The organism is Vibrio sp. 1159 (genome assembly GCF_033340395.1).
Classification (GTDB): Bacteria; Pseudomonadota; Gammaproteobacteria; order Enterobacterales; family Vibrionaceae; genus Vibrio; species Vibrio alginolyticus.
The window spans coordinates 1-57671 of sequence record NZ_JAWOWL010000028.1 but is presented as its reverse complement, the minus strand read 5'-3'; the positions used below and the strand labels follow the sequence as shown (position 1 = coordinate 57671).

Genomic DNA, 57671 nt, shown 5'->3' with positions numbered 1-57671 from the left:
TGAAGAAAACGTACAGGCGCTGATACCGGGTTTTGCAAGTACTGTTCAACCGTAACAGGGATAAAGTCGGCGTCCATTTTGGGCTTTTTACTTAAGCCCAACCCGGAAGTAAGTGGGCTGGATTGTGTCGCGTAAAGATCGCGAATCAATTGATAGTCTTGTTGCTGACGTTCCACTGAGCTCAAGTAGCGGCTCAGGCTCTGGTAGCTTTCGATGGTGCTTTCCGCTTTCCACGCTTCTAAAGTTGGTGTCAAAGACTCCAGCTTTTTCATTAGGCTTTCGTCATCGTCGGCGGTAACGACCAACATTTGCTGCGAAGATTGCATGCCACTGAGCGTCGTAATCAAGGTTTCTTGCTGCTTGAGATCTTTCGGCATCGTTTGCAGCAGACGAATGTCGTCATCGTAGTTCAATTGCAGCAAGAAAAAGCCACTCGCAACCACACATAACATCGGTAATCCGACTTTAATTCGAGGTTGATTCCAAAGCGTTAACCATTTCGCCAACAGTGATTGTCCTGGTAAGTTCGAAATGGATCGCGATGGGTTACGAGCCAGTATCGGATACCAAGCCACCACGGTGATGTAAGCAGCAATCAGACCAATGGATGAAAACAGCGCAAGCTGCTGCAAACCTGGAAACGGTGCCACTAACATGCCCAAATAGCCGATCAAACTGGTGATTAAGCCAAGTGTGATAGCTATGAAAATATGCTTTAATCCTTGCTCGCTATCCCATTCATTTCCCGCCGCAAGACGTTCGGTTAGGTAGTGGAATGCGTAGTCGATAGACACGCCGATTAAACTTGCGCCAAACACTAAACTGAACAGATGGACTTTTCCAAAAATCCACGTCGTAACGGACAAAGCAACGAGCAAACCAATGGTGATGGAAAGCAGTGCTAGGGACAGCGGCATCACACTCCGAAAGACCAGCAAGAACAATGCAATGATACCGAGTAGAGAGAATACACCGATGGTGCTGATCTCCGATTTTGCACTTTGCGTACCAAAGTCAGCGTAAAATAGAACGCCAGTATGTGCGACTTCAGCGCCATATTTCTGCGCGACGCCTTGTTCTAGCGCTTGAATATCAGGGACTGCAAGTTGCCCAGTTAGGCTATAAGGCGAGTCTTTTAGCTCGGCAGTAATAAGCAAGTATTGAGCACCGTCTTTTTCGACGGACAGATAGCCGTTATCCAATCGGAAAGAGGACGATTGCTGGGTAACTTGGCTCAAATAATCACGAAATAGCAAGAAAGGATCATTTTGTAACTCTTGCCCGGTCACTCCAGAAAACGGGTTGTACAGCGACTGAATCACATGCTGCACTTGCTGTTCTGGATTTTGGCTTAAACGCTCTCGTTGTTCAGGCGTCAGCAATTGGAAGCGGTGCTTAAAGTAGTAACTCGCCCAAGCTTGCTGCTCTTGAGGTGAGATTTTTCCCACCACATCGCGAAAATGATTACTCTGACGCAAACCCTTATCAAATTCAGCGGCTGCTGCAAAAAGGGCATTTTTGTCCGGCGCTGTGATCACGAAAATGACTTTGTCGCTCATACTTGCCGAGACCGACTCAAAGGCTTGCTCAGCCACCGGGTTTTGTTGGTTCTTCGGCAACAGTTTTAAAATGTTGGTCTCAATCGGAGATTCTGCACTCCAAACCCATTGTTTGAGTAGCAACGCGCTCGCTAAAACAACGAGATTGAGCCAAACCAGAGCAAAGGTGTGAGTGCCAAGACTGAGTTTAGAAACGGAATTGAGCGTCTTCGGCATCCGTGAGTTCCTGAGGTAGAGAGGTCTGGTTTGTAAACGTGATTTCGGTCTTATCGCCGCGCAGCTCTTGCAGGGTTAGGCGATCAATATGCGTTTTACCGGAAAGGGTGATGGCTTTAAACACCGCATTTAATGGTGACTGTTTGGGCACTAAAACGAGCTGCCACTGATTGTTCTCAACTGAAAAATCGAGTGTGAATTGTTCTTGCAGTGCAGAAGTATCCCCGTGGAACACGGATAAAAACACATGACTAAAGTAGAACGCCATTGGGTTTTCTTGTGCAGAGATCGTTTTCGGTGCTTGGTCGGCAAAAGTTTGACGAAGTTTGTTTTCCGTCAATACCAAATTGACTGCGAAAGGTTCTGTTTGTTGCCACAACAAGCCATGTGTTTTGCTCAGTGTGAACTGACCTTTAGAGGTTAGAGGTTGACTGAACATTTCCAGATGACGCTGCTGCGTAAAATCTCCGCGCACGATTTCATGCTGAGACAACTGCTGTTGAAGCGACGCCAAATCTGTTACGTTTGCTGTCGGTGTGGCCAGTGCTGGAACAGAAAATATCAACAAAAAAGAGAGTAACCACTTTTGCATTAGTTCAGGCTCCCATGGTTGTGCCATTGCTCTACTTTATCTAAAAAGATTGCCGGAGAAACAAAGCACATCTCTTGCTTTTCAATGGATACAGCGACTTGCGTTGTATGCGCTTTGCACATACGTTGATTCGTTTCGGCGTCGTAAATCACGTAATCCACACGTAAGCGGTTTTCCCACTCAGTGAGTTGTGCGGTAATACGAATGGTGTGATTAAACGGAATCGCCTTCACGTATTTAACGCGCGTATCGATGATCGGCCACATGTACCCAGAGTCTTGCATATCGCGATAGCTGTATTGGAGCTTCTCCATCAGCACACGACGCGCTTCTTCAAAATATCGAAAGAAGTTGCCGTGATAAATCACGCCCATCGGGTCAGCATCTTGGAATGAGGTGACCATAGTCACCTCCGCTTCTAATGGGTAGAGAACCTGCTCTTGCATTATACCTCCGCGTAGAGTGGCCAATGACGTTGCTGAATGCGTTCAATGAAATGACGCAAATCTTGTTCCAATGGGCGATCTTCAATCACAAATTCAAACTCGCTCAGTACTGCGTCACGAATTACTCGCAAACTCTGACTCATGTGGTGTTCGTCCAATTCGTTATGACGGCGACGAATCTCAACCGCTTGAACGCTTGCTAGGAGTGAAGCCGCAGCAACTTGCTCTGTTAACTCAAGTACGCGTAAGCAATCACGAGCCGCGATAGTGCCCATGCTCACTTTGTCTTGGTTGTGACATTCGGTTGAGCGAGAAAAAACGCTTGCTGGCATGGTGTTTTTCAACGCTTCTGCCGTCCAAGCTGAGATACCAATCTGAACCGCTTTAAAGCCGTGGTTGATCGGTTTACGCTCGCCTTCTGCACCGGTTAAGTTAAACGGCAGGCCGTTATTGAACTTGTAATCCATCAATTGCGCCATCTGACGATCCAGCAAATCAGCTAAGTTGGCAATGTTCACTTTCAACGTATCCATCGCCATTGCGATATGACCACCGTAGAAGTGACCGCCGTGCAGAACGCGCTCATTGTCGCCATCGATGATTGGATTGTCGTTGGCACTATTTAGTTCATTCTCAATCAATTGACGTAGCCAAGGCAGTGAGTCTTGCACCATGCCAATGACGTGTGGCGCACAACGCAGCGAGTAACGATCTTGCAGTCGGTCGCTATTGCGTGGCGGACGCTCAGCATTGAGATCATCACGCAGCCAAGCCGCAACTTGCTGTTGACCAGGATGAGGTTTTACCGCAAACAACGCTTCATCAAAGTGGAAGTCATTACCTTGCATACCCACAGAGACCATCGCGGTAATCTTGGTGCAAAGCTGCGCTAGGTATTCTGCACGTTTGTAGGCAAGACAGGCGAGGGCCGTCATCACGGATGTACCGTTCATTAACGCCAAACCTTCTTTTGGTTTTAGGCGAATTGGCTCAATGCCCAGCTCTGCAAACACTTCTTGTGTTGGTCGCACATCACCTTTGTAAAGCACTTCACGTTCGCCAATTAAGGTCGCCGCTAGGTAAGACAGAGGCGTTAAATCGCCACTTGCGCCCACCGAGCCCTCTTGTGGAATACGCGGCGCAATGTCGTGGTTGATAAGCGTAACGATTTGGTTCAACAGATCGTGAGACACGCCAGATACGCCTTGCGACAATGAACATAAACGTGTTGCCAGCACCGCACGAGCTTGCTCATGAGAAAGGATTTGACCTAAGCCACAACCATGGAAGCGTGTAAGGTGCAACGGAAGTTCATCCACAAGAGCGGGTGGAATCGCCACAGTACATGAATCGCCGTAACCCGTGGTCACGCCGTAAATAACGCCTTCTTCCTTCAGTAATCGTTCCAGAAACGCCACGCCACGATCAATTTTCGCGGTAAATTCTGGCGAGGTGTTCATGTGTGCCTTTGCACCTTGAGCAATGGCAACGACATCTTCGATGGTTAAAGATTGGGCACCAAAAGTGATGTTGTGATTATTGTTGTTTGTCATGTGGCTGATTACTTAAAGTCCAGAAGTTAAAAAAGTTGTACCACTGTAACGGCGCTTGCAGTGTGTGGTGTTCTAATCTTTGTGCGTACTGTTGAACAACGCGTTCTAGTGCCTGCTGACGCTCCTTGCGTGGTAGCGTGACTTGGTCACTAAAGTGTTCAAAGTACACATTAAAATGCGGAGTGTTCGCTTCATCGTCGCGTAGGCCGAAGAGTAAGTAAACCGGCGCTTTTAATACCGAGGCTAGCATGAATGGGCCTTGCGGGAATGGTGCAGGTTTACCAAGAAAATCTGCCCAAACGACACGATTTTCTTTGCTGGTGGAAGTGCGATCGCCAACGATCACCACCCATTCGCCTTGCTCGATTTTTTGTTGAAGCAGAATCGCGGTGTCTGGTCCCATTGAGCTGACTTGAATCAGATTCAGTTCCGAATTTGGGTTTACCGCCTTCATTACCGCATTAAATTGTTCAGCGTGTTGGGTAAATACCAAGGCATTGATTTTGACATGAGAGTGTCGACGACCAAGCGCACGGCAGAGTTCGATATTGCCAAGGTGCGAGCCTAAAATGAGCACGCCTTGTTTTTTCTGCGCCATCTCTTCGAAATGATGCTGGCCGTGAATGGTTAGGTTATCGACGTTAAAGTCACCTTGCCATGCTGCCAGTTTGTCGAGCATGGTTCGCCCAAAAGAAAGCAGATGATGATAGCTGTCCAACTGTTTTGGTAGTGCGATGCTCTGCTGCGTTGCGTAGTACTGCAAGTTTTGCAGGTAAATCTCAGACGCTTCACGGGCAGATTTACCCGTGAAGTGGTAGTAGCGCATGACTAATTTTAAAATCAGGTCAAACGCTTTTCTGCCGAACAAGCGGTAAACCGCGAGTAAGGTTTTGATGCCTAAAATCGTGCCTTGTTCTTTTCGTTTCGACCAGTGGGCATTACTGTCATCTGTGTTTTGGCGCTTTCTGGCGAGTAGCGAAGGAATGCGCGGCAACATGCCAAAAAATAGGCGAGTGTGCATCCAGCTTATCTTGACGTTATCCCACAATGCGTCGAAGTGGGAAATGCCACCTTCAGGGTAGATCACGCGCGTTGGAACAAAATCAATGTCGACGCCTTCCCAGTACATTCGCACTAGAATTTCGATATCAAAATCCATGCGTTTGCCGATGTTGTACTTGTTCAACACGGCGACCGTTTTCGCCACTGGGTAGGCGCGAAAACCGCACATGCTGTCTTTGATAGACCGTGACAAGGTTTCTATCCACACCCAAACGTGTGTAGCGTAGCGACCATACAAACGGGATTTAGGTACGCTCTCGTCGTATATCGGTTGGCCCGAAATCAGGTTATCTGGTTTTGTTTCGCTGGCGCTGAGCAATTTCGGCAATGCTTCTAGGTCGTGCTGACCATCTGCGTCGATTTGAATGGCGTGCGTAAAACCAAGTTGGTGAGCTTGATGTAGGCCTGCCATCACAGCGCCACCTTTGCCTTGGTTTTCTCTCAAACTAATCAGTTTTATCAGCCCTTGCTTGCTCAAAGCAGAAAGCGCTTGTTTGGTGTCTTCATTGCTGCCGTCGTCAACGGCCAGCACTGGCAAAGCGAAAGAGGATAACGACGCAACCACGTCTGCAATTGTGCTGCCGTGGTTGTAGCAAGGAATTAAAAAGCAGGGACGATAATCACTCACGTGACTCACCCAGTTTCATTTTTCCTGACGAGTGAGTCACCAAGGTTTCACCGTTTTTCGATGTGTACTTAAAGGTCAATTTCTCACGCTCATTGTCCCAAGAGAGTGAGAGGCAAACGTCGGCGTTTGGCAGAATCGGCTCTTGAAATTTGATGACTTCCATTCCTTTAAATACCTTGGGAGTATTCAAATATTGAACGGCGTAGAACAACGCCCAGTCAATTTGAGTGACGCCGGGTAAAAGAGGAAAGTGACTGAAATGACCTTGGAAATCTAAGATGTCAGCATCCACTCGCAGCGACAGCTCCGCGGTATGGTCACTCACTTCAATATTCTGAATAGTTGGTTTTCTTTTTTCCATGTTACTAGCTTTATTGGAATAGTTTTTCAATTTCAGCAACTTGGCGTTTGCCTTGGCTGTTCAATGGAATTTCGTCGACCACTCGGAATTTTCTCGGGATAGCGATCGGTTCTAACCAATTGCGCAGTGCCTTGCGAAGTTCAAGCCAAAACTTGCCTTTACCAAGTTCATCAAGCACATCACCGCCTTTATCGTTAAGTACGATGATTGAGACTAACGTGAGGCGACCAGATTCTTCCATTGGGATCACCACGCTTTCTTGAACCCACGGCAATTGCTCTAAACGTTTTTCCACTTCGACAAGGGAAATACGCTTTTCTTCGACTTTGACGATTCGGTCAGTGCGTCCACGCAATTCAAAAGAAATACTATCATGGAAATAGCATTCATCCGCAGTTTGGTACCAAGTGTTTTCATCAATGTGTGGCGAGCGGAGCTTTAAACAATTTTCATGGTTAAGCTCGGCTTCAACACCAGGGAATAACGTCCAAGGAGTGCTGGCTATGTGCTGCTGACGGTAAGCGATGCCGCCGGTTTCTGTGCTGCCAAAAACTTCAATAGGAAGTGACCCAAACAACAGCTGGCTGTGTTGCGCGGCTTGGTTTGGCAGGGGGCCACCAGATGAAAATACGCACCGAATCGCAACCGGGTTATGCTCTTCATTGAGTCGTTTTAGTAACGCAGGGCTGCTTACTAGCGTGGTGTCAGCATCGGCGTGATGGACAATTTGCTCAGGGAATTCGAGGTTGCGTGCTGAAAATGGACGTGCAGAGCACAAAGGCCACAATACGCGGAACAGCAAGCCGTAAATGTGTTGATGAGAAACGGTGCTTTCAATGCGTGTGCTGGCAACCGTGTCGCCCCACAGGTTATCTAGAATAGCAACTTCGATATCGAGCTGTTTCAGCGTTTTTGCAATGGCTTTTGGTGTGCCGCTTGAACCCGAAGTGAATAGCGTTACCGGTATTTCCGCTAGGTTTAATTCACGCCAAAAATAAGGTTGTTTGGCCTCTGGCTCGTTAATCACGGTGGTTTCTAGCAATGATTGAGCTTCGATCAAAAGCGAGCTCACCAGTTCTGGAACCGAGACATCGGCATCATGCAGCAACAAATCGTAGTGCTCACTGAGCTCTTTGAGTGCTTCTGGTTGGTAATTACCAGGTAATACAATGGATTTTCCTGCATAACAACAAGCAAAAAAGCCAACGGCAAACAGGTAGCTGTTGCCAAAACACAACGCAATGTTTTGCGTTGGTTGGGTTTCTAACTGCTGAGCAAGTGTTGCGACGTGCTGCTGGAAATCACCCCACGTGATAACCGTGTCGCGCTCGTAAGAGGCTGGGGATTGCTCAGACCTCTCTGCGATGAACAAGGTCGCTAGGGAGGTAAAGCTCGAATACGTTGTATTCATACGATTAGTGTTCCTTTCGAACAAATTGACGCACGATCCATTCTCCAGCGAACAAGCCACCAGCAAGTAAGTAGCTGATGAGGCCGTTATAAAGCGTCCATATTTTTACTGGTAGGAAACAGGTATAGAGTGCAACGGCAGCGTTGAGCGTAAAAAAGGCGCACCAAACCATCGTCACTTTGCGAGTGTAAGCCACGCCACTAGCCGGAAGGTCGGGTTCTTGCAAGCGAGCAAGCCTCTCTATGATCGATTGCGGCTGTTTTAAGCTCAGTCCAAATACACACAGCATACATAAATTGACAACGACAGGGTAAAACTGAAGCCACCCGTGTTGTTTAAACACCATGCCAAGTGTAATTAGAACAATGCCAACAGCGCCCGTAGCGAGCGCCAAGAATTTAAACTCTTTTAGTGGGGTCTTATTTGCGACGAAAACACGCAAAAGTAACGCAGCAATTAACAAGCCCCCAACTAAGTTCAAGCCATATTTATCTATACCGAAATAGACGGCGAAGGGGTAGGCAAGCAGTACAATTGCAGACAGACCAGTCAGCAATTGGTGCATTAACTTTCCTTCAATAACTCAGTAACAGCGTTAACCACATCGTCAACGGTTCTTACTGCACTAAACTCTGCTGGCTTGATTTTTTTGCCAGTGACATTCTGTAGGTGTACGACCAAATCAACGGCGTCAATGCTATCAAGATCGAGATCTTGGTATAAGTGCGCATCTGATTGAATGTCGGCTGCGTCAATTTCGAACAGCTCAACAAGCGCATCTTTAACTTGTTCAAATACTTGATCTTTATTTACATCAGTCATGAATATACCTACAACTTATTCATTAGTTTGAGAAGAAACGTATTTCGCTAGATTTGCTACAGACGCAAAGTGTTCGCGCGTATTTGAGTCGTCGGCATCAATAACGATGTTGTATTGTTTTTTTATTGCGAGTCCAAGCTCAAGCGCGTCGATAGAATCTAAGCCAAGTCCATCACCAAAAAGTGGTGCATCCGTTTCAATATCATCTACGGTTAAATCTTCAAGGTTTAAAGCATCAATAATAAGTTGCTTAATGTCGTTGTGTAACTGTTCCACTGGGACCTGCTTATTAATAAAAGTTTTCTGGAAAAATGTTTTCAGCTAGGTGCTGTTGTAAGCGTCGCGCCGCTATTGTCGGCGACGTAGTTTGCTTTATAAAGGGCGTAATCTCAACTTTATCCTTAACTTCAACCCTGAAAAAGGGCTTTGTTGCCGGTACTTGATACCATTTTTTCTCTTTTGTGAGGAAACTTGGCGTTACCGTAATATGGACAACTCTTAAATCTCGTTCTGTTCTTACCGCAATTTGTGCTGCACCGCGTTGTAATTTCGGCTCTACACCTGGTGTTGTTCTTGTTCCTTCAGGAAATATAAGCAACACGTTGCCTTTGTTAAATCGTTCATCACAGAGTGCTAATAAATCATCCGGTGCTTCATTGGGAATATATCCGGCTGCTTTTACGATGTGCTTCATAAAAGGATTCGACCATATTGCCGATTTTACTAAACAGTCGCAGCGATTTAATTGTGAAGCAATGAGAACGTAATCGATTAAACTAGGGTGGTTGGCAACAATTAAACAATTACGATCTTGTTGAAGAATATCGGCACCAATAATTTGATAATCGATTGCGCCACTTAGCTTCATCAATTTACAAAATGTGTTGAATGAATATCGAATCGCACCCTGAACTTTATATTCGCGTTCCGTTTGGTCTGAAACAAAAATACGAATGGTCGGAATAACAATGAAACTCAGTACTAAACCACCTAACCCAAATACTGAAAAACAAAAGCCTGTTGCTAGCACACGCCAATACTGATTTAAGCGAGTCATTTTTTGTGCCATTCCCAAGCTTGTTGCGGAGCGAAAATAGTCCACTGGCTTTTATCTAACAAGTATTGTTTCAAAAATACTAAACCTTGAGGAAGAGGATGACCGGAACGTTCTGCGTTTATGGAGCTTTGTATCGCGAAATTGTCTCCATGAGAAAGTATTAAGCCAAGTCCAAACCCTTGGTATTGTTGGTTTTCATATTCTAAATAAGAGTCAGGCATAGGCTCATCAAAATCAACAAGCAGTACTTTTTTGTCAGGATTGTCGGACAAAAACAGCCATGCTTCTAATATTGCGCTTTGGAATGTGTTTTCTGCCGCAGCGATAGAAGTTAGGGGAATGGGTTGTTTAGTTGCGATAGTGGCAAGCCCTGCGGCGGTATTGTGCACCGATTGAGAAAAAGCCATCGGAGACGCCTCTTCTCCATTAATTATATCTTCAACTAGTGCGACGCTGCGATGCAGTTCACCATGACGGCTTGAAAATACAAGGTAATCAACTTGATGTTGATTAAGCATTTCGATTGCAGTTTGTACCGCCAGTTTACTGAGTGGGCTCATTCTTCTGCGCATCATCGCAGGAATATTTGCAACATTGATTTTGCCATCTTCTGGCCATTTTATCTCTGTTGCCCATTGTTTCCATTCATTGGATTCGGATAAACCGAATGAATTCGCTGTCCACGCATCAATATTGAACGAAATGTTGATCTTCGAGTTTGGCATATTGGGTTAAATTGTTTATTTTACAGCTCGATACAAATTGGGGTTGACCCAAATTCACAATAAAAAGGAAATTATCATGTCGCGTTTTAAGCTGTATGTCTCGTTATTATTAACTTTGCTTCTTGTTGGTTGTGGACGAGTACAACCTGTAATGAACGTGGAGGATACTCCAGTTGCTTATGATCTTCAAAATAAACAAGTAAAAATGGCCATAGTGCAATCAGCAACTAACCGAGGCTGGACGATCGAAGAAGTAAGCCCTGGTGTTCTTATTGCAAAAATCCACGTTCGTAAACACTCTGCAGAAGTAAAAATCCCATACAATAATAAATATTACTCAATTATTTATCTCAACTCAGTAAATCTCAAAGCAAGTGATGGCAAAATCCACCGCAATTACAATCGTTGGGTAAACAACTTGAATGTTGATATTCAGCGAGCTATTGCATTGTTGGGCAATCAATCTCAACAATAAAACTATTAATTGCAGTTAGGTTTTTCCGTGTTAAATCAAAATAATGACCCTTTTAATGCTTTTGAAGCGAAGACAGAAGCTCAGAAGTTATCTTTTGCACCAATCGTGTTCCAGACCGCCAAAACGCTTCGAGATTTAGGTATTTTAGCCGCTTTAGACAGCGCTGGCGCTCAAGGCATGAGTGCCACAGATATTGCCGAGAAAACGGGAGTATCAGAATATGGTGTTAAAGTACTGTTGGATATGGCGATTAGTGCGCATATTGTTTTATGGGAACGACCTAACTATTCGCTTGCAAACCTTGGTTTTTACCTTCTTCATGATGGTATGACGAATGCAAACATGGATTTTACGGCAGATGTTTGTTACGCCGCGATGATGCATTTGACGGAAGCAATTCAAGAAGGTAAACCGTCTGGTTTGAAAGAGTTGGGCAATTGGGAGACCATCTATCAAGGTCTATCGACGTTACCAGAACAAGCCAAACAGAGCTGGTTTAAGTTCGATCATTTCTATTCGGATCGCTCGTTCCCACTTCTGCTTAAAGAGGTATTTGCAAGCAAGCCAAAGCATCTTGTGGATATTGGCGGAAATACGGGAAAATGGGCGATTCAGTGTTGTAAACATGACCCTGACGTTCAAGTGACGATTGTTGATTTACCACAGCAATTAGAAGTAGCGATGAAGAATGTTTCAGAAAACCAGTTCGTCGAGCGTGTACGTCCATACCCTGCAAACATGCTGGATAAAGCACAAACATTGCCTGGACACGCTGACGTATGGTGGATGAGCCAGTTCTTGGATTGCTTTTCCCCAATTGAGATCCTCAATATCCTTAAAAAAGTTAAAGCCCAGTTAACGAAGGGAGATACTATTTACGTATTGGAGCTGTTTTGGGATGCTCAAAAATACGCGGGAGCTTCCTATAGCCTTAATGCCACTTCTCTTTATTTTACCTGTTTAGCTAACGGTAATAGTCGCTTTTATCGCAGTGATGATTTCTTAGAAATTGTCGAAGCGGCAGGTTTATCTGTCGTTGAAAGAACCGACAATATTGGCCTTGGTCATACCTTATTAAAACTACAAGCAAACTAAATTCAGAATGAAAACAGAGCTCAAGCAAGTTGTTGTCGTAGGAGCGGGGCCATCAGGTTCAACCGTTTCTGCCTTATTAAAATCGCGTGGCATAGATGTTGTTGTCTTAGAAAAAGCGACTTTTCCACGTTTTTCCATAGGAGAAAGCCTACTCCCTGCATGTATGGAAGTTGTTGAACAAGCAGGAATGACCAATGCAGTAAAGCAGTTTGGCTTCCAGTATAAAGATGGTGCTGCATTTCGTCGTAATGGTGTATACACCCAGTTCGACTTTACAAACAAATACACACCAGGACCGGGCACGACGTTTCAGGTTCAACGTGCCAACTTTGATAAAGTATTGGCAGATAGCGCTGAAGAGCAAGGCGTAGAGATTCGTTATCAGCATGAGCTGCTCAACCTAGTGTTTGAAGGGAAAAAGTCTCGATTAGAAGTGCTCGACTCAAATAAGAAGGCTTATCAAATCGAAGCAGATTTTGTGCTGGATGCAAGTGGCTTTGGGCGTGTTTTACCACGCTTGTTGGAGCTAGAAGAACCTTCTTGTCTTCCGCCTAGAAAAGCGATCTTTACCCATATCGAAGATCATATCTCTCCCCAAGAGCCGGAATACGATCGCAACAAAATTTTAATTTCAGTTCATCCTGAAAATCACGACGTATGGTACTGGCTAATCCCATTCTCTAATGGTACCTGTTCGTTTGGTGTGGTGGGTGAGCCAGAATTTTTCGAAAAATACCCAGAAGATAAGATTGCAGCGTTGCAGCAGTTAGCCAATGAAGAGCCGGGTTTGGCTGCTTTATTGCGAAACGCGAATTACCCGAATCCAGCAGGCGAGTTGGGTGGCTATTCTGCTAACGTCAAACGTTTAGCGACAGAGCACTACGCGTTGCTTGGTAATGCAGGTGAGTTTCTTGATCCTGTATTTTCATCGGGTGTCACTATCGCCATGAAATCGGCAGAGTTTGCAGCGGACTGCGTGGTTCGTCAGCTGAATGGTGAAAAGGTTGATTGGCAAGAAGAGTACTCGCAACGCTTAATGGTGGGAGTGAACACATTCCGCACTTATGTGGAAGGCTGGTACAACGGCACGTTGCAAGATGTGATTTTCTATCAAAACCCGAATCCACGTATTAAACAGATGATTAGTGCGATTTTGGCTGGATATGCTTGGGATACGAATAATCCTTACGTAAAACAAAGTGAGCAGCGTTTGTCGACGCTTGCAGAACTGGTTCGGGAAGCTGAACTGTAAGAATATACATTCGCTTATCCGAGAATCAGTAAACCTAGGTCTTACCAAAAAATTGGTAAGACCTTTTTAATGCCTCTTTACTTTTACTTCTAGCGTGTTGGAGACACATTGACCACTTACATCGGTGTGTATCGAATTTGAGAATTTTTATGGTGACATTGATCACACCTAGAATTCCTGTTGCTGATATTTATATTAAATTTGTAGGAAATGGATTACATTCTGGGAGTGTTCCCTACATCCGGCTTCGTTGTGAAAACGGTTTATAAGCAACTGTATAAGTTAGTAAAGTTCCAAAAACTACACCAAAAAAAAGACAAGTTTCTTACCAAATCAATTCGCTTGGTGAGTTCGAGCCATCGACTACGCCAAACGCTTCCTCTACTTTCTAAAATTGTCGAAGAACATGACGCATCAACGGTCTCTTCGATTGCAGATCCCGAGAACGCGGTAGCGTGGGGAGGTAAAGTTTCTCCAGAGTTCAAATCTAAAGTCATCCGTATTAGTAAAGAGCTAAAGATCAATCCTAATCATCTTATGGCGTGCATGGCATTTGAAACTGCTGAAACTTTCAGTCCAAGCATCAAAAATGGTTCCGGAAGCGGGGCTACAGGGTTAATTCAATTTATGCCCTCTACCGCAGAGTCATTAGGAGTGAACACAAAGACTCTTGCGAGAATGGGCGCGCTTGAACAACTTGACTATGTGAAAGCGTACTATTGGCCCTATCGAAATAAAATTAATAGCTTAGAAGATGCTTACATGGCCATTCTCTACCCTGCTGCGATTGGTAAACCGCCGTCTTTCGTTTTGTTCAGACAAGGCTCAATTGCCTATCGACAGAATGCAGGTATCGACCGCCACAAAACGGGGAAAATCACGCTTAATGATGTTTCCTACAAAGTGAGGAAAAAATTAGAAAAAGGTTTGCAGCCCAATTTCCTGGGCTAAGATTGTATCATGTTCCTAGTTTTTCGCGCATGAATCCTTCTGTTACTTCACGGGGATTCTGATACACTACGCGCCCATTTCCTCTGTTGAGACCTTTCTATGCCATTTTCTAAGCTTGGTTTAAGCGCATCGATTGCTGATGCAGTAAAAGCGCTAGGTTATGAAAAACCCACTTCTATCCAACAAAAAGCCATTCCAATCGTATTGCGTGGCCGCAATTTAATTGCAGCAGCGCAAACGGGCACAGGTAAAACGGCCAGTTTTGTTCTGCCAATCTTAGAAAAGCTTAGTCGAGGCGAAACGCAACGTAAAAAACGCGCTCGTGCGATTATCCTAACGCCAACACGCGAACTTGCGCTTCAGGTTCATCAAAGTATTGAAGCTTATGGTAAAAACTTACCATTACGCTCAATGGCGATGTTTGGTGGTGTGGATTATGCACCACAAAAACAAGCCTTGATCGAGGGTGTCGATATTGTGGTAAGCACGCCTGGGCGCTTGATTGATCTGTACGGTCAACGCGCGATTCACTTTGATGAAGTGGAAATGCTAGTGCTTGATGAAGCCGACAAAATGTTGGAGATGGGATTCATCGATGCGATCGACAAAATCGTCGACTGTATGCCAGAACATGTGCAAAGTTTGCTTTTCTCAGCGACGTTATCTAACCCTGTTCGTGACTTGGCGAAAAATGCGATTATTGATCCTGAAGAGATCACGATTGCAAAGCACAGTGCCTCAAAATCAAATATTAAACAGTGGATCACGACCGTCGATAAAGACATGAAGTCGTCGCTGTTAAGTCACTTGCTTAAAGAAAATGACTGGTCGCAAGTACTGGTATTTATTGAAACTAAACACGGCGCAGCCAAACTGGTAAGCCAACTTGAGAAACGTGGCATTGTGGCAGAAGCATTCCACAGTGGCCGTAATCAGCGTGTTCGCCAGGAATTAATAGAAAAGTTTAAAGCGGGTGAAATCCAGTACTTAGTCGCAACCGGCGTTGCTGCGCGCGGTATTGATATTGATAATCTGCCAGTTGTCATCAACTACGATTTACCTTACCCAGCGGATGAGTATGTACATCGTATTGGTCGTACAGGTCGTGCTGGCGCGAAAGGTGAGGCGATATCACTGGTTTCAAAAGACGACTTTAAGAACCTCTGCATGATTGAAAGTCGTTTAGGGCACTTGCTAGAGCGAGTGGAAATTGAAGGTTTTGCGCCAAGAAAGCCAGTACCAATTTCAATTTTAAATTACGTGCCTAAGAATAAACGTAAACCGCACGATAAGCGCGAATCAAAATAGCCAGTTTATCCCATGATCTAAAAGCCGCATTCTTGCGGCTTTTTGCGTTTTTAAGCATCCAATTATGTAGCCATCGCGACGGTTTCTATTCGGTAATGAGGAAAAAAGTTAATCAGTGTCATACGCTTAACACGTAAAGTGAATCAAGGTGCGTTAAGCTTTTGTCAATTATCTGTCCGCAGGTTTGCACAAGGTAAGGAATGGGCGCAAACTTTTTTGCTTGCTAATGAATGCATAAGATGGGGCACAAATGAAAACAGGTGATAAGCAATTCGCCGTTATTGGTCTTGGCCGATTTGGTTTGGCAGTGTGTAAAGAGTTACAAGATTCAGGCGCTCAAGTTTTAGCCGTTGACATCAACGAAGACAGAGTTAAAGAAGCCGCCAGTTTTGTTAGTCAGGCGGTTGTGGCTAACTGTACTCACGAAGAGACGGTTGCTGAGCTCAAACTTGATGATTACGACATGGTGATGATTGCCATCGGAGCGGATGTCAATGCCAGTATTCTTGCGACATTGATTGCTAAAGAGGCGGGAGTAAAGTCAGTATGGGTTAAAGCCAACGACCGCTTCCAAGCTCGTGTTCTGCAAAAAATTGGCGCAGACCACATTATCATGCCTGAGCGTGACATGGGGATACGTGTCGCGCGTAAAATGCTCGATAAACGGGTTCTTGAGTTCCACCCATTAGGCAGTGGCTTAGCTATGACGGAGTTTGTGATTGGCTCTCGTTGGATGGGTAAGACACTAAGTGATTTGGCTCTGTGCAAAGTCGATGGCGTGCAAGTGCTAGGGTTTAAACGGGGCCCAGAAATTACCAAGGCACCTGACCTTAATACCACACTAGAAATTGGTGACCTAATTATTGTGGTCGGCCCTCAAGATGCGCTCGCAAATAAATTAAAATCGCTATGACGTATTTTCATCAGAAAGGTGTTTTTTACGCACCAGATGGTAAACAAGAGAAAGCGAAAGGCAACGAACCGCGAATTATATTGCTCAGTTTTCTCGGTGTTTTACTGCCTTCTGCGGTATTGCTAACCTTGCCAGTTTTTTCTGTTACGGGCCTGTCGATAACGGATGCTTTGTTTACCGCAACGTCCGCTATTAGTGTGACAGGGCTTGGTGTTGTCGATACTGGGCAACACTTTACGCTTGCGGGTAAAATCTTGCTGATGTTTTTAATGCAAATCGGTGGGTTGGGGCAGATGACGTTGTCGGCGGTCTTACTCTATATGTTCGGCGTGCGTTTGAGTTTGCGTCAACAAGCGCTGGCGAAAGAAGCATTAGGGCAAGATCGGCAAGTCAATCTAAACCGACTAGTAAAGCGGATTGTTGTTTTCGCGCTTGTTGCAGAAACGATCGGGTTTATTTTTCTCTCTATCCGCTGGGTCCCTGAAATGGGCTGGCAGACTGGTATGTTTTACGCCTTGTTTCATGCAATTTCTGCATTTAACAACGCTGGGTTCGCGCTGTTTTCTGACAGTATGATGAGCTTTGTGAATGATCCGTTGGTTATCTTTACACTGGCGGGGCTATTCATTTTTGGCGGGCTTGGTTTTACTGTTGTGGGTGACATCTGGCTAAACTGGCGCAAAGGTTTCCACTTTTTGCATCTTCACACCAAAATCATGCTGATTGCGACACCGATATTGCTCTTAGTCGGAACGATGATGTTTTGGTTACTTGAGCGAAGCAACCCAAACACAATGGCGTCTTTACCTGCAACAGGGCAATGGTTGGCGGCATTCTTTCAATCTGCGAGTGCTCGAACGGCAGGGTTTAATAGTGTTGACTTGGCGTTGTTTACCCAGCCAGCCTTACTGGTCATGATTGTTCTGATGTTAATTGGAGCGGGTTCCACCTCAACGGGGGGCGGTATTAAAGTTTCCACATTTGCTGTTGCGTTTATGGCTACGTGGACCTTTTTACGCCAAAAGAAACATGTGGTTATGTTTAAGCGAACCATAAATTGGCAAACTGTGACTAAGTCATTGGCAATTATCGTTGTGAGCGGAGCCATCCTGACAAGCGCAATGTTTTTATTGATGCTTACCGAGAAGGCCAGCTTTGATAAGGTTATGTTTGAAACCATTTCCGCATTTGCCACAGTGGGGCTCACCGCCGGTTTGACTGCGGAACTTTCTGAACCTGGTAAATACATTATGATCGTGGTGATGATCATTGGTCGTATTGGGCCGCTCACGCTTGCCTACATGTTGGCACGTCCTGAACCTACCTTGGTCAAATACCCAGAAGACGCCGTTCTTACAGGTTAATATAGCGTTAAACAATGGCCGCGCGACCATTACGAGCATTGATTAATAGCAGTGCTCGTACATTTATAGAATATGTGGAATGTTGCCCAGTTTTACCTACAAATTCGTAGAAGTTCATTTCTTCTTCCTTTCGTTTCGATACTATTCATTCACTCAATTTATATTCTCAGAAGCTACGCTCATAACAGCGTTTTGGAATCCGACGCTTTTGTAGTGTGACACCAAACTACGTCGTGTTATCTGAGCGAATTGATACCAGCCTTCGTCAATAGTCACTCAGTCTTACTCTATGCCCATAGGGTTACTTTGTGTTTGTTGTGCTTGGTATGAATGAACGAATCGAAAAGATGGAGTCGTACTTTGAAATTCAACACACTCGCCATGGCTATGCTAACTGCGCTTCTTGCAGGGAAGAGCATGGCAACTACTCCGCCATCGCCGGTTTGGCATACTATTGCGTTGAGCGATGGTAGCTCCAGTGAGGCAATTCTACGTGGAACGGCAGATTTCCACTGGTTTGAAGATAAGCAGGGCAATGCCTTACTTCAGGAAGACGGCGTTTGGTTTTTCGCGCAGATTCAGCGCGAGTCAGACACGCCAATATTGATCTCGACAGGTGTGGTGAAAACGCAGTCGAGTGAGCCACCTGAGTCGGCGAGGTTTCGCCCGGATTTACAAGTTAAACCGCAATTATCTTCTCTAAAAACCATTGAGCCGATGGCACGAAAAAACCTACTGCGTTCGGCGCAAGGTTACCAGGCGATGAGCAGTTCAACGGTGAAGCAGCAGCCCCTATTGGTTGTGCAAGTTTCGTTTGATGACCAAGCAATGGTGCATGATTTTGAGCAACGCGTATTTAATACCAATGGTCAAAGCGTTGTGGATTACTTTGATAAAAACTCTCAAGGTAAATTCAAAGTTGTTCCTGCACTTGAGAGTTACGGCACCGCCAATGACGGTGTGATAGATGTGACTGTGGCACAAAGCCACCCTAACTGTCACTCTAGTTCGACTGATAAGACATGCACCGCCAAGTTGAATGCGGTTTTCACCGAGGCTTATCAAAAACTGGATCCATACTTTAATCTTTCGGCCTACGACAGCAATCAAAATGGTACCGTAGAACCGTCAGAACTCTCTGTCATGTTTATTTTTGCGGGGGGTGATCGTTCAACAGGGGTTCTCAACCGTCCTGCGATTTGGCCGCACAAATTCTCTCACAATGATGTCACATTAGATGGTAAAAAGATCACAGACTATTGTGTGTTCGCTGACTATCAAGTTGATCATCAAGCGACGTTGGGCGTGATCGTACACGAGCTTGGTCACTTAATGCTTGGCTTACCGGATTTGTACGCAAGGAACAGTGATGCCTCGATTGGCTCTTGGGGCGTGATGGGTGGCGGTTCATGGGCGCAGAAACCGGGAGATTCATACGCTGGTGACACTCCGGTGAACATGAGTGCATGGAGCAAACACGCTGCTGGTTTTGTTGTACCAACGGTAACTCATGAAAGTCCAGCGCCTATTTCTGTGAACAACGACGATGTCAAGCTGGTGTATCTCGACCCGTACTTGAAAGAGTTTGGTCCACGTATTTACTTGGAAAATCGCACCTTTAGCGGTTACGACCGAGCATTGGCGGCTGAAGGTATCCTAGCGACGTCGGTCAATGTCCAGAACCGCTTTAATGATGTTGGCGCGATGCAGGTTCAAATCATGCAGGCTGATGGTCTGAATGAGTTAGAAAATGATGGTAGGAGTGACGCTGACGATTTATACCCTAATGGTGGCGATGTCATTTCAGATACATCGACCCCGGGTCTGAGAGCGATCACAGGGTTTGATACTGGGGTTCGTATTTCCAACATTGCCAGCAACACCAACGGCGGTAGCTTTTCTCTTGAGCATACAAACGAACCAAATAAATCAGCATGGCTGAACTCTCTTCACCAAGGTTATGTGTACGCGAGTGGGAGTAACTCTCTGGCGGTGTCACTGGACTTGAATAGTGATACAGAGCTTGATGGCCTTCAACTTTATGCGCAAAGAGATAGCGCTCAAAGTGACATGACTTATCGAGTTTGGCGATTCCCATTTTCTGGAAACATTGGCTATCGATTAATATTGAATCAAAACAACGCTGAGCTTTTACAGCAAGGTAACTTCCAAAAGTCATCTCGAATTTTATTCCCCCAATCAAGCCAATTGAGTGCGGGTCAGCACTTATTGGTCGTTGAATTGGAAGGCGGTCAATTTGATGCAAACTTTGACTTCGGCCGCTTGCTAAAAACTGAAAAAGCCTCCCTACCTGTAATGTGGACTGGTGATTACAGTGAGATTGGCACGTTTGGTCTAGAAAAAGCCGGGTTCTCTTATATTCCGTTTGCAGCATTATTAAATGTGGATGCGAGCAACTTGGTTGAAGCGAAATCTGATTCGTTACAAACCAATAAAAATACGCCAATCAAACTGAACCTGATGGACAATGATTTCATGGCGGTAGGGTATCAGTTCAATGTGGACATTGTGCAGAAGCCTGAGCACGGCACCATCTCTGGTAACCAGTACCAACCTGAAGCTAACTTCGTTGGTCTGGACACTTTCCAATATCGTTTGTTGTCGGTTGATGGTGCGTACTCATCTTCAATCGTGAATGTGCAGGTGGAAGTGCTTGGCAGCAACGAAGCGCCAGTGGCCGTGATTGATGTTGATAATAAAGACATGACGGTTGGGCAGCGAGTCACGTTGTCTGCGTTAAATAGTACGGATGCTGATGGTGACGTGTTGAGTTATAAATGGGAGCAGTTGGCTGGCACTTCAGTTTCTCTTGGCAATGCAACCAGTGTTAGCACAAGCTTTACGGTGCCTCAAGGTGCAAAAGCGGGTGAGGTTCTGACATTCCGTTTAACCGTGACTGATCCTAGTAATGAAACGTCCAGTGCTACCGTCGATTTAACCATGAAAAACGCAGCGCCACTTACGCTTGCAGATACGGCGACCGTTGCCGTTGGTGAAAGTATTCTGATTGATGCAGCGAGCAATGATTCGGATGTGAACGGCGATAAACTGGTTGTAGAAAGCGTACAGAACGTAACGGGTGTGGGAAGTGCGAGTGTAGAGAATGGCAAAATCCGTTTTCAAGCACCGGATAGCCCTACTGACGGCATCAAGCTGCAATATACGGTTTCAGACGGTCATGGTGCCACTGCTACGGGGGAAGTTATCGTGACGGTTGTTGCTTCTTTGAAGACAACGATATTCAAGAACTCTGAAGGTAGCGGCAGTGTTTCTTATTGGGCTTTGATGTTACTTGCAACATTAGGCTGGCGACGTCGCGTCTAAAACGGTATTGAATTGCGGTATAAGCCACTCACATTGAGTGGCTTATTTTTTATCTGATCTATTTTGGTTTCGTTCTCATTGTCTTATGAGATGTGTTTCTCATTATTTTTAAAGCGATTTTTCTACTCTGCGGTTACCCTAGGGGCCGATTTTTATGAACTAAGGATGTTATATGTCTACCGAGGGCTTTTCTGTTTCGGAAATATGCCGAGAAGCGGCAGTGATGGTCAGAAGGAATCTACTCGCAATTGTTATTGCTTGTATTCCGTTGATTATCGTGCACTCAATTTTTGCTTTTATGTATCCTGAAATGACGGGGCAAGATCAAGCGAACGTTCAAGAAGGCAATGTCGCAGGATTTTATTTCGTCACAATTATTTTGTACCCACTTGTTGCCGCTATGGCGGCTGTGCGTGTGCATCGAATTTATTTAGCCGGCGATTACATGCACTCTGCGTTGGATGTATTTCGTTTGTCAGCTCGAGAATTCCGTTTCATAGGCTGGTGGATACTGTTTGGACTGATGATGATGCTCGTTATTGGTATCCCGATCTTTGTGTTGTCGTTTATCTACATTGCAGAAAGTGGTGAAGCCGACTTTGTTGCTATGGCTATTATCACAACGATTGCAAGCATTCCTGGCTATTGGGTAATGGCGCGATGGTCATTTGTGTTGCCAGCGACAGCAATGGATCATCAGCCGCGCAGTTTGCGTCGTTCGTGGAACCAGAGCAGACCATACAACAAACAAGTATTCATTTTGATGGGACTAATTCCATTGGGTGCGGGCTTGCTCAGTCAGCTGATCTTTAGCCACTTTACGAATCTCTTTATGTTGAGCCTCGTCGGTGTGGCTTATGGTATTTTTGGCGCGTACCAGCTGGCATTGTTATCGTTGAGCTATAAAACGGTAGTGGATATCGAACGCGCTCGTTTTGATACGCCATCACAGCCACCAAAAACGGGTGAAGAATTTTCCGCTTAACCCTTTGATCGTTTTTACATGCTACCTCCGTTTAGGAGACGGTCTGCGGCAGGTTGATACCTTCCTGCCGCCTTCGCGTTATTCACGCAAAATACCCATGCCCATTTCATGGCTGAATGACAGGGACATTCACACGTATACTCACAACAGTACTTCTTTTTATTAAGGAACCCTACATGTCCATTTGGCAACGGGTCAATTTCACCCATCGCTTTAGTCAATTACCGTCAGCGTTCTATACGTTGGTCGAGCCACAACCCTTGGATAACACTCGCTGGGTCGCTTGGAATGGTGAGTTTGCACAGCAGTTTGGTTTACCAGCAGAGCAAAACGATGAGTTATTGGCGGTTTTTTCTGGGCTAAGTGAATTCGAACAATTTCGTCCTCTTGCGATGAAATATGCAGGCCATCAGTTTGGCGTTTACAACCCAGATTTGGGCGATGGACGTGGATTACTGTTGGCAGAAATTGAGCATCAGGATGGTACTTGGTTTGATCTTCACCTCAAAGGTGCAGGGCTAACGCCTTACTCGCGAATGGGAGATGGGCGAGCGGTATTACGCTCAACTATCCGTGAGTACCTGTGCAGTGAAGCCATGGCGGGCCTTGGGGTTCCCACGACACGTGCTCTCGGTATGATGGTCAGTGATACACCTGTTTATCGAGAAAAAACGGAATCGGGCGCTTTGTTACTTCGAATGGCTGAAACCCATGTTCGATTCGGTCACTTTGAGCATTTCTTTTACACCAACCAGTTAGCAGAGCAGAAGCTGTTGGCGGATAAGGTGATTGAGTGGCACTTTGCTGATTGTGCATCGGCGGAGAAACCATATGCCGCGATGTTTGACGCCATCGTGACTCAAACAGCCGAGATGATCGCATATTGGCAAGCTTTTGGTTTTGCGCATGGTGTGATGAATACCGATAACATGTCAATTCTTGGGCAAACTTTTGATTATGGTCCGTTTGGCTTTCTTGATGATTATGAGCCGGGATACATTTGTAATCATTCAGACTACCAGGGTCGTTACGCATTTGATCAACAGCCTAGAATTGCGCTTTGGAACCTGTCAGCACTGGCGCATGCGCTATCGCCACTCGTTGAACGAGAAGATTTAGAATCGTCGTTGAGTCAATTTGAAGTTCATTTAAGCCAGCAGTTCAGCCGCCTCATGCGTGAGAAGTTGGGCTTAAAAACCAAGATAGCGGAAGACGGGCGTTTGTTTGAAGCTATGTTTGAGCTTCTTCACCAGAACAAAACGGACTACACTCGCTTCTTCAGAACGCTTTCAAACCTTGATAATGCGCCTTCCCAAGCCGTAATCGATTTATTTCTCGACCGAGAAGCTGCGCGAGCTTGGCTTGAACTGTACTTAGCTCGGTGTGAGCTAGAGGTTGATGAACTAGGGGGCCTGATTTCAACCGAACAGCGTTGCAAACAGATGCGTCAAGCCAATCCCAAATACATCTTGCGTAACTACTTGGCTCAGTTGGCGATTGATAAAGCGGAAGAAGGGGACTTTAGCGAATTACACCGATTGGCCGAACTGTTAAAACGCCCATTTGATGAGCAACCTGAGTTTGATGATTACGCGAAATTGCCGCCGGAATGGGGGAAGAAAATGGAGATAAGCTGTTCTTCATAAATGGGTCATTTCCCACCCATTTGTATCTTTTTCTTGGGTGGAATTCACTCGTTACACTTCGGATTCATGTTAATGGGCTATGTTAATTTATTGAAATACATATAAATTTTAACATGGTCCATTAATTGCTCTTTGTTGAATATCCGTACCCATCGCCTAACACCTAGTTACTCATGGACGGGATGGGATGTGATTCAACAAGGAGAATAATAATGTTTAAGCCTCTAACTCTACTATCTGTCTCTGCACTTGCTGTTACCAGTTTTAATGCTGCCGCAAATTGTGACCCGGGTGAAACGGTCATCAAGTTTAGCCATGTAACGAACGCGGACAAACACCCTAAAGGCATCGCGGCTTCGTTACTTGAAAAGCGCGTCAACGAAGAGATGAACGGTAAAGTCTGTATGCAGGTGTTTCCTAACTCAACACTGTATGATGATGACAAAGTGTTGGAAGCGCTACTGAATGGTGATGTTCAACTCGCTGCTCCTTCTCTTTCTAAGTTTGAGAAATTCACCAAGAAGTACCGCCTTTTCGATCTTCCTTTCTTGTTCGATGATGTCGACGCGGTTGACCGTTTCCAAAACTCGGAAGCGGGTGAAAAGCTGAAAAATTCAATGAAACGTCGTGGCCTACAAGGCATTGCGTTTTGGCATAACGGCATGAAGCAAATGTCAGCCAACAAGCCGCTCATTTCTCCAACTGATGCTGAAGGACTTAAGTTCCGTGTTCAAGCCTCTGATGTACTCGTTGCTCAGTTTGAGCAGCTAGGTGCTAACCCACAAAAAATGTCGTTCAAAGAAGTTTACGGCGGCTTGCAAACTAAGGTTATTGATGGTCAAGAAAATACTTGGTCAAACATTTACGGCAAAAAATTCTTCGAAGTTCAAGATGGCATTACGGAAACGAACCACGGAATTCTGGATTACTTAGTTGTGACGTCAAACGACTTCTGGAAAAACCTACCAGATGATCAGCGCGAGCAGTTAAATACCATTATTCAAGAGGTAACTGCGCAGCGTAATGCTGAGTCAACCAAAGTAAACCTTGCGAATAAGAACAATATCATCGAAGCCGGTGGTGTGGTTCGTACTCTAACGCCAGAACAGCGCCAAGAGTGGGTCACTGCACTTCAACCAGTATGGAAGAAGTTCGAAAAAGACATTGGTTCTGACCTAATCGAAGCCGCTTTGGCGTCTAACCAAAAATAATAACACCTAGCACATTTAGCCCTCTCAAACTGAGGGGGCTCTTTCCCCCTACAGACGACGTGATGTAATTATGGAACAGACTTTTTTTGCCAAGGCTGGACGAATCACTGATGCCATTGAAGAGACTTTGATTGCTTTCTTCTTGGGTGCCATGACCTTGCTGACCTTTGCCAATGTCATCTTTCGTTATGTCTTTAACGACAATATTCTTTGGGCGCTTGAGCTCACCGTTTTCATGTTCGCATGGATGGTGTTGGTTGGCGCATCTTATGGTGTGAAAAAACACTTTCATATTGGTGTCGATGTCATTATTAACATCGTTCCGGAAGGTAAACGAAAAGCCCTGGCGCTTTTTGCAGCAATGTGTTGCTTAGCCTTCTCTATTTTGCTGTTAATTGGCGCTTGGAACTACTGGTATCCGTTCGCTACCGACCGAGCGTGGTATGAAACGGACGATATTCCGATGCCTGAAATACTCCAGTTCATGGCCGACTGGTTAAATGAGGGAGAGCGTTATGAAAAGCTGCCACGTTTTATTCCTTACTTCGCTTTGCCACTTGGAATGGCGCTACTAACGTTTAGATTTGTTCAAGTCACGTGGCAAATCGCTACTGGTAAGCTCGATCGCTTGATTGCAGGACATGAAGCGGAGGAAGAGCTCGAATCTCTTAAAGCTGAGATGAGTGACGCTGAAGACGTAATGGCTCCAAAGGCCTCGCAAGACGCTAAAAACAAGGAGCAATAAGCCATGGATATCTTATTTCTATTTTTGATGGTAATTGGCTTTATGCTGGTTGGCGTGCCAATTGCTATTTCGCTGGGCCTTTCCAGTGTTCTTTTCCTTTTAATGCATTCGGATGCCTCTTTAGCGTCAGTTGCTCAAACGCTGTTTAATGCATTCGCGGGCCACTACACGCTATTGGCTATTCCATTCTTTATATTGGCTTCAAGCTTTATGTCGACGGGTGGCGTAGCAAAGCGGATCATTCGTTTCGCCATTGCCATTGTAGGCTGGTTCCGCGGCGGTTTGGCGATGGCTTCGGTTGTAGCGTGTATGATGTTTGCCGCGTTGTCAGGTTCCTCACCTGCAACGGTTGTTGCCATAGGTAGTATTGTTATCGCAGGTATGATCAAAAACGGTTACTCAAAAGAGTTTGCCTCTGGGGTAATTTGTAACGCAGGTACGCTAGGGATTTTGATCCCACCTTCGATTGTGATGGTGGTGTATGCAGCCGCAACGGATGTGTCAGTTGGACGTATGTTCCTTGGTGGTGTGATTCCCGGTTTGCTGGCGGGTGTCATGTTGATGATCGCGATTTACATTGCCGCGAGAATCAAGAACCTTCCAAAGCAACCTTTTGTCGGTTGGAAAGAAACTTTTGATGCCGCCAAGGATGCAAGCTGGGGCTTGTTGTTGGTCGTCATCATTCTTGGTGGTATCTATGGCGGTATCTTTACGCCGACAGAAGCCGCTGCGGTTGCTGCTGTGTACTCATTCTTTATTGCTAACTTTGTATACAAAGACATGGGGCCATTTGCAGACAAGAAAAACACTAAACCTGCGCTCGTTAAAATCTTCCAAACCTTTGTTCATAAAGACACCAAACACACCCTGTATGAAGCGGGCAAACTCACCATCATGCTGCTGTTCATCATTGCTAATGCCTTAATTTTGAAGCATGTTTTAACGGAAGAACGCATCCCGCAAATGATCACCGAGTCGATGCTCTCCGCTGGTCTCGGACCCATCACTTTCTTGATTGTGGTGAACGTCTTGTTGTTGATTGGTGGTCAGTTTATGGAGCCATCAGGCTTGTTGATCATTGTTGCGCCGCTCGTGTTCCCAATTGCGATTGCATTAGGCATAGACCCAATTCACTTGGGCATAATGATGGTGGTGAATATGGAGATAGGAATGATAACGCCGCCCGTGGGTCTTAACTTATTTGTGACCGCTGGTGTTGCCAAAATGTCGATGATGAACGTAGTGAAGGCAGCATTACCCTGGGTTGGAGTGATGTTCTTATTCCTAATTATCGTCACATATGTACCATGGGTTTCGACTTGGTTGCCTACTACCTTGATGGGGCCGGAGATCATTACCAAGTAATGGAAGCCAGAAAGTAGAAAGAGGTGTGAGAATTCACACCTCTTCGTCTATTGACTTGTAACAAGTTTTGCGCGGGTCTGAATTAATTCGACGTTCATAGTGTCGCCACCTCTTTTTATTTTTGCGACGCTCTTCACCGAATCTTCTCTCTTCTTGATAGCAACCGTCTACGAGCACGGTATCTGTAACAATCGGTATTCTCACTTTTTCGTTCATATCTATAACAACCATGATAAACCCGTTGTTAAAAATTATGATTCAAGTTGAATATAATGCCAGCTATTTGAACGTGTTTTATTTGTAAAGGTCTTTATTTATTTGGTAGCGCTGCATCTTGTCGTAAAGAGTTTTTCTTGGCACATTCAATTGGCACATTGTCTGTTTAATACTACCGTTGTTTTCTAATAAAGCGCCTTCAATGGCTGCTCTCTCAAACTCCGCCACTTGCTCTGCAAGGCTTGAGAAAGACTTAGTAACTGGGTTCGATTCTCCCAACTGAATTAACTTACCCAATAGCACAAAACGCTCTGCAGCATTTCTGAGTTCTCGAACATTGCCAGGCCAGTCATGGCTCATCAGTTGCGCTAGATCTTGGGGTGACAAGCTAGGTGAGCTTTTGCCATAACGTGAAGCTGCTACCAACAGAAAGTGGTGAAAGAGGGCGGGAATGTCTTCTTTTCGTTCGCGTAGTGGCGGGAGATCCAGGGTCACGACATTGAGCCGATAGTAGAGGTCCTGACGGAAAGTACCTTCTTCAGCTGCGTGTTTTAAATCGACCTTTGTTGCGGCAATCACTCGAATATCTAAAGGCAATAATTCATTTGAACCGACACGCTCAATCACGCGCTCTTGTAATACCCTCAATAAACGAATTTGGGCTTGAATAGGCATCGACTCGATCTCATCCAAGAAAAGTGTGCCGCCTTGTGCAAACTCAAATTTACCGATACGACGGCTTTCGGCGCCAGTGAATGCGCCTTTTTCATGGCCGTAGAGTTCACTCTCAATTAAGTTCTCTGGAACCGCTCCACAATTTACGGCGACAAAGTTTTGGTTCCGGCGAGAGCTTTGCTCATGTAAAGAACGAGCGATTAACTCTTTCCCTGTACCGGTTTCACCAAACAATAAAATATCGGCGTCGGTATCGGCGATTTGGGTGATGGTCTCTCGTAATATTTGGATGCTAGAGGTTTCACCAATAACTCGTGGACCAAGGGTTTTACTGGCTTTAAGTGACAGGCGCAGTTTTTCATTTTCATTGGTTAGTTTGCGCTTCTCAATCGCCCGCTTAACCGTTTCAACCAAATGTTCTGGCGCAAAAGGTTTCTCAATAAAGTCGTAAGCGCCTTGATGAAGGGCTTGCACAGCCATGGAAATATCACCGTGTCCAGTGATCATGATGACGGGTAAGTTTGCATCGCGTTGAGTCAAAGTTGTCAGCATATCCATACCAGAAATGCCCGGCAAACAGATATCAGTGACCACGACGCCAGCTTCTTCTCCTTGCTGCATCGCTATTAAAGCCGATTCTGCATCCACAAAAAACTTGGCGTCGATATCCGCCAGTTCAAAGGTCTGTTCTATAGCGATTCTGAGATCGGCCTCATCATCAATAAAAAACACCTGACACATGATCTTATCCTTTTGATGGTTCAGTGTTGTAAGAAGTGATAGGTAAACACAATGAGAATCGAGCGCCGCCTTGTTCTCGATTATGGGCACATAATTTTCCATTCATACTGGCTAAGATTTGTTGCGAGATAGAGAGACCCAAACCTAAACCGTTCAGTTTAGTGGTTAGAAACGGTTCACATAAATCAGAAAGTGAGAAAGAGCCAAGCCCTGGGCCATTATCATCAACATGAATCCAAACCAAATCAGTGTGCTCATCGTGTTCTACAGATAATTCTACCTGTTTGTCTTGTTGCTCTTTGAGTGCTTCTATCGCATTAGTCAGTAAATTGACCAACACTTGCTCCAGTTGAATAATATTGATCTGCACTTCAACATCATGCTCTGGCAAATTTGTTTCTAACGTGACGCGCCCTGATTTAAATGCGGGCTTCATCAGTTCTTTTACAGAGGCAATAACAGGGAACAGTCGAGATTGAGCCAACTCGTCACCACTGGTTTTTTTGGCGAAAGAGCGAAGTTGCTGACTGATATTTGCCATACGGTCAGTGAGAGCAGAAATGCGAGTGAGATTATCTTCCACTCGCTCATATTTTTCTTTTTTTAGAAACAGCTTGCCGTTCTCCGCAAAGCTACGAATTGCCGCAAGTGGATTATTCAGTTCATGGCTGATACTGGCCGACATTTGTCCTAACACCGCGAGTTTCGCTGCTTGCACCAATTCGTCTTGAGTAACGCGTAAAGTTTGTTCGGTATCGATACGCTGTGCGATCTCCGCTTGCAACTCGGCAGTCCGTGCCATGACTTGATATTCCAACTTTTGATTTGCTTCTTGTTGAATTCGTTCAAGTTGCAAGTGACGCTGTTGACGGTGATAGATAAGCTGACCAATTAAAAACAAAACCATGAATGCTAGAGTGAGTACAAAGATGTAACCCATGGTGAACCAAACGATCGACTGTTTAGGAGACAGCACACGAATAGTCAGTTTGAGTTCGGGTAGGGGCAGCGAAGAGACTACCAAGGTTCCTTTATTGTATGGGTAACCCTGTTTAAGCTCAGAATGCACCTCGTCCAAACTACCCACTAATCCAAGCGTTTCAATTGGCGCATCAAGATATTGTTGGCTTGCCCAAACTTGCTTTTTCTCTTTTTTTGTCAGTGGTTGTAAGCTTTTGAGCAGCCATTCACTTCGGCTACTCATGAAAACAATTTCGTATGGGTCGCTGGCGACAAAAACACTGTTTGGTTGCTGCCAGTTGTCCTCTATCTTACTTAGGTCCATCTTCACCACGACGACACCAAGTACACCGCCAGCGTATACGATGGGATAAGAATAGTAGTAGCCACGTTTACCAGATGTTGAGCCCAGTGCGTAGTATTGGCTTCTTTTGCCTACAATGGCTTGTTTGAAATAAGGGCGAAATGCAAAATTTCGCCCGATAAAGGAGCGCTCTTTACGCCAGTTGCTGGCCGCGATCGTTGTACCCCATTGATCGATTAAGTACGTATCCGCTGCTTCAATCACGCCATTAACGGATTCTAAATACCGATTAGTGATTTCCAGTTGCGCACTGTTGTTGGGGTGCAGAAGCGCTTGATAAAGAGGATCATCTTTAGCGAGAAGATTTGGAATATGGGCGTACTTATCGAGTTTATTTTTTATATGGCCAGAAAACTGCTCCAACTGTGATTGGTGTTTATCAAGTAGAGATTGATAACTGGTCTGCCAAACCCAATGGCCACCGATAATTGCGGACAGGAAATAGAAAGCAAAAAATGTCAGCAGAATCCGTTTTTTTTGCGACATCCTTACACTCCTTACAACTTCCTTTGGTCACGTAAGAAAATGTTAATAGTTTGTAGGAAGGATTAGGGATTTAGTTTTCAACTCTGTGGAGTAAAACAAGAGCAAGATCTCTTTTTAGGCTTTTCGATAAAAAAACCGGTCGATTCTCTTGAAAAAGTCGCTATTGTCCCCATTCTAGATATGCTGGCAATGCTTAGACGGTGTCTGAATCGCATTTTTGAAGAAAAAATGGGTCAGCATTCGAGAATTTAGCGCAGACAATGTCCACATAGTGGCTATTGGCTCGACAGGGTTGCGACAGATCGCTAGAATGTCGCGTCTAAAAATTCTGTCCTGAGGCTAATAGGAGATACCTTTGGTTATTTTATCGAAGATATCACTGATTAGTCCGGTACTGACAACCAGTATCGATACTCGATTTTAAATTAGGTGTTCGGACAGAACACTACACAAGGATGAAGCGTAAGCTCCTCTGAGTTTCGCTCATACGCTCGGAAAACCGAGCCACTTTAGAGGTTTATATATAATGCAAGTTACTGTTGAAACGCTAGAGGGCCTAGAGCGCCGTCTAAACATTACTGTTCCAGCTGCAAACATCGAAGACGCTGTAACAGCTGAACTACGCAACATCGCTAAAAACCGTCGTTTCGATGGTTTCCGTAAGGGTAAAGTGCCTCTAAAAATGGTTGCTAAGATGTACGGCAAAGCAGTACGTCAAGACGTTCTTGGTGAAGTAATGCAACGCCACTTCATCGAAGCTATCGTTAAAGAGAAAATCAACCCAGCTGGCGCTCCAACTTTTGCTCCTGTAGAGAACAAAGAAGGTTCAGACCTAGTTTTCACTGCAACTTTTGAAGTTTACCCAGAAGTTGAGCTTAAAGGCCTAGAGAGCATCACTGTTGAAAAACCACTAACAGAAGTTAAAGATGCAGACGTAGAAGAGATGATCGATACTCTACGTAAGCAACAAGCAACTTGGGTTGAAGTTGAAGAAGCAGCAGAAGATGGCAAACGCGTAAGCATCGACTTCGTTGGTTCTATCGACGGTGAAGAGTTCGAAGGTGGTAAAGCTGAGAACTTCCCTCTAGAAATGGGTGCTGGTCGCATGATCCCTGGTTTCGAAGACGGTATCGCAGGTAAAACTGCTGGTATGGAATTCGACATCGACGTGACTTTCCCAGAAGATTACCACGCTGAAAACCTAAAAGGTAAAGCAGCTAAGTTCGCAATCAAAGTGAACAAAGTTGAAGCTCGTGAACTTCCAGAACTAAACGACGAGTTCGTTGCTAAGTTCGGTGTTGTTGAAGGTGGTGTTGAAGCACTTAAAGCTGAAGTTCGTAAGAACATGGAACGCGAACTTAAGCAAGCTGTTAAGAACCGCATCAAAGAGCAAGCGATTGACGGTCTAGTTGAGCAAAACGACATCAACGTACCATCAGCGCTTATCGAGCAAGAAATCCAAGTTCTACGTCAACAAGCTGCACAACGCTTCGGTGGTAACCCAGAAGCTGCTGCTCAGCTTCCACGTGAACTGTTCGAAGAACAAGCTAAACGTCGCGTAGTTGTTGGTCTTCTACTAGGTGAGGTAATCAAATCTGAAGAGCTAAAAGCGGACGACGAGAAAGTTAAAGCTCTAATCGAAGAAATGGCTACTGCATACGAAGATCCATCAGAAGTTATTGCTTACTACGAGCAAAACGAAGAAATGATGAACAACATGCGCAACGTAGCTCTAGAAGAGCAAGCAATCGACGCGATCATCGCTAAAGCACAGGTTTCTGAGAAAGAAGTAGGCTTCAACGAGCTACTTAACCAACAACAACCTGCTGCTTAATAAGCAATATCTTGCGTAGAAGGTTGACTTAACGTTAACTATTCTGCTAACAATGGTCCGTATGATAGTCATCATCCGGGCCATTTATTTTAGGGACATAAGAATATGAGCTACCAAGAAAAAAATGCAATGTCGCCAATTATGGACGCGCTAGTACCAATGGTGGTTGAACAAACTTCCCGAGGCGAACGCTCTTACGACATCTACTCACGTCTGCTGAAAGAGCGCGTGATTTTTTTAACGGGTCAAGTGGAAGACCACATGGCAAACCTTGTCGTGGCTCAGCTACTTTTCCTAGAATCTGAAAATCCAGATAAAGATATTTTCCTATACATCAACTCGCCAGGCGGCAGCGTAACAGCTGGTATGTCTATTTACGATACCATGCAGTTCATTAAGCCAAATGTCAGCACTGTGTGTATGGGTCAAGCATGTTCAATGGGTGCCTTCCTGCTTGCAGGTGGTGCGCCAGGTAAGCGTTACGTACTGCCTAACTCTCGTGTAATGATCCACCAACCATTGGGTGGTTTCCAGGGTCAAGCTTCTGATATCCAAATCCATGCTCAGGAAATCCTGACGATTAAACAGAAGCTAAACAAGTTGTTAGCAGAACATACAGGCCAACCTCTTGAAGTCATTGAGCGCGATACTGATCGTGATAACTTCATGTCATCAGAGCAGGCTGTGGAATACGGTATCGTGGATGCAGTGTTAAGCCACCGTGGCGAGTAATTTGCCAGCGCATTTTGGCAAAAATTGATATACACTCATTCATGAAGAGTAAAGGCTAAGAGGTTAGCGAATGACAGATAAAAGCAAAGAAAGTGGCAGCGGTAAATTGCTGTACTGTTCTTTCTGCGGCAAAAGTCAGCACGAAGTTCGCAAGCTAATCGCAGGTCCGTCAGTGTACATTTGCGACGAGTGTGTCGACTTATGTAACGATATTATTCGCGAAGAAATCAAGGATGTTCTCCCTAAGAAAGAATCTGAAGCGTTACCAACGCCAAAACAGATCCGTGAACACCTTGATGACTATGTGATCGGGCAAGATTACGCGAAAAAAGTGCTCGCAGTTGCGGTATATAACCACTACAAGCGTTTACGCAATGGTGATACAACGAGCGAAGGTGTGGAGCTTGGTAAGAGTAACATCCTTCTAATTGGTCCTACAGGTAGCGGTAAAACACTACTTGCGGAGACATTAGCTCGATTCTTGGATGTGCCATTTACAATGGCAGACGCGACGACACTAACCGAAGCCGGTTACGTAGGTGAAGACGTTGAAAACATCATCCAAAAGCTTCTGCAAAAATGTGATTACGATGTAGCTAAAGCGGAACGCGGCATCGTTTACATTGATGAAATTGATAAGATTTCACGCAAAGCTGAAAACCCATCTATTACGCGTGACGTATCTGGTGAAGGTGTTCAGCAGGCGCTACTAAAACTTATCGAAGGTACGGTTGCATCGGTTCCACCTCAAGGTGGTCGTAAGCATCCTCAGCAAGAATTCCTACAAGTGGACACATCTAAGATCCTGTTCATTTGTGGTGGTGCTTTTGCTGGCTTAGACAAGGTGATTGAGCAGCGTGTTGCAACAGGTACAGGTATTGGCTTTGGTGCTGAAGTTCGTTCGAAGAATGAATCGAAGACGGTAGGTGAGCTATTTACTCAAGTTGAACCTGAAGACTTAGTGAAGTACGGCCTCATTCCAGAATTCATTGGTCGTCTACCTGTAACAACAACACTGACTGAGCTTGATGAAGAAGCGTTGATTCAGATCCTATGTGAACCGAAGAACGCACTGACCAAGCAATATGCAGCATTGTTTGAGCTGGAAAACGCCGAACTTGAATTCCGTGAAGATGCGCTGCGCGCTATCGCGAAAAAAGCAATGGAGCGTAAAACAGGTGCTCGTGGCTTACGCTCGATTCTTGAAGGCGTGCTACTTGAAACCATGTACGAATTACCATCTGCAACAGACGTTAGTAAAGTCGTGATTGATGAGTCCGTCATTAATGGCGAGTCAGAGCCACTGCTTATTTACAGTAACGCAGACAATCAGGCAGCTGGAGCAGAGTAAATTCAGCCATAATGAAAAAGGAGGTAAGTAATTACCTCCTTTTTTTATTTCTCTTATTGAATCCAAACAATTAGCCCCCATATACTGCCTTAAGTAATACGTTAAACGTGAAAGCGGAAGAGAGAATTATATGAACTTGGAACGTTCCGAGCGTATCGAGATCCCGGTACTACCTCTACGTGACGTAGTGGTCTACCCACACATGGTTATTCCATTGTTTGTTGGTCGTGAGAAATCGATTAGCTGTCTAGAAACGGCGATGGAAACCAACAAACAAGTTCTTCTTGTGGCACAAAAGCAAGCGGATACTGACGAGCCTACGGTTGACGACCTATTTGACGTAGGTACGGTAGCCACCATTCTCCAGCTCTTGAAGCTTCCGGATGGCACAGTAAAAGTATTGGTCGAAGGCCAGCAGCGAGCAAAAATCAATCACTTTAAAGAGAGTGACTTTTTCCTAGCGGAAGCTGAATTTGTTGTTACGCCAGAATTGGATGAGCGTGAGCAAGAAGTGATTGTTCGCAGCGCGATTAATCAGTTTGAAGGGTTCATTAAGCTAAACAAGAAGATTCCACCAGAAGTGCTAACGTCACTTAATGGTATCGACGAAGCCGCACGCTTAGCGGATACCATTGCGGCTCATATGCCGTTAAAGTTGGTGGATAAGCAGCAAGTGCTTGAAATTGTTGACGTCACTGAGCGTCTGGAATTCCTGATGGGCCAGATGGAATCAGAGATCGACTTGCTGCAAGTTGAAAAACGAATTCGTGGTCGCGTTAAAAAGCAAATGGAAAAATCTCAGCGTGAGTATTATCTGAATGAGCAAATGAAAGCGATTCAGAAAGAACTTGGTGAGATGGAAGACGCACCAGACGAGTTCGAAACGCTACAGAAGAAGATTGACGAATCAAAAATGCCTCAAGAGGCACGTGAAAAGACAGAGCAAGAGCTGCAAAAGCTCAAGATGATGTCTCCAATGTCTGCTGAAGCAACAGTGGTTCGTAGCTACATCGATTGGATGGTCAGCGTTCCTTGGGCTAAGCGCTCAAAAGTTAAGAAAAACTTAGCGAAAGCAGAAGAGGTTCTTAATGAAGATCACTACGGTCTAGAACGCGTCAAAGAACGTATCCTTGAATACCTGGCTGTTCAAAACCGTATCAACAAGCTAAAAGGTCCTATCCTTTGTCTTGTTGGTCCTCCTGGTGTAGGTAAAACGTCTCTTGGTCGTTCAATTGCTTCAGCTACAGGCCGTAAGTATGTTCGTATGGCGTTGGGTGGTGTGCGTGATGAAGCGGAAATTCGTGGTCACCGTCGTACTTATATCGGCTCATTACCAGGCAAATTGATCCAGAAGATGTCGAAGGTTGGTGTGAAGAACCCGCTGTTCTTATTGGACGAAATCGACAAAATGTCTTCCGATATGCGTGGTGATCCGGCATCGGCTCTACTAGAAGTACTTGATCCTGAACAGAATAACTCGTTCAACGATCACTACCTAGAAGTGGATTACGATCTCTCTGACGTTATGTTTGTTGCGACATCGAACTCGATGAACATCCCGGGTCCATTGTTAGACCGTATGGAAGTTATTCGTTTATCTGGTTACACCGAAGACGAGAAGCTGAACATTGCAAAACGTCACCTTGTTGATAAACAAGTGAAGCGTAATGGCTTGAAAGCGGATGAGATCGTCATTGAAGATTCTGCGATTATTGGCATCATTCGTTACTACACGCGTGAAGCGGGTGTCCGTAACTTAGAGCGTGAGATTTCTAAGATCTGCCGTAAAGCGGTGAAGAACATCTTGCTGGATAAGGACATCAAGTCAGTAACGGTAACGATGGACAACCTAAAAGAGTACTTAGGTGTTCAACGTTTCGATTACGGTAAAGCGGATGAAAGTAACCGAATTGGTCAAGTAACTGGCCTAGCTTGGACCGAAGTGGGTGGCGATCTATTAACGATTGAAACTCAATCAATGCCAGGTAAAGGTAAGCTGACACAAACGGGTTCTCTTGGTGATGTGATGCAAGAGTCTATCCAAGCAGCAATGACAGTGGTTCGCTCTCGTGCAGAAAAGCTAGGTATCAATACTGACTTCTACGAGAAGAAAGATATTCACGTACACGTCCCGGAAGGCGCGACACCAAAAGATGGCCCAAGTGCGGGTACAGCAATGTGTACAGCATTGGTTTCTTCTCTAACAGGCAACCCTGTGAAAGCAGAAGTAGCGATGACGGGTGAAATCACACTGCGTGGTGAGGTTCTACCTATCGGCGGCCTAAAAGAGAAGTTACTTGCGGCACACCGTGGTGGCATTAAGACAGTGCTAATTCCAAAAGATAACGAGCGTGATTTGGAAGAGATTCCTGATAATGTTATCGCGGATCTGGAAGTTATCCCTGTACAGTGGATTGATGAAGTACTGAAAGTCGCACTAGAGCGAGACCCGACGGGCGTTGAGTTTGAGTCTCAAAAATAGTGATGTGTAGCAAAAATAAGTAAAAGTTTACGCTGATAAGCCCAAAAAGGCTTGTCAGCGTTTTTTTTGGGCGCTAAGTTAGTTTCGATAGCTGCCAGCCCTTGATGAATAAGGGGTGGAGCATATTTTCTTAACAATGGAACGAAAGTCATCACAAAAATAATCACAGATGACACAAAGGGGAAATTACAGTGAATAAAACTCAGTTAGTAGAACAAATCGCAGAAAATGCAGATATTTCTAAAGCGTCAGCGGGTCGTGCTCTAGATGCATTCATCGAAGCAGTAAGCGGAACTCTTCAATCTGGTGATCAAGTCGCTCTAGTTGGCTTTGGTACATTCAGCGTTCGTACTCGTGCTGCACGTACTGGTCGTAACCCAAAAACTGGTGAAGAAATCCAAATCGCAGAAGCAAAAGTACCAGCTTTCAAAGCTGGTAAAGCACTGAAAGACGCTTGTAACTAATCACGGCGTTATTTCTGTAACCGGCCATTTGCTTAACTTTTGCTCAAACAATAAGTTTCGAACAAAAATTTACAAACTTCGAGCCGAACTTTCTTAAATTATGCGCATCATACTGATGCGCATTTCTTTTTCTGATATTATTGCGCCATTATTTCTATTAGATAGAAGCAGTAGGCTTCAATTGTGGAGAGCAGTTAAATTATGATGGATCGACTACGCGAAGGCGTGAATAGCATCGCGGTCAAAATTATCCTTGGACTTATCATCCTGTCTTTCGTATTTGCAGGTGTAGGTAGCTACATCGTTGGTGGTAGCAACAACTCTGCAGCGAAAGTCGGTAACACTGAGATTCCTCGTGGTGAGTTCGAGATGGCATACCAAAATGAGCGTAACCGTATGCAAGCTCAGTTGGGTGACTACTTCTCTCAAATGCTGGCTGACCCTGCATATGTTGAATCTTTCCGCAAATCCGTTTTAGATCGAATGATCAATGACGTGTTGCTTGACCAACAAGCTGAAGCTTTGGGTCTGCGAATCAGCGACACTCAAGTGCGTAGCATGATTCTAGACATGCCTCAGTTCCAATCTAATGGTCAGTTTGATCAAGAGATCTATCAAGCTTCTTTGCGTCGTGCAGGCTTTTCGCCAGACTCTTTTGCTGAGTACATGCGTCGTGAATTGGTTCGTGAGCAACTGCTGAATGCGCTACAAAACAGTGAATTTATTCTGCCGGGTGAAGTACAAGCAGAAGGCAAGCTGTTCACTCAAACTCGTGATATTCGCACGATTCAGATCGACTTAGCGGAGTTTGCGAAAAATATTGAATTGACCGACGAAGAAATTCAAGAGTACTACAAAGCAAACCCAGACAACTTTACACGCCCAGAGCAGGTTAAAGTCTCTTACATCGAACTGTCAGCTGAAGCGCTAAAGGAACAAGTTAATGTTTCTGATGCTGAGGTGAAAAAGTACTACGACGAGCACTTAAACAAATACTCTTCAGAAGAGCAACGCCGTGTCGCTCACATTCTTGTAGAAGGGGACGATGAAGCAAAAGCGCAAGCTATCCTAGATGAGCTAAACGCGGGTGCAGATTTTGCGACGCTTGCTCAAGAGAAATCTGACGATTTTGGCAGCGCTGAAAACGGTGGTGACCTAGGTTGGATTGAGCGTGATGTGATGGACCCTGCTTTTGAAGAAGCGGCATTCGCACTGAAGAATCCTGGCGATACGTCGGGTCTAGTAAAGTCGGACTTTGGCTATCACATTATCAAGCTTGAAGAGCTAAAAGATTCTGTGGCGAAGCCATTTGAAGAAGTCGCTGCTGAAATCAAACAAGAGATGGTCGACCAACAAGCGATCGATCAATTCTACGAGTTGCAAAATGAGCTTGAGCGCGTAGCGTTTGAATACCCAGACTCATTGTATGATGCTTCTCAAGCGGTTAACCAAGAAGTGAAGACAACGGACTTTATTTCTCAGGTTGATGCACCTGAAGTGCTTCGTAGCCCTGCGGTAATGCAAGCTATCCTAAGCCCTGAAGTTAAAGAAGATGGCCTAAACTCTGAAGCTATCGAAGTTGCGCCTGAGCATATTATCGTTGTTCGTGTTGAAGATGCGCGTGACGAGACAGTTCTTCCACTAGAAGAAGTGAAAGATCAGGTTGTTGCAGAGCTATCTCGTGTTAAAGGTGAGCAAGAAGCGATGGAACTTGGAACACAAGTCGTTGCGGCATTGAAAGAAGGTAAGACGAACGTGCTTGCTGAAAACAATCTTGCCTTTGGTGAACAAGAGACAGTAGATCGTCGTTCTCCGTTGGCAACAACGGTATTCGCGATGGCAAAACCAGTCGATGGTAAACCAGTATACGGTCAGTCTAAAGATCTTGAAGGTAACATCATTATCATCGAGCTTGATGCTGTAAACGCAGAGCTAGATAGTGAGTTAGAAGATCAAGTTGCGATGCAAATGCAGCGTGCATCTTCTCAGCAAGATTTATCATCTGTACTAGCCGTACTGCGTGCAAATACTGACATTGAGTACTTTGTTGTGAGCAACTAAGCACAATTAGTGTAATTTGTATGTTGAATAAAACGGACCGCATAAGCGGTCCGTTTTATTTTTGTCTTTATGAACTTCAATCATCAATAGGCATTACTTAAATTAGTGCGCGTTTAAGTGATAGCGGCCGTTGTGAATTCCGGATCATCTCAGTTTGTTAAATGCATAACCATATTGCTTTCCATTGCAAACTTGATAGTGACTCGCTCTCGACGACTGTTTTTAGCCTACTATTTTGGAGATTGTATGTTCAATATGAAATGGATTTTGACATTGTGCTTATTTGTTTTTGCACCTTTTAGCATGGCTGCGGATTCAGCCACTGACAAATATGAAGGAATTGAAATTACTGTAAATATCAACACGGCCACTGCTGAAGAAATTGCGACCATGTTGAAAGGTATAGGTGAGAAGAAAGCGCAGAGTATAGTGGACTACCGCGAGGAACATGGCCCTTTTAAAACGGCAGCAGATTTGAAGAGCGTAAAAGGCATTGGTGAAGCGACAGTTAAGAAAAACGAAGACCGCATTTTACTGTAGCTTGATGTATCGCAGATATTGAGTCTGAATTCAGAACAATATCTGTTTCCCTATTACTGCTTTCCCGAACCAGCCCCTCTTTCGTGGTTCGGGATTTTTTATCCGAATAAACGACGGCGAAGGCCTTTTTCCAGTAAAGCCATCACTAACCCACCGAGTGCGCCAAACATATGAGCATCAATAGCAACGTTTGCACCGATAAGCTCAGCAGTACTGCTGGATGGGCCATAGACCTGCTCCCATGCTACTTTGGCGATTAGTCCTCCAACTAACAACACACTGCTTCTTCTGCTTTCAAAGACTTCTCTGAGCGCCCAAAATCCAAACAATCCGTGTAATACGCCGGATAAACCCACGTATACCGACATGTTGGTAAACAAATTCAGCGCACCAACACATGCACATAAGATTGAAAAAACGATAAGGAAGTTACGAGTGCTTGGGCGAAAAATAAAAGTAATGATCCACAATCCGGCGAGGTTCATTCCTAAGTGCGCAAAGTTGGTATGTGTGAGATTTCCTGTTACGATTCGCCACCATTCACCATGGCGTATATTGTAGCTGTGCCACTCGGTTAGGCTTGCCATTGGTTCAAATTGAAGTATCAAACAGATCACGCTGATAATACTCAGCAAGGTATAAAGGTTCACTCTATGTCTCGTTATTGTTCTCGTTGTGGAAAATCGCAAAAAGCGTGTATTTGCCAATGGATTGTACCGCTGGCAAGCGAGGTAGAACTTATCATTCTTCAGCACACGAGTGAAGAACATCGTCCGCTTGGTACGGCACGGATTCTCAATTTGAGTTTAGATAACTGTATTTGTTTGATAGGAGAGGACTTTTCTTGTGATGATGCCTTAAATCACTTATTAGCGGATGAGTCATATCAACATTTTGTTCTTTACCCATCAGAAGAGTCACGATGCATTTCTGAAATCACTCAAGCGAGTCATAGTGTATCTAAGAAAATACGTTTGATTTTGCTCGATGGTACGTGGAAAAAAGCGTACAAAATGTGGCAACTCTCAAGCAACTTACATCCACTCCCAACCGTGCAGTTGCCTAAGCAACTACAAGGGCACTACACCATTCGTAAGGCGCCCTCTGAGAATAGCTTATCGACAGTCGAGGCTGGTTATCATTCGCTTCGCTTGCTTGAACCCGAGCGAGACTTTACACCGCTGATGCGTGCGTTTGAAAAGATGATCGAATTCCAAATCGCCCAGATGCCTCCGGGCGTTTTTGAAAAGAATTACTTGAAAGGTTGAGTGTTACTAAAGAACGATGGAAGAGAAAAGTTGGCGGTGTAGCTTTTGCGCGTGACCATCGGTCATTGCAGAAATATAATCGGCGATGACCCTCATTTTATTGCTCTCGCTCTTCGCCTGACACCACAGATCTCTTGTATGAACGGGTAGTAATCGCTCTGGGTCTGCTGTTAACGCTTCAAAAATATCCATAATAATTTGCTGACCCTTATACTCAACGATCTGGACCTGCGGGACTTGGATAACGAAGGTGCTGACAAAGTGCTTGAGTACGTCAAGTGCACGTGCCATCTGTGGTTCTAAACACGCATTCCAAGACAGTAACGGGTTATTAAACGGCTCATCCACCGTTTTGATTGAAATGCTGGTCAGTAGCGCGTTAACCATACCACCGATAGCATCTTTCCGCTCATGGTGCTTACCGCTAAATAGCATCTGTCCGATGGAATCGATATGAGCTTCAAACCACGGGTCGCCACAGTCCGCTAATTGACTTGCTGCGCCTTCTTGCCATTGCTGACGTGTCACCATACCAAGTACGATTGCATCTTCTAAATCATGAACACCGTAGGCGATATCATCTGCTAGCTCCATGATTGAGCAATCGAGTGATTTAAAACGCGTTTTACTGTGCTCAAACTCCGATTCTGGCGTTGAACGCATCAGACTAAGCAATGCCTTGTCGTTGTCAGAAAGCGGTGCAATTACCCAATCAAATAAGTCTTTATCACAATCATAAATGCCTTTAGCTGGGCTCCAATCTTTTGCTTTTAGTTTACGTTGATGCTCGGCTGGTTGAGGCAACTTGACGGAGCGTGTTTGACTAATGAGGGCAGGGTACTTAATCAAACCAAGCAGTGTGCGGCGTGATAAATTCATTCCGAAATGCTCAGTATAAGGCTCTAACTTAGTGACGATACGAAAGGTTTGGGCGTTCCCCTCGAAGCCGCCATGTTCGCGCATTACGTAGTTTAGAGCGACTTCTCCCCCATGACCGTATGGAGGATGCCCGATGTCGTGCGCTAAACATAATGAATCAATTAAGCTGTCTGATGGTAATAGATCGCGGAACTCTGGCTGTTTTTTCTTTAGTTGGGCGACGATACCAGTCCCGAGTTGCGACGCTTCTAAGGAGTGTGTTAACCGGCTGCGGTGAAAGTCTTCCAAGCTATTACCGTGTACTTGGGTTTTTGCTTGTAGGCGTCGAAATGCAGCCGAGTGAAGAATGCGCGCTCGGTCTCGTTGGTACGGGCTCCGATGGTCGTCTCGACGGATTTTATGCTCATCATCATGGCGCTCTTGCCATTGCGGGTGTAATTCAAACGACACGATTATCTCCGTAAGCTAACTGATTTCATCTAACGATAATTCGAAACTTGGGGCAAAGGCATTGAGAAAGTAATCCATTTCAGGCGTTCTGCGTTCTTGCAAAGTGACGTCTAAGCGTTTTTTTGCCAGAGCGAACTCATGGTTGCCGGCGCTTAGTTCTTCGAGACATTTTAAATAGGCACAGATGGAATCGGCTTGCTTAACGATTTTTGCGTCCTCTTCATGTGCAGAGTGAGAAAGAAGATAGGGGGCAAAATCATCGTGGAACTCTTCCGGTAACATGGAGAGTAATTTTTGTTCCGCTGCCGATTCTATCTTCTTATATTCTTTGGCAATTTCAGGATTGTAATACTTCACTGGAGTTGGAAGATCACCCGTTAATACTTCGCTGGAGTCATGGTACATGGCAAGAATAGCGATGCGTTCTGGATTAAGGTTGCCGCCGAACTTTTTGTTTTTAATGAGGGCAAGGGCATGAGCGACAAAAGCAACTTGTAAGCTATGCTCTGAAACGTTTTCTGGTGAGACGGACCGCATTAAAGGCCAGCGTTGGATCAGCTTCATTCGAGCCAGGTGGGCGAAAAAATGGCTTTCTTTCATGGCTTTCTCCGTTTCTGGTGTAAAAAAGGAACTCACTAGGAGTTCCTCTAAGCATATGAGAGATCAGCACTAATTACTACCAGTGATTCATTACTGGCTGTAGGTTGATAGGAATCTTTCAAAACGTCCAATGGCGATTTCTAAATCTTCAACGTGCGGTAGTGTCACGATGCGGAAGTGGTCTGGTTTTGGCCAGTTAAAACCGGAACCTTGCACCAGTAAGACCTTCTCTTGTTTTAAGAAATCTAAAACCATCTGCTGATCGTTCTTGATGTTGTACATTTTAGTGTCGATTTTCGGGAAGAGGTACATCGCACCCTTAGGTTTAACACAAGAAACACCAGGAATCTGATTGATCAGTTCATACGCTCGGTTGCGCTGCTCTAATAAGCGTCCGCCTGGTAAAATCAGTTCATTGATACTCTGGTATCCACCTAACGCGGTTTGAATGGCATGTTGCATTGGTACGTTTGCACATAAACGCATCGATGAAAGCAGCTCCAAGCCATTCACGTATCCTTGAGCTAGATGTTTAGGCCCCGTTAGGAACATCCAGCCACCACGGAAACCACAAACACGGTAGGCTTTTGAAAGGCCATTGAATGTCATGACTAGCACGTCTTCAGTGAGTGTAGCGACTGAGGTATGTGTTGCACCGTCGTACAACACTTTGTCGTAGATCTCATCTGCGAAAATGATCAGTTTGTGCTGGCGTGCTATCTCAATCACTTCAAGTAGGAAGTCACGGCTGTATACCGCACCTGTCGGGTTGTTCGGGTTGATCAGAACAATGCCACGTGTCTTTGGTGTGATTTTCTTTTTGATGTCTTCAAGGTCTGGGTACCAGTCAGCTTCTTCATCACATAGATAATGAACCGGCTTACCACCAGATAGTGCAACTGAAGCTGTCCATAACGGATAGTCTGGTGCTGGGATCAGCATTTCGTCGCCATTGTTTAATAGCGCTTGCATGGCCATTACGATCAACTCAGACACGCCGTTACCTACATACACATCTTCGACATCTAGCGAGCGTATACCTTTACGCTGATAGTGTTGGACCACAGCTTTACGAGCAGAGTAAATGCCTTTGGAATCACAATAGCCTTGAGAAGTCGGCAGATTACGAATCACGTCGACTAAAATCTCATCAGGGGCGTCAAAACCAAATGGGGCAGGGTTACCAATGTTTAGCTTTAGGATTTTATGCCCTTCTTCCTCCATGCGCTTAGCATGTTTGAGTACAGGACCTCTAATGTCGTAGCAGACATTGTCGAGTTTTGACGACATCCCGATATTTTGCATTGTTTAATTCCTAAAAATTCGTTAATTTCTTTATTAAAATACAATAATTTGTTTTTTATTAGAATATATATCTGTAAATAATCTGTCTGCTGGTTAAGTTTTGCTCGCTTGCTATCACAGGATTTTGCAAAAGATCGCATACGACCTTGATTTGCTTTGGGTCTAAACTTAGAGTAGCCGTCAGTTACCATTTATCCTCACATACAACGAGGTTGATTTGTCACAGTTCCACCAAGCCGTAAAGAGAATTATCGAGCGAGTTCAGCAATCGGAAGGCAATCAAACACGTCTGGTCGAGCCCCTTAGCGAGAAACCCAATTTCTCATTTATTGATTGGCTTGATGCACAACCACTTTTCCCTAAGTTTTATTGGCAGTCCCGCGATACACGTGAAGAGGTCGTTGCACTAGGGCAATTGCACGCTTTTGTTGAGCCAGGTCCTGCTTATACCATTCTAGGTGAAGGGCAAAGAGTTTGGGGCGGGCGCTCTTTTGATGGGCAGCATGAGAAGAATCGCCGCTGTATGCCTTCTTTTTTCTTTTTGCCTCAAATTGAGTTAATTCGTTTTGACCAACAGTGGTCTCTCGCAGTTAATATTTCAGAAGACAAAGCGCGAACTCTAGCTGGGTTGAATAAACTGGTTTGTGAGGTCGCAACCTTAGCTCCAATTTCGTCTCACATCCGCTCTATTGTTCATACGCCAAGTCAGCCTCAATGGAATGAGTTAGTTCATAAGGTTCTGACTGGTATAGAGAATGATGATTTTAAGAAAGTGGTTTTAGCGCGTCGCTCTACCGTGCAGCTTGATAACACATTAAGTGCTGCACAGCTACTTAAAGCAAGTTACTTAAATAACCATCATAGCTTCCATTTCATGCTGAGCTTAGACAGTAAGCACAGTTTTATGGGGTCTACGCCAGAACGTTTGTATTCTCGCGTAGGGCATGAGCTACATACCGAAGCGTTAGCAGGTACGATTGGTCGGGGGGACAATGCCACTCAAGATATGGAGTTGGCGAATTGGTTATCCCAAGACCAAAAGAACCTCAACGAAAACCAGTATGTGGTGGACGACATCATTGATCGTCTATCACCGCATTCTGAAATGGTTGAAGTGGAAGCTGAACCGAGTTTGGTCAGACTACGAAAAGTGCAGCACCTTAAGCGAAATATTCACGCTAGTCTAAGAGCGGGGATAAATGGTGTTCAGTTGTTATCGGCGCTTCAGCCAACAGCGGCGGTTGCTGGCTTACCCCGACAAGAGTCGATGCAATTTATATTGGATAATGAGCCCTTTGCACGCGGCTGGTACGCGGGGTCAATGGGTTATATAAGCCATGAACGAGCAGAGTTTTGTGTCGCAATCAGAAGCGCGCTTGTGCTCGGTGATCAAGTACAACTGTTTGCGGGCGCAGGGATTGTGCCTGGTTCTGTGGCAGAACATGAGTGGGCAGAACTTGATAAGAAAATGTCGACGTTACTTACGCTGATTTCTGATCATCCGCCATTGGGAGTCGCATCATGAGTCATGACCAAGCGGTGCTCAATCGAGTTTGGTCAGAAACCATATTGATTGAGCTTCAGCGATTTGGCGTTAAGCATGTTTGTATCGCTCCCGGATCTCGTTCTACGCCTTTAACTTTAGAAGCGGCAGAACAGTCCGACTTTTCCATTCATACTCATTTTGATGAGCGTGGACTGGGCTTTATGGCTCTTGGTTTAGCGAAAGCTACTCAGGAGCCAGTGGCAATTATCGTTACCTCTGGTACGGCAGTGGCGAACCTATTACCGTCGGTTGCCGAAGCCAAACTTACTGGTGAAAAACTGGTGCTGCTGACAGCAGATCGTCCAGTAGAACTTGTCGGCTGTGGTGCAAACCAAGCGATAAATCAATTGGGTATTTTTTCACATCATGTTTCGGCCAGTTTGAATTTACCAAGCCCAAATTTAGCAACGTCGCTTAACTGGTTGCTGACCTCTGTTGACGAAGTGATGTTTACTCAGCAATTGCAGGGTAGTGCTGTTCATATTAATTGTGCATTTCCAGAGCCTTTGTATTCCAACGGCGCAAAAGCGGATTATCAAACCTACTTAGATTCGGTCGCCGGATGGCGAAAAGGAAGCGGCACTTATACTCAGCGTTTTAGCCATTTGTCACAGGCGAACATCCCGCCTTTTTCGGACAAAAAAGGCTTGGTTGTGATTGGCAGCTTACCGCTTGAACAAGCGCGTTCGGCGCAGGCATTTGCACAAAAGATGGGATGGCCAGTACTTGCAGACCCGCAAAGTGGCCTCAGTTCGGATTGGGCGTATTACGATGTATGGCTTCAACTTCCCGAGTTTGCAAACGAGCTTGAATCTTGTGAACTTATTATCCAATTTGGTAGCCGAATCATCTCCAAACGTTTGAACCAATGGATTGATAAACAAGTATCGAAAAATCAACAAAGTAAAGACGTTCAGTATTGGTATGTCTCACCTTGTATGGACCGGAATAACCAAAATCATCTGGCGCAAATGCACTGGGTTGAGCCTCCTAAAACGTGGGTTTCTCGCATTAGTTTTGAGAAGTCAATATTTGCTGGGTGGGCTGATAGGTTAGCGAATGACGTTAAGCGAGTTCATCAACGTATCGAAGAAGCCTTCCTATCTGATTCAGCGTCTGCCATTGACGAAATTGCGTTGGCAGCAGACATCAACGAGCGCACAAAGAACGTAGATGTTTTCTTGGGTAATAGCTTGTTTGTTCGGCTTGTTGATATGTACGGAAAATTGGATGGTGTAGAGGTTTTCACTAATCGAGGCGCATCAGGGATTGACGGTTTGTTTGCTGCGGCATCAGGCGTGCAACGGGCAAGAGGTAATCCGTTACTAATGTATATCGGTGACACAGCAGCACTTTATGATCTCAATTCTCTGGCGCTATTTTCTCACAATAAACTGCCGGCGGTACTTGTTGTTACTAATAATGACGGCGGTGCGATTTTTGATATGTTGCCAGTACCACCAGAGCGCAGGACGACATATTATCAAATGCCTCATGGTTATCAGTTTGAACACGCGGCAAAGCAGTTTGGTTTGGCGTATTTGCATGTTTCTACACTGGAGCAATTCCAATCATCTGTAAAAGAGCATTTATGTCACCGCCAAGGAACGTTGCTGGTCGAGGTTCAAACCCCACCTAATCAAGCTGCTGAGACACTCAAGGCATTTAATAAGAGTCTGAATGCTTTACTTTGAACGTTTCCCTGTATTAGAAAAACACCAAAGTAGAACGTTGCCCACTTTGGTGTTTTTGCATGGCTTGCTTGGTAGCGGTGAAGATTGGCAAGCGTGTATCAACGCGTTACCCGAGTATGAACGTGTTACGGTTGACCTCCCTGGTCATGGGCACAGCCAATCTATTTCTTGCAGCGATCTGAATGATTGCTGCAAACTTCTTGGTTCCACACTATCTTTATTATTTCCCTCACAACAACCACTTATTTTGATTGGTTACTCTATGGGCGGCCGCATTGCGATGCATGGTATTGCCCATCAATGCTTTCCGGATCTCAATATTGCGGGCGCGATTGTTGAAGGGGGAAACTTCGGGCTTCAAACTGAGTCAGAGAAACAGGTGAGATTAGAGAATGATGCTCGCTGGGCAATGCGTTTCAAAACTGAACCACTTGAACGTGTTTTGAACGATTGGTACCAACAAGCGGTGTTTTCTTCACTAAACCATGAGCAAAGACAAACATTCATTGCGAAGCGAAGTGATAATCTTGGCTCAGCGGTGGCGAATATGTTGATGGCGACATCGTTAGCCAAACAGGCATATTTGTTGCCCTCACTGCAAAAGCAGAACATACCAGTGTATTACTTGTGTGGTGAGAAAGACCAAAAATTTAGCCAACTGGCACAACATAGCGGGTTGGCGTATCGACAAGTTGAAGGCGCTGGTCATAACGTCCATCAAGAGCAGCCCAAACAGTTTGCGATACATACCAAGCAAATAATTCAGTCTCACTTTGGTGAGAGTAACGAGAACAATGGGAATCACCATGGCTAAAACAGTAGGCATTTCTGAAGAAGAACTTTACGCTCCGGTTCAATGGAAAGATTGCGGCGAGAAATACGAGGACATTCATTACCATAAGTCTGAAGATGGTATCGCGAAAATCACCATTGCGCGTCCTCAAGTGCGTAACGCGTTTCGTCCTCAAACGGTAAAAGAGATGATTGATGCGTTGGCAGATGCGCGTTACGACTCTGGTGTTGGCGTGATCATTCTGACAGGTCTAGGTGAAGACGCATTCTGTTCTGGCGGCGACCAGAAGATCCGTGGCGACTATGGCGGCTATAAAGACGACCAAGGTACGCACCACCTAAACGTATTGGACTTCCAGCGCGATATTCGTACTTGTCCAAAACCAGTTATCGCATCGGTAGCGGGTTGGGCTGTTGGCGGTGGTCACGTTCTGCACATGATGTGTGACCTAACGATTGCAGCTGACAACGCTCAATTTGGTCAAACAGGCCCTAAAGTGGGTTCATTTGATGGCGGTTGGGGTGCATCTTACATGGCTCGCATCGTAGGCCAAAAGAAAGCTCGCGAAATTTGGTTCCTATGTCGTTTCTACAATGCTCAAGAAGCGGTAGACATGGGCCTAGTAAACACAGTTGTACCACTAGCGGATCTAGAGAAAGAAACCGTTCGTTGGTGTCGTGAAGTACTACAGCACAGCCCAATGGCATTGCGCTGCCTGAAAGCTGCATTAAACGCAGATTGTGATGGTCAAGCGGGTCTGCAAGAGCTAGCGGGTAACGCAACGATGATGTTCTACATGACTGATGAAGGCCAAGAAGGTCGTAATGCCTTTAACGAGAAGCGTCGCCCAGACTTCGATAAATTCCCTCGCAACCCATAATCCGTCTAAATGAGGAGCGTGTTAGCTCCTCTGTTCCTTTTTTCCTGAGCGCCTCGTCCTCTGGGAGGCTGGTGGGATTGCTCGTCAGAACGCTCAAATATACGGCATTACATAGGACTTGAATTATGCGTGAAGCGAAAATTTATCGTTATAGCTTGCCCATGGATAGTGGTGTCATCCTACGTGACAACAAGCTAACCGAACGTGTTGGTTATGTTGTTGCGCTTTCCGAAGATGGTAAAACAGGGCTTGGAGAAGTCGCTCCTCTTCCTGGTTTTAGCTTAGAGAGCACCGAAGATGCGGGTGTTCAGCTACAAGAACAGGCGGAGCGTTGGGTAGCAGAGTTGGATGTGGATTATGCCAAGATGTACCCGTCGGTTGCGTTTGGTTTATCGATGGCACAGCTTGAATTAGCTGGTGGCTTACCACAACAAGGTAAATACCAAACAGCGCCACTATGCACTGGCGACCCAGATGAGCTCATTCCAAAGCTGAACGAAATGGAAGGTGAGAAAGTCGCTAAGGTGAAAGTTGGACTTTATGAGCCAATTCGCGATGGCATGCTTGTGAACCTTTTTCTTGAATCAATCCCTCAATTAACGCTTCGACTCGATGCCAATCGCGCTTGGACACCAGAAAAAGCGCAGCAGTTCGCTAAGTACATTGCTCCGTCTCTGCGTCAACGAATCACGTTTCTAGAAGAGCCGTGCCGCTCTCCTGGCGATAGTCTCTCTTTTGCGATTAATACTGGTATTGCTATCGCTTGGGATGAAACATTGCAAGATGCGGTTCGTCGTGAAGATTTCCGTCTTGAAGATCTAACTGGTGTGAAAACGATCATCATCAAACCCACACTCATTGGTTCAGTGGATTTTTGTATTACACTGATAGAGAAAGCGAAGTCACTGGGGATGAAAGCAGTGATTAGCTCGAGCATTGAATCCAGTCTCGGTTTAACTCAATTAGCGCGCTTTGCCCAATGGCAGCTGCCTGATGAAGTTCCAGGTTTGGATACGATTGGCTTATTCAAAGCTCAGCTAGAGCAGGGCTGGCCTAAGTGTGAACTTCCCGTTCTTCCTCTAAAAGACCAGGAGATTGTGTGGCATTCTGCGTAGACAATATTGCGAAGGCACCATGGAAATATTGGGCTCAAACGAGCCCTTTTTCTATTGCACTCAAGACATCAACAGAAGTATTAAACTGGCAACAACTCTCGAAGCGTATTGACCAATACACTCACTATTTGAATGACTTGGGTGTAACTCGGGGGGATGTGCTGACTTTGGTTGGCAAGAACCAAGTAGAAACACTGTTGTTTTATCTTGCCTCCAAACAGTTAGGCGCGCTCGCTGCGCTGACCATGGAACAACCACTAGATAAGTTGCAGGGTAAGCTTGCTACACTTTACAGGCCTGATCAAACTCGGTTTATCTGGTTTTCTCTGGAGTGCGCTTCGACCTTTTCTGAACATGATATACAAAAACTCAAGGCAACATTGCTTTCACCGCCTGTAGTATCACAGAAAGAGAGTGATTCGTTGACTGAAGATAGCTATCATCATGATCGGCTAGCTTCAGTAGTATTTACTTCTGGCTCTACAGGGGAGCCTAAAGCTGTGGTTCATACACATCGACAGCATCTTGCGTCTGCAGAGGGCTTGTTGCAGGAGTTCATTTTCACTCAGCAAGATGCTTGGCTATTATCGCTTCCGCTGTATCACGTCTCTGGATTAGCGATTGTCTATCGTTGGCTATATGTCGGAGCAACACTAAAAGTCGGTTCAGGGAAACTTGTTGATGATGTTCAGGGCGTATCACACGCTTCTTTGGTTGCGACTCAGCTCAAACGGTTATTGGATGATGATGCACATTTGTCATTGACACATGTGCTACTGGGCGGCAGTCACGTTGATCATGAGTTGGCACTACGAGCATCAGGGCAAGGCATTGAGACGTGGTTAGGTTATGGGATGACGGAGGCGGCCTCTACCGTTACCGCAAAGAGAATTGACAGCACCAGTAATGCTGGACATGTATTGAAGCACCGTAAGATAAAATTAGTTGACCAACGCATTTTTGTTGGCGGTAAGACATTAGCGGCAGGGTATTTCCATCAAGGACATGTTACCCCATTTCTGGATGAGAAAGGCTGGTTTGACAGCAAAGATCTTGGCGAGTGGCAAGGTGATGAATTAAAGATAATCGGCCGTGCCGACAATCAGTTTATCTCTGGTGGTGAGAATATCCATTGTGAAGAGATTGAAGCCGCTTTGAACCAAATTGATGGTGTAGTGCAGAGTATAGTGGTTCCAGTCGAAGACGCGGAGTTTGGTCATAGACCAGTAGCTGTGATTCAGACCAATGGATTGCGCAGCAAGTCGGAGTATGACCAGCACTTGCAATCAAAGTTAGAGAAGTTTAAATGGCCAGTGGAATACCATGTAATGCCACAAACTCTACTAGAAGGTGGGATCAAAATTTCACGTAAGGCCGTGAAAGAGTGGCTGCTGTCATCACTTCAGCATTAGTCAATTTTGCTATGTATTAGTCATAAAGAGAATTTCGTATCCTTATAACTCTGAATCATAATTATGCTTCTTAGTGGAGAGAAAATGCATAAGGTTCAGGATGGCAAAGCTAGTTTTAATTGCGGCAGTAGCACTACAAATTGGTATCGCGATAAGTAGTGAAGGGCTAGCCCGCTCTCTTGCAGAGCTAACGGCATTTTTGATCGCTATAGCGTTGGTCGTTATATACAAAAATAGCAAACGGGAAATACCGTCCCCTCAACGCGATAAGCAGACCACCAATATCTAAAACAGTAACCAACTTAGAGAAGTGGTAGAAATTAGCACCCACAGAGTCACACCAAACAACAGCGGCTTAGCTCCAGCTGACTTTAGTTTTGAAATTGAAATGCTGCAACCTATCAAAAACAGACATACAACCAACGCTTGCTTTGCTCCAATGAAAATGCCGTGATAGACCATTTCAAATTGAGGAAAGAAGTCGCTAAACGCGATAGCTGCACAGTACCAAAAAATGAAATAAGGGATAGCTAGTTTTTTCTTTCCATTCTCTTTTGGGCCTCTTGAAAAGATGACGGCACTGATCAAAGCAACAGGAATGATCCATAAAGCGCGCGCGAGTTTCAATGTTGTTGCCGTCGTTAGTGCTTCTTCCCCAAAGGCCGAGGCAGCCCCGACAACAGAAGATGTGTCATGAATGGCAATCGCAGCCCATGTGCCAAACGTGTGTTGATCTAGCCCTAAAGCATGTCCAATCACAGGAAACACAAAGAGTGCAATGGAGTTCAGGACAAATACCGTTGCCAGTGCTAATCCAATCTGCTCGTCTTTCGCTTTAATGGCCGGTGCCACAGCAGCAATTGCGCTACCACCACAAATTGCAGTACCTGATGAGATTAAGTAAGCGGTTACTCGCTCCAATTTAATTACCCTGGCAATGAGAGTGCCCATGATCAGTGTGCCTGTAATAGTGGCGATGATCAGGCCGATACCATCCGATGTGACTGCAAGCGCTTGCTCAAAGTTGATGCCAAAGCCTAAGCCAATAATCGAGTAAGACAGCAGCTTTTTAGTAAAAGAAGCGATGGGCAGCTCGGAAGGCACAAAACCAAAACTTGCGAGTAGAAAACCGATAACTAGAGCAATAGGAGAGGAGGCAAAGGGGGTTAAACAAAAAAGTAACGCCAATCCAAACAGGAGGTAGTTTCTATTCAAGGTTTTTATTCGCTGTTGTGAATGAAAGGGAGAGTATATCGCACTGGGTGTGGTCAGTTTGTCTTAATGATTTGAACACACGTTCAGTTATCCTAAACATGTGTTCAAGCGTATTTTATCGCCAGTCGCCTCTGAGTTGATGCACTTTATCGAACATTGTTTTTGCCGTTGCCTCATTTGGTGGCACTGGTTGTCCTGCTTCAATTTCTAGCTTTGACCAAAATCGAGTCGGTAAGCCACAGCATGCGCGACCTTTTGCGCGGCTGAAATAGCTTCCCCATAATCCTTTTAGTGCAACAGGTATGACAGGTACTGGGCTACGACGTAGAATGATATCAATACCGCGCATGAATTCATTCATTTCACCATCTGAAGTTAATCTTCCTTCAGGGAAAATACAGACGATATGACCTTCGCTTAGCGCGGCTTCCACATCGTTAAATGCACGTCTGATAGAGCTTCTGTTACTCGCTGAAATTGGAATTACCCCAGTTCGACGTAAAAAGCGCCTTAATGGAGGTAGGTTGGCGTAATCTTCCTCCATCACAAAACGAATCAACCTTGGGCATACTGCACTAAGTAGCAATGCATCCATGTAGCTTACATGATTACATACAATCAATGCCCCACCATGCTCGGGTAGGTTGTGTAGATTCTTATGCTTAACTCGATAGATGGTGTGCGTAAGCATCCACATGACAAAGCGAACTACAAAAATAGGTATTTGCAAAAAGATGTAAGCGGCAACTAAGAAATTTAAAATGGCTAACAATGCAAACAGCTGAGGAATTGTCATCTTGATTACACTTAGGCACACAATACCCAAGACAGCGCTGCCGACCATAAACAGAGAGTTAAAGATGTTGAGCCCTGCGATGACTTGAGCACGTTCGGTTTCCTTTGCTCGATGCTGCATTAATGCGTAAAGAGGCACGATAAACAAACCGCCCGAAGCGCCAATCATCAATAGGTAGAAAAATAATGGCCAAAAAGGCTCATATCTAAAGAAGTCTACAAAGTTATGGAAAATAGGTAGATCATTGGGAATGGAAGTGGCCATTAGGTACCCAAATACCGTAATGCCAAAGGCACCAATTGGCACAATACCGACTTCGATACGATGGTTTGAGATCCAATTGCAAAGTAGCGACCCTAGCGCGATACCAATGGAAAATAGAGCGAGCAAGAAAGACACCGCACTCTCGGTGCCATTTAGGTAAATCTTAGTGAAATTCGGGAATTGTGTTAGATATGCGGCGCCTAAAAACCAAAACCAGCTTATTGCCATTATGCATTGAAAAACAACTCGATCGGATTTGGCGATAGAGAGCGTGTGTTTGGTTTGCTTATATGGTTGCCAACGAAAAGAGAGATTGGGCGCGCTGGCTGCAGCAAAGGGGATTGAGCGGCTCGACAAGTAGCCTAACAATGCGAAGATCACGACACAAAATGCGGCAAGGTATTTTGCGTTGTCTGTAGAGGCTATAATCCCAGCGCCTAAGGTGCCAATAAGGATGGCGATAAAGGTACCAGCTTCAACAAGAGCGTTGCCGGGCACTAACTCTTTAGCATTTAACTTTTGAGGCAAAAGGGCATATTTAACTGGGCCAAAAAATGCTGACTGTGTGCCCATTAAAAACAGTAGCAATAAAAGCACACCATAACTTTCGGTTATGAATCCGATGGCACCTAACAGCATGATGGCTATTTCAAATAGTTTGACCTTACGAATAAACCATGACTTTTCATATTTGTCGGCTAATACGCCAGCGGAAGCAGAGAACAGAAAGAACGGTAGAATGAACAAGCCTGCCGCAAGGTTGATGAACAAATTGCTCGAAATAGGCAGTGCACTGGAGCCCGCGAATGCGACAAACAACAGCAAAACGTTTTTAAAAATATTGTCGTTGAAAGCGCCAAAAAACTGAGTAATGAAATAGGGCAGGAACTTTCTCTGCGTAAGTAACGACGGCTGTCTGTCGGATGACATGGATAATCCTTTGTTACCAGTTCGTGAGGTAGTTAGAAAGAAGATTACTGATCAATTCTTTGCCATCAATCGGTTCACTAGAGAAAAACTTATCATCAACACTGAGTAAAGTAATGCCATGTACGCCAGACCAAAGAACTCGACTCGCTTGAATCACTTCGGATTCAGTACGATGTGGTGCGATTTGAGCCAATAGTGACTCTAGCATTCCCGTCATACCATCGATACGTTTGGCATGCCATTCCGGAAGTTCTGCTCCATTCATGTTGTGTTCGAACACTAACTGCCAACGGTATGGGTGTTTTTGAGCAAAATCGTGGTAGCAATAAGCGAGTTCAAAAAGCGCTTGATGGGAGTCTTTGCTGTCATTAGTCGCTTTGCGTGCTTCTTGAGATAACTCATCTAAAGTTTGAGCGACAACATGAAGCAACAACAAATTATAATTACCAAAAACATTTACCAATGTGCTTGGCACGTAACCAATCATGTTAGCGATTTTACGAAGACTTAGTTCGTGGTAAGAATTCTCATCTAAAAAGTTTTTGACCGTTGTTAACGTCAAATTCACTAACTCTTCTCGGGTGTGATCGTTTCTGCGCGCCATACTCTCAAACTACTTTATTGAACATCGTTCAATATGATAGTCAGCTACCTATTAACCGTCAACAAGGCAATGTGTCCAAGTGCCCTCAAGGTGTAGGATTCTGAGCTGTGTCACTGATTCTAATTCAAGTAAAACAATCTGGAGTATTAGTGAACTTATTCCATACTTTTTTTACATTGATCAAGCGCCTTCAGCTGAATTGCAAGCAGTGTGAGCAGTCTGCATTTTTGGCAATATTCTGATACATGTCAGCTTCTATAAGCTATTTTCATCAATCGGTATACAGAGTATGATGACTTAAAAATCATCTTTGGCGTGCTACTGTTTGAAACAACGATTGTTTCGTCTTGAAAATGGGGCACTATCTTAGATAGCTAACTTTAAGGATAACGATGAAACGTTTATTTTCTATTGTTGCTTTATTGATGTTTACTGTTGCTGTAACGCCTATCGCGGAAGCGAAGAAGTTTGGTGGCAGTAAGTCTTTCGGTAAGAGCTACAAAACTGCACCAGCACCGAAACAACAGCAACAAAACACCAATACGGTCGGCAAAGATCAGACGACAAAGTCTTCAAGTAAGAAAGGCCTTATGGGTGGTCTGCTAGGCGGACTTCTTGCTGGTGGTCTACTTGCTGCATTCTTTGGCGGTGCTTTTGAAGGTATCCAGTTTATGGATATCCTAATTATTGGTTTGATTGCCTTTGTCATCTTTAAACTAATGCGCGGTATGCTAGGTGCGAAGCAGGGCAGTATGAACCAGCATCGTCAACAGCCTGCATTTGGTGGCAACGCATCTAAGTTTGAGCAACCAAACATGCAAAACTTTGAGCAACAACCAAACACAAATAATGGTGGCTTTGGTGGTTTTGGCGCTCAAACAGACGTACCACATAACTACCCACCGGGTTTTGACCAAGCAGCGTTCATTAATGGTTCTCGTGAACACTATCGAATCCTGCAAGGTGCGTGGAATCACAACCAGCTAGAAACTATTGAAGAATATGTTTCTCCAAGCTTGTTTGAAGACCTAAAAGCAGAGCGCGCGAAGCTCGACGGTGAGCAGCATACTGACGTAATGTACGTTGATGCGGAGATCGTCCGTGCTGATTACGATGCAAATAAAGCACAGCTTAGTCTGCAGTTTAGCGGTCGTTACCGTGACACAGTAGAAGGTGTTGAAGAAGAAATCGAAGATATCTGGCACCTAGAGCGTGACTTGACTGCGCCTAATGCGCCATGGTTAATCGTTGGTATTCAAGGCTAGTCACCTTTAAACCAATTTAGTCACTAGTAAAAATCCCGCATCCCCTGCGGGATTTTTTGTATCTATCATTTATATTTCTTGTACGTGTTTTTATACAAACATCACTAATTGAGTCCGTTTGGTAATTTTGCGAGCCCACTTTTTCTAGTAAGTCCTCAAGTGTTTTCCTATTTATATTGAACATTCATATTAAGGCCATACGAACTAACAAAATCAAAATAGCTAGTACATTGTTTGTAGGGTAAAGATCTGCTCCTCAGCCTTTTGTTTGTGGAGTTTCACATGGGGTTGGTTGCTTTAGTGAGATTGAGTATAGGTTATACCAATCGTAGTAAATAACTGGTCATTCTAGCTTGTTAAAATACTCGATAACTGCGTTGCAATTTTTGATTGTAGAATAACTACTTATCAAAAAATTGCGCCTTGTTCTCAAGCATTTTCCCTACGTTATTTCTGATCACTTATTTACTGTGATAGGTATTCAATCGAGCAGAGTTTCGGTTAGGAGTGAAAGGTTCGTTGTAGTAGGGCTATGCTATCAAGATCCTGAAACGAAAAAAGCCAGCTCAATGAGCTGGCTTCTTCAATATGGTGGAGGGGGACGGATTCGAACCATCGAAGGCAGTGCCGGCAGATTTACAGTCTGCTCCCTTTGGCCACTC

At 44.9% G+C, this 57671-nt stretch carries 51 protein-coding genes and 1 pseudogene (1 of these 52 running past the window's edge); 30 read left to right on the top strand and 22 right to left on the bottom strand.

All coding sequences use genetic code 11. From position 1 onward, the window contains the following. The 12 genes in view from R7127_RS19225 to R7127_RS19170 are tightly spaced (at most 15 nt apart) and all read right to left on the bottom strand, a layout consistent with a single transcriptional unit that may run on beyond the window. Positions 1 to 1775, bottom strand: the 5' portion of a protein-coding gene (locus tag R7127_RS19225; protein ID WP_206971416.1) for an MMPL family transporter. Its footprint begins 568 nt before the window's first position; only the first 1775 of its 2343 coding nucleotides appear in the window; its start codon is at positions 1773 to 1775; its stop codon lies off the left edge, out of view. Beyond that, a complete protein-coding gene (locus R7127_RS19220; protein ID WP_017819935.1) occupies positions 1747 to 2367 on the bottom strand; it encodes a LolA family protein in 621 nt (206 codons plus the stop codon). The genes R7127_RS19225 and R7127_RS19220 overlap by 29 nt, the downstream gene beginning before the upstream one ends. Further along, positions 2367 to 2813, bottom strand: coding sequence for an acyl-CoA thioesterase (locus R7127_RS19215; RefSeq protein ID WP_054702228.1), 447 nt, complete (start codon positions 2811 to 2813; stop codon positions 2367 to 2369). The genes R7127_RS19220 and R7127_RS19215 overlap by 1 nt, the downstream gene beginning before the upstream one ends. Continuing rightward, complete coding sequence (hutH, locus tag R7127_RS19210; RefSeq protein ID WP_047102876.1) at positions 2813 to 4366, bottom strand: HAL/PAL/TAL family ammonia-lyase; 1554 nt, start codon at positions 4364 to 4366, stop codon at positions 2813 to 2815. The genes R7127_RS19215 and hutH overlap by 1 nt, the downstream gene beginning before the upstream one ends. Beyond that, positions 4350 to 6056, bottom strand: a complete 1707-nt coding sequence (locus R7127_RS19205; protein WP_172563344.1) for a glycosyltransferase family 2 protein — start codon at positions 6054 to 6056, stop codon at positions 4350 to 4352. The genes hutH and R7127_RS19205 overlap by 17 nt, the downstream gene beginning before the upstream one ends. Then, positions 6049 to 6417 (bottom strand): 3-hydroxyacyl-ACP dehydratase, encoded by a 369-nt coding sequence (locus R7127_RS19200; protein ID WP_005460551.1) that lies wholly within the window; start codon positions 6415 to 6417, stop codon positions 6049 to 6051. Before R7127_RS19200 ends, R7127_RS19205 begins: the two co-directional genes overlap by 8 nt. 10 nt (positions 6418 to 6427) lie before the next feature. Beyond that, entirely contained in the window at positions 6428 to 7828 is a 1401-nt protein-coding gene (locus tag R7127_RS19195; protein ID WP_172563343.1) for an AMP-binding protein, read from the bottom strand. Positions 7829 to 7832: 4 nt separating this feature from the next. Continuing rightward, a complete protein-coding gene (locus R7127_RS19190) occupies positions 7833 to 8393 on the bottom strand; it encodes a hypothetical protein (protein WP_064376290.1) in 561 nt (186 codons plus the stop codon). After that, positions 8393 to 8650: an acyl carrier protein gene (locus R7127_RS19185; protein WP_005382279.1), complete on the bottom strand. Its 258-nt coding sequence runs from the start codon at positions 8648 to 8650 to the stop codon at positions 8393 to 8395. Before R7127_RS19185 ends, R7127_RS19190 begins: the two co-directional genes overlap by 1 nt. A gap of 15 nt (positions 8651 to 8665) precedes the next feature. Further along, positions 8666 to 8926: a phosphopantetheine-binding protein gene (locus tag R7127_RS19180; RefSeq protein ID WP_005382278.1), complete on the bottom strand. Its 261-nt coding sequence runs from the start codon at positions 8924 to 8926 to the stop codon at positions 8666 to 8668. A gap of 13 nt (positions 8927 to 8939) precedes the next feature. Continuing rightward, positions 8940 to 9707, bottom strand: coding sequence for a lysophospholipid acyltransferase family protein (locus tag R7127_RS19175; RefSeq protein WP_005388305.1), 768 nt, complete (start codon positions 9705 to 9707; stop codon positions 8940 to 8942). Then, positions 9704 to 10432, bottom strand: a complete 729-nt coding sequence (locus R7127_RS19170) for a beta-ketoacyl synthase chain length factor (protein WP_064376289.1) — start codon at positions 10430 to 10432, stop codon at positions 9704 to 9706. The genes R7127_RS19175 and R7127_RS19170 overlap by 4 nt, the downstream gene beginning before the upstream one ends. A gap of 76 nt (positions 10433 to 10508) precedes the next feature. On the opposite strand from R7127_RS19170, the gene R7127_RS19165 reads away from it, so the two are divergent. From R7127_RS19165 to R7127_RS19105, 13 genes are all read left to right on the top strand, one after another. Then, positions 10509 to 10907, top strand: coding sequence for a hypothetical protein (locus R7127_RS19165; protein WP_005382272.1), 399 nt, complete (start codon positions 10509 to 10511; stop codon positions 10905 to 10907). A 27-nt stretch (positions 10908 to 10934) separates the two neighbouring features. Next, positions 10935 to 12002, top strand: a complete 1068-nt coding sequence (locus R7127_RS19160) for a class I SAM-dependent methyltransferase (RefSeq protein ID WP_005388297.1) — start codon at positions 10935 to 10937, stop codon at positions 12000 to 12002. 7 nt (positions 12003 to 12009) lie between these two features. Then, on the top strand, positions 12010 to 13254 hold the full coding sequence (locus tag R7127_RS19155) for an NAD(P)/FAD-dependent oxidoreductase (RefSeq protein WP_085569948.1): 1245 nt from the start codon (positions 12010 to 12012) through the stop codon (positions 13252 to 13254). A gap of 210 nt (positions 13255 to 13464) precedes the next feature. Further along, the gene (locus R7127_RS19150) at positions 13465 to 14205 is read left to right on the top strand and encodes a transglycosylase SLT domain-containing protein (protein WP_085569947.1); all 741 of its coding nucleotides are present in this window, start codon (positions 13465 to 13467) and stop codon (positions 14203 to 14205) included. A gap of 99 nt (positions 14206 to 14304) precedes the next feature. Then, a complete protein-coding gene (locus tag R7127_RS19145; RefSeq protein WP_085569946.1) occupies positions 14305 to 15513 on the top strand; it encodes a DEAD/DEAH box helicase in 1209 nt (402 codons plus the stop codon). A 250-nt stretch (positions 15514 to 15763) separates the two neighbouring features. Then, positions 15764 to 16426 carry a potassium channel family protein gene (locus R7127_RS19140; protein WP_005388291.1) on the top strand — a complete coding sequence of 221 codons (663 nt, stop codon included), beginning with the start codon at positions 15764 to 15766 and terminating at the stop codon, positions 16424 to 16426. Continuing rightward, the gene (locus R7127_RS19135) at positions 16423 to 17790 is read left to right on the top strand and encodes a TrkH family potassium uptake protein (RefSeq protein ID WP_005388288.1); all 1368 of its coding nucleotides are present in this window, start codon (positions 16423 to 16425) and stop codon (positions 17788 to 17790) included. The genes R7127_RS19140 and R7127_RS19135 overlap by 4 nt, the downstream gene beginning before the upstream one ends. A gap of 360 nt (positions 17791 to 18150) precedes the next feature. Continuing rightward, the gene (locus R7127_RS19130; RefSeq protein ID WP_318148479.1) at positions 18151 to 21135 is read left to right on the top strand and encodes a M6 family metalloprotease domain-containing protein; all 2985 of its coding nucleotides are present in this window, start codon (positions 18151 to 18153) and stop codon (positions 21133 to 21135) included. Between the two features lie 172 nt (positions 21136 to 21307). Next, the gene (locus R7127_RS19125; RefSeq protein WP_033906890.1) at positions 21308 to 22120 is read left to right on the top strand and encodes a hypothetical protein; all 813 of its coding nucleotides are present in this window, start codon (positions 21308 to 21310) and stop codon (positions 22118 to 22120) included. Positions 22121 to 22296: 176 nt separating this feature from the next. Next, positions 22297 to 23766 (top strand): protein adenylyltransferase SelO, encoded by a 1470-nt coding sequence (locus R7127_RS19120; protein ID WP_064376287.1) that lies wholly within the window; start codon positions 22297 to 22299, stop codon positions 23764 to 23766. Positions 23767 to 23978: 212 nt separating this feature from the next. Then, the gene (locus R7127_RS19115; RefSeq protein WP_017634784.1) at positions 23979 to 24977 is read left to right on the top strand and encodes a TRAP transporter substrate-binding protein; all 999 of its coding nucleotides are present in this window, start codon (positions 23979 to 23981) and stop codon (positions 24975 to 24977) included. Positions 24978 to 25047: 70 nt separating this feature from the next. Beyond that, positions 25048 to 25722 carry a TRAP transporter small permease gene (locus R7127_RS19110; RefSeq protein ID WP_005384308.1) on the top strand — a complete coding sequence of 225 codons (675 nt, stop codon included), beginning with the start codon at positions 25048 to 25050 and terminating at the stop codon, positions 25720 to 25722. A gap of 3 nt (positions 25723 to 25725) precedes the next feature. Then, complete coding sequence (locus tag R7127_RS19105) at positions 25726 to 27087, top strand: TRAP transporter large permease (RefSeq protein WP_005382255.1); 1362 nt, start codon at positions 25726 to 25728, stop codon at positions 27085 to 27087. Between the two features lie 33 nt (positions 27088 to 27120). Here R7127_RS19105 and R7127_RS19100 read toward each other — a convergent pair whose 3' ends face one another. From R7127_RS19100 to R7127_RS19090, 3 genes are all read right to left on the bottom strand, one after another. Continuing rightward, positions 27121 to 27303 (bottom strand): hypothetical protein, encoded by a 183-nt coding sequence (locus R7127_RS19100; protein ID WP_021034161.1) that lies wholly within the window; start codon positions 27301 to 27303, stop codon positions 27121 to 27123. Between the two features lie 78 nt (positions 27304 to 27381). Beyond that, positions 27382 to 28719: a sigma-54-dependent transcriptional regulator gene (locus R7127_RS19095; protein ID WP_033906888.1), complete on the bottom strand. Its 1338-nt coding sequence runs from the start codon at positions 28717 to 28719 to the stop codon at positions 27382 to 27384. 4 nt (positions 28720 to 28723) lie between these two features. Beyond that, a complete protein-coding gene (locus R7127_RS19090; protein ID WP_033906887.1) occupies positions 28724 to 30529 on the bottom strand; it encodes an ATP-binding protein in 1806 nt (601 codons plus the stop codon). Between the two features lie 39 nt (positions 30530 to 30568). On the opposite strand from R7127_RS19090, the pseudogene R7127_RS19085 reads away from it, so the two are divergent. From R7127_RS19085 to R7127_RS19050, 8 genes and pseudogenes are all read left to right on the top strand, one after another. Further along, positions 30569 to 30781, top strand: a pseudogene (locus tag R7127_RS19085) (hypothetical protein). Between the two features lie 274 nt (positions 30782 to 31055). Next, complete coding sequence (gene tig, locus R7127_RS19080; RefSeq protein ID WP_005382251.1) at positions 31056 to 32363, top strand: trigger factor; 1308 nt, start codon at positions 31056 to 31058, stop codon at positions 32361 to 32363. Positions 32364 to 32468: 105 nt separating this feature from the next. Beyond that, positions 32469 to 33095 (top strand): ATP-dependent Clp endopeptidase proteolytic subunit ClpP, encoded by a 627-nt coding sequence (gene clpP, locus R7127_RS19075; protein WP_005382347.1) that lies wholly within the window; start codon positions 32469 to 32471, stop codon positions 33093 to 33095. A gap of 70 nt (positions 33096 to 33165) precedes the next feature. Further along, positions 33166 to 34446, top strand: coding sequence for an ATP-dependent protease ATP-binding subunit ClpX (gene clpX, locus R7127_RS19070; RefSeq protein WP_005382345.1), 1281 nt, complete (start codon positions 33166 to 33168; stop codon positions 34444 to 34446). 130 nt (positions 34447 to 34576) lie between these two features. Further along, a complete protein-coding gene (gene lon, locus R7127_RS19065; RefSeq protein ID WP_005382343.1) occupies positions 34577 to 36928 on the top strand; it encodes an endopeptidase La in 2352 nt (783 codons plus the stop codon). Positions 36929 to 37119: 191 nt separating this feature from the next. Continuing rightward, a complete protein-coding gene (locus R7127_RS19060) occupies positions 37120 to 37392 on the top strand; it encodes an HU family DNA-binding protein (protein WP_005382341.1) in 273 nt (90 codons plus the stop codon). A 201-nt stretch (positions 37393 to 37593) separates the two neighbouring features. Next, positions 37594 to 39453, top strand: a complete 1860-nt coding sequence (ppiD, locus tag R7127_RS19055; protein WP_005382334.1) for a peptidylprolyl isomerase — start codon at positions 37594 to 37596, stop codon at positions 39451 to 39453. 255 nt (positions 39454 to 39708) lie between these two features. Then, positions 39709 to 39993 (top strand): ComEA family DNA-binding protein, encoded by a 285-nt coding sequence (locus tag R7127_RS19050; RefSeq protein WP_031777211.1) that lies wholly within the window; start codon positions 39709 to 39711, stop codon positions 39991 to 39993. A 98-nt stretch (positions 39994 to 40091) separates the two neighbouring features. Here R7127_RS19050 and rrtA read toward each other — a convergent pair whose 3' ends face one another. Continuing rightward, positions 40092 to 40643: a rhombosortase gene (rrtA, locus tag R7127_RS19045; protein ID WP_005382331.1), complete on the bottom strand. Its 552-nt coding sequence runs from the start codon at positions 40641 to 40643 to the stop codon at positions 40092 to 40094. Positions 40644 to 40646: 3 nt separating this feature from the next. Between rrtA and R7127_RS19040 the strand changes: the two genes are divergently transcribed. Then, positions 40647 to 41261, top strand: coding sequence for a tRNA-uridine aminocarboxypropyltransferase (locus tag R7127_RS19040; RefSeq protein ID WP_025766956.1), 615 nt, complete (start codon positions 40647 to 40649; stop codon positions 41259 to 41261). Between the two features lie 6 nt (positions 41262 to 41267). On the opposite strand, the gene R7127_RS19035 is transcribed toward R7127_RS19040, so the two are convergent. The 3 genes from R7127_RS19035 to R7127_RS19025 form a co-directional block, all read right to left on the bottom strand. Beyond that, positions 41268 to 42590: an anti-phage deoxyguanosine triphosphatase gene (locus R7127_RS19035; protein WP_017634779.1), complete on the bottom strand. Its 1323-nt coding sequence runs from the start codon at positions 42588 to 42590 to the stop codon at positions 41268 to 41270. A gap of 15 nt (positions 42591 to 42605) precedes the next feature. After that, complete coding sequence (yfbR, locus tag R7127_RS19030; RefSeq protein ID WP_318142097.1) at positions 42606 to 43190, bottom strand: 5'-deoxynucleotidase; 585 nt, start codon at positions 43188 to 43190, stop codon at positions 42606 to 42608. Positions 43191 to 43280: 90 nt separating this feature from the next. Next, a complete protein-coding gene (locus R7127_RS19025) occupies positions 43281 to 44495 on the bottom strand; it encodes a pyridoxal phosphate-dependent aminotransferase (RefSeq protein WP_005384283.1) in 1215 nt (404 codons plus the stop codon). Positions 44496 to 44712: 217 nt separating this feature from the next. On the opposite strand from R7127_RS19025, the gene R7127_RS19020 reads away from it, so the two are divergent. The 7 genes from R7127_RS19020 (at position 44713) to R7127_RS18990 (ending at position 52224) form a co-directional block, all read left to right on the top strand. Then, positions 44713 to 46020: an isochorismate synthase MenF gene (locus tag R7127_RS19020; protein ID WP_171344887.1), complete on the top strand. Its 1308-nt coding sequence runs from the start codon at positions 44713 to 44715 to the stop codon at positions 46018 to 46020. Then, on the top strand, positions 46017 to 47735 hold the full coding sequence (gene menD, locus R7127_RS19015) for a 2-succinyl-5-enolpyruvyl-6-hydroxy-3-cyclohexene-1-carboxylic-acid synthase (RefSeq protein ID WP_172563340.1): 1719 nt from the start codon (positions 46017 to 46019) through the stop codon (positions 47733 to 47735). The genes R7127_RS19020 and menD overlap by 4 nt, the downstream gene beginning before the upstream one ends. Further along, positions 47722 to 48549 carry a 2-succinyl-6-hydroxy-2,4-cyclohexadiene-1-carboxylate synthase gene (gene menH / locus R7127_RS19010; protein WP_054576732.1) on the top strand — a complete coding sequence of 276 codons (828 nt, stop codon included), beginning with the start codon at positions 47722 to 47724 and terminating at the stop codon, positions 48547 to 48549. The genes menD and menH overlap by 14 nt, the downstream gene beginning before the upstream one ends. Continuing rightward, positions 48542 to 49408: a 1,4-dihydroxy-2-naphthoyl-CoA synthase gene (gene menB / locus R7127_RS19005; RefSeq protein WP_005382318.1), complete on the top strand. Its 867-nt coding sequence runs from the start codon at positions 48542 to 48544 to the stop codon at positions 49406 to 49408. Before menH ends, menB begins: the two co-directional genes overlap by 8 nt. A 125-nt stretch (positions 49409 to 49533) precedes the next feature. Beyond that, a complete protein-coding gene (menC, locus tag R7127_RS19000) occupies positions 49534 to 50523 on the top strand; it encodes an o-succinylbenzoate synthase (RefSeq protein WP_042524032.1) in 990 nt (329 codons plus the stop codon). Then, complete coding sequence (gene menE, locus R7127_RS18995) at positions 50508 to 51935, top strand: o-succinylbenzoate--CoA ligase (protein WP_085569941.1); 1428 nt, start codon at positions 50508 to 50510, stop codon at positions 51933 to 51935. The genes menC and menE overlap by 16 nt, the downstream gene beginning before the upstream one ends. A 100-nt stretch (positions 51936 to 52035) precedes the next feature. Further along, positions 52036 to 52224 carry a hypothetical protein gene (locus R7127_RS18990; RefSeq protein WP_017634658.1) on the top strand — a complete coding sequence of 63 codons (189 nt, stop codon included), beginning with the start codon at positions 52036 to 52038 and terminating at the stop codon, positions 52222 to 52224. Here R7127_RS18990 and R7127_RS18985 read toward each other — a convergent pair. The 3 genes from R7127_RS18985 to R7127_RS18975 form a co-directional block, all read right to left on the bottom strand. Beyond that, positions 52221 to 53150 carry a YeiH family protein gene (locus R7127_RS18985; protein WP_139832062.1) on the bottom strand — a complete coding sequence of 310 codons (930 nt, stop codon included), beginning with the start codon at positions 53148 to 53150 and terminating at the stop codon, positions 52221 to 52223. The genes R7127_RS18990 and R7127_RS18985 overlap by 4 nt on opposite strands. A 115-nt stretch (positions 53151 to 53265) precedes the next feature. Next, on the bottom strand, positions 53266 to 55140 hold the full coding sequence (locus tag R7127_RS18980; protein WP_042524037.1) for an MFS transporter: 1875 nt from the start codon (positions 55138 to 55140) through the stop codon (positions 53266 to 53268). 13 nt (positions 55141 to 55153) lie between these two features. After that, complete coding sequence (locus tag R7127_RS18975; RefSeq protein WP_005382308.1) at positions 55154 to 55744, bottom strand: TetR/AcrR family transcriptional regulator; 591 nt, start codon at positions 55742 to 55744, stop codon at positions 55154 to 55156. A gap of 392 nt (positions 55745 to 56136) precedes the next feature. Here R7127_RS18975 and R7127_RS18970 point away from each other — a divergent pair, with 392 nt between their 5' ends. Then, entirely contained in the window at positions 56137 to 57009 is an 873-nt protein-coding gene (locus R7127_RS18970; protein WP_005384268.1) for a Tim44 domain-containing protein, read from the top strand. The last annotated feature ends 662 nt before the right edge of the window (positions 57010 to 57671 follow it).

Coding starts and splice junctions, on each gene's coding strand:
- R7127_RS19220 (WP_017819935.1), bottom strand. CDS start 2,367: ATGCAAAAGTGGTTACTCTCTTTTTTGTTGATATTTTCTGTTCCAGCA.
- R7127_RS19215 (WP_054702228.1), bottom strand. CDS start 2,813: ATGCAAGAGCAGGTTCTCTACCCATTAGAAGCGGAGGTGACTATGGTC.
- hutH (WP_047102876.1), bottom strand. CDS start 4,366: ATGACAAACAACAATAATCACAACATCACTTTTGGTGCCCAATCTTTA.
- R7127_RS19200 (WP_005460551.1), bottom strand. CDS start 6,417: ATGGAAAAAAGAAAACCAACTATTCAGAATATTGAAGTGAGTGACCAT.
- R7127_RS19195 (WP_172563343.1), bottom strand. CDS start 7,828: ATGAATACAACGTATTCGAGCTTTACCTCCCTAGCGACCTTGTTCATC.
- R7127_RS19190 (WP_064376290.1), bottom strand. CDS start 8,393: ATGCACCAATTGCTGACTGGTCTGTCTGCAATTGTACTGCTTGCCTAC.
- R7127_RS19185 (WP_005382279.1), bottom strand. CDS start 8,650: ATGACTGATGTAAATAAAGATCAAGTATTTGAACAAGTTAAAGATGCG.
- R7127_RS19175 (WP_005388305.1), bottom strand. CDS start 9,707: ATGACTCGCTTAAATCAGTATTGGCGTGTGCTAGCAACAGGCTTTTGT.
- R7127_RS19170 (WP_064376289.1), bottom strand. CDS start 10,432: ATGCCAAACTCGAAGATCAACATTTCGTTCAATATTGATGCGTGGACA.
- R7127_RS19165 (WP_005382272.1), top strand. CDS start 10,509: ATGTCGCGTTTTAAGCTGTATGTCTCGTTATTATTAACTTTGCTTCTT.
- R7127_RS19155 (WP_085569948.1), top strand. CDS start 12,010: ATGAAAACAGAGCTCAAGCAAGTTGTTGTCGTAGGAGCGGGGCCATCA.
- R7127_RS19150 (WP_085569947.1), top strand. CDS start 13,465: ATGGATTACATTCTGGGAGTGTTCCCTACATCCGGCTTCGTTGTGAAA.
- R7127_RS19145 (WP_085569946.1), top strand. CDS start 14,305: ATGCCATTTTCTAAGCTTGGTTTAAGCGCATCGATTGCTGATGCAGTA.
- R7127_RS19140 (WP_005388291.1), top strand. CDS start 15,764: ATGAAAACAGGTGATAAGCAATTCGCCGTTATTGGTCTTGGCCGATTT.
- R7127_RS19135 (WP_005388288.1), top strand. CDS start 16,423: ATGACGTATTTTCATCAGAAAGGTGTTTTTTACGCACCAGATGGTAAA.
- R7127_RS19125 (WP_033906890.1), top strand. CDS start 21,308: ATGTCTACCGAGGGCTTTTCTGTTTCGGAAATATGCCGAGAAGCGGCA.
- R7127_RS19120 (WP_064376287.1), top strand. CDS start 22,297: ATGTCCATTTGGCAACGGGTCAATTTCACCCATCGCTTTAGTCAATTA.
- R7127_RS19115 (WP_017634784.1), top strand. CDS start 23,979: ATGTTTAAGCCTCTAACTCTACTATCTGTCTCTGCACTTGCTGTTACC.
- R7127_RS19110 (WP_005384308.1), top strand. CDS start 25,048: ATGGAACAGACTTTTTTTGCCAAGGCTGGACGAATCACTGATGCCATT.
- R7127_RS19105 (WP_005382255.1), top strand. CDS start 25,726: ATGGATATCTTATTTCTATTTTTGATGGTAATTGGCTTTATGCTGGTT.
- R7127_RS19100 (WP_021034161.1), bottom strand. CDS start 27,303: ATGAACGAAAAAGTGAGAATACCGATTGTTACAGATACCGTGCTCGTA.
- R7127_RS19095 (WP_033906888.1), bottom strand. CDS start 28,719: ATGTGTCAGGTGTTTTTTATTGATGATGAGGCCGATCTCAGAATCGCT.
- R7127_RS19090 (WP_033906887.1), bottom strand. CDS start 30,529: ATGTCGCAAAAAAAACGGATTCTGCTGACATTTTTTGCTTTCTATTTC.
- tig (WP_005382251.1), top strand. CDS start 31,056: ATGCAAGTTACTGTTGAAACGCTAGAGGGCCTAGAGCGCCGTCTAAAC.
- clpP (WP_005382347.1), top strand. CDS start 32,469: ATGAGCTACCAAGAAAAAAATGCAATGTCGCCAATTATGGACGCGCTA.
- clpX (WP_005382345.1), top strand. CDS start 33,166: ATGACAGATAAAAGCAAAGAAAGTGGCAGCGGTAAATTGCTGTACTGT.
- lon (WP_005382343.1), top strand. CDS start 34,577: ATGAACTTGGAACGTTCCGAGCGTATCGAGATCCCGGTACTACCTCTA.
- ppiD (WP_005382334.1), top strand. CDS start 37,594: ATGATGGATCGACTACGCGAAGGCGTGAATAGCATCGCGGTCAAAATT.
- R7127_RS19050 (WP_031777211.1), top strand. CDS start 39,709: ATGAAATGGATTTTGACATTGTGCTTATTTGTTTTTGCACCTTTTAGC.
- R7127_RS19040 (WP_025766956.1), top strand. CDS start 40,647: ATGTCTCGTTATTGTTCTCGTTGTGGAAAATCGCAAAAAGCGTGTATT.
- yfbR (WP_318142097.1), bottom strand. CDS start 43,190: ATGAAAGAAAGCCATTTTTTCGCCCACCTGGCTCGAATGAAGCTGATC.
- R7127_RS19025 (WP_005384283.1), bottom strand. CDS start 44,495: ATGCAAAATATCGGGATGTCGTCAAAACTCGACAATGTCTGCTACGAC.
- menD (WP_172563340.1), top strand. CDS start 46,017: ATGAGTCATGACCAAGCGGTGCTCAATCGAGTTTGGTCAGAAACCATA.
- menH (WP_054576732.1), top strand. CDS start 47,722: ATGCTTTACTTTGAACGTTTCCCTGTATTAGAAAAACACCAAAGTAGA.
- menB (WP_005382318.1), top strand. CDS start 48,542: ATGGCTAAAACAGTAGGCATTTCTGAAGAAGAACTTTACGCTCCGGTT.
- menC (WP_042524032.1), top strand. CDS start 49,534: ATGCGTGAAGCGAAAATTTATCGTTATAGCTTGCCCATGGATAGTGGT.
- R7127_RS18990 (WP_017634658.1), top strand. CDS start 52,036: ATGGCAAAGCTAGTTTTAATTGCGGCAGTAGCACTACAAATTGGTATC.
- R7127_RS18980 (WP_042524037.1), bottom strand. CDS start 55,140: ATGTCATCCGACAGACAGCCGTCGTTACTTACGCAGAGAAAGTTCCTG.
- R7127_RS18975 (WP_005382308.1), bottom strand. CDS start 55,744: ATGGCGCGCAGAAACGATCACACCCGAGAAGAGTTAGTGAATTTGACG.
- R7127_RS18970 (WP_005384268.1), top strand. CDS start 56,137: ATGAAACGTTTATTTTCTATTGTTGCTTTATTGATGTTTACTGTTGCT.